The 57,188-nt window shown below is 68.7% G+C and carries 51 protein-coding genes; 29 read left to right on the top strand and 22 right to left on the bottom strand.

Translation table 11 applies throughout. The features are described from left to right. The first annotated feature begins 43 nt into the window (after positions 1 to 43). Positions 44 to 2,407, top strand: a complete 2,364-nt coding sequence (locus tag FFS72_RS19860; protein ID WP_137875540.1) for a DNA polymerase III subunit gamma and tau — start codon at positions 44 to 46, stop codon at positions 2,405 to 2,407. Positions 2,408 to 2,430: 23 nt separating this feature from the next. Here FFS72_RS19860 and FFS72_RS19855 read toward each other — a convergent pair whose 3' ends face one another. Continuing rightward, positions 2,431 to 3,402: an alpha/beta hydrolase fold domain-containing protein gene (locus FFS72_RS19855; RefSeq protein ID WP_137875539.1), complete on the bottom strand. Its 972-nt coding sequence runs from the start codon at positions 3,400 to 3,402 to the stop codon at positions 2,431 to 2,433. Between the two features lie 407 nt (positions 3,403 to 3,809). Between FFS72_RS19855 and FFS72_RS19850 the strand changes: the two genes are divergently transcribed. The 7 genes from FFS72_RS19850 to FFS72_RS19820 all read left to right on the top strand — a co-directional run bounded on the left by FFS72_RS19850 (position 3,810) and on the right by FFS72_RS19820 (position 11,968). Further along, entirely contained in the window at positions 3,810 to 4,304 is a 495-nt protein-coding gene (locus FFS72_RS19850) for a hypothetical protein (protein WP_137875538.1), read from the top strand. A 132-nt stretch (positions 4,305 to 4,436) separates the two neighbouring features. Then, complete coding sequence (locus FFS72_RS19845) at positions 4,437 to 5,132, top strand: hypothetical protein (protein WP_502704134.1); 696 nt, start codon at positions 4,437 to 4,439, stop codon at positions 5,130 to 5,132. A 92-nt stretch (positions 5,133 to 5,224) separates the two neighbouring features. Beyond that, on the top strand, positions 5,225 to 7,195 hold the full coding sequence (locus FFS72_RS19840; protein WP_137875537.1) for a sensor histidine kinase: 1,971 nt from the start codon (positions 5,225 to 5,227) through the stop codon (positions 7,193 to 7,195). Then, complete coding sequence (locus FFS72_RS19835) at positions 7,192 to 7,830, top strand: response regulator (protein ID WP_137875536.1); 639 nt, start codon at positions 7,192 to 7,194, stop codon at positions 7,828 to 7,830. The genes FFS72_RS19840 and FFS72_RS19835 overlap by 4 nt, the downstream gene beginning before the upstream one ends. A 259-nt stretch (positions 7,831 to 8,089) precedes the next feature. Beyond that, the gene (locus tag FFS72_RS19830; RefSeq protein WP_137875535.1) at positions 8,090 to 9,304 is read left to right on the top strand and encodes an acetyl-CoA C-acetyltransferase; all 1,215 of its coding nucleotides are present in this window, start codon (positions 8,090 to 8,092) and stop codon (positions 9,302 to 9,304) included. 31 nt (positions 9,305 to 9,335) lie between these two features. Further along, positions 9,336 to 11,477 carry a 3-hydroxyacyl-CoA dehydrogenase NAD-binding domain-containing protein gene (locus tag FFS72_RS19825; protein WP_137875534.1) on the top strand — a complete coding sequence of 714 codons (2,142 nt, stop codon included), beginning with the start codon at positions 9,336 to 9,338 and terminating at the stop codon, positions 11,475 to 11,477. 116 nt (positions 11,478 to 11,593) lie between these two features. After that, positions 11,594 to 11,968, top strand: a complete 375-nt coding sequence (locus FFS72_RS19820; protein ID WP_137875533.1) for a PH domain-containing protein — start codon at positions 11,594 to 11,596, stop codon at positions 11,966 to 11,968. Positions 11,969 to 12,037: 69 nt separating this feature from the next. On the opposite strand, the gene FFS72_RS19815 is transcribed toward FFS72_RS19820, so the two are convergent. Continuing rightward, a complete protein-coding gene (locus FFS72_RS19815; protein ID WP_137875532.1) occupies positions 12,038 to 13,354 on the bottom strand; it encodes a class I SAM-dependent methyltransferase in 1,317 nt (438 codons plus the stop codon). Then, positions 13,351 to 14,802 carry an FAD-binding oxidoreductase gene (locus tag FFS72_RS19810; RefSeq protein WP_137875531.1) on the bottom strand — a complete coding sequence of 484 codons (1,452 nt, stop codon included), beginning with the start codon at positions 14,800 to 14,802 and terminating at the stop codon, positions 13,351 to 13,353. Before FFS72_RS19810 ends, FFS72_RS19815 begins: the two co-directional genes overlap by 4 nt. A gap of 212 nt (positions 14,803 to 15,014) precedes the next feature. Here FFS72_RS19810 and FFS72_RS19805 point away from each other — a divergent pair, with 212 nt between their 5' ends. After that, complete coding sequence (locus tag FFS72_RS19805; protein ID WP_137875530.1) at positions 15,015 to 15,449, top strand: SRPBCC family protein; 435 nt, start codon at positions 15,015 to 15,017, stop codon at positions 15,447 to 15,449. Here FFS72_RS19805 and FFS72_RS19800 read toward each other — a convergent pair. Further along, positions 15,446 to 16,135 (bottom strand): Rv3717 family N-acetylmuramoyl-L-alanine amidase, encoded by a 690-nt coding sequence (locus FFS72_RS19800; RefSeq protein ID WP_249353416.1) that lies wholly within the window; start codon positions 16,133 to 16,135, stop codon positions 15,446 to 15,448. The genes FFS72_RS19805 and FFS72_RS19800 overlap by 4 nt on opposite strands. A 249-nt stretch (positions 16,136 to 16,384) precedes the next feature. Here FFS72_RS19800 and FFS72_RS19795 point away from each other — a divergent pair, with 249 nt between their 5' ends. Next, positions 16,385 to 16,684, top strand: coding sequence for a YbaB/EbfC family nucleoid-associated protein (locus FFS72_RS19795; RefSeq protein WP_216596665.1), 300 nt, complete (start codon positions 16,385 to 16,387; stop codon positions 16,682 to 16,684). 12 nt (positions 16,685 to 16,696) lie between these two features. Further along, complete coding sequence (gene recR, locus FFS72_RS19790; protein ID WP_050067384.1) at positions 16,697 to 17,305, top strand: recombination mediator RecR; 609 nt, start codon at positions 16,697 to 16,699, stop codon at positions 17,303 to 17,305. 25 nt (positions 17,306 to 17,330) lie between these two features. Here recR and FFS72_RS19785 read toward each other — a convergent pair whose 3' ends face one another. Continuing rightward, positions 17,331 to 18,257, bottom strand: coding sequence for a LysR family transcriptional regulator (locus tag FFS72_RS19785; protein ID WP_137875529.1), 927 nt, complete (start codon positions 18,255 to 18,257; stop codon positions 17,331 to 17,333). 106 nt (positions 18,258 to 18,363) lie between these two features. Here FFS72_RS19785 and FFS72_RS19780 point away from each other — a divergent pair, with 106 nt between their 5' ends. Continuing rightward, positions 18,364 to 19,791, top strand: coding sequence for an NAD(P)/FAD-dependent oxidoreductase (locus FFS72_RS19780; RefSeq protein WP_137875528.1), 1,428 nt, complete (start codon positions 18,364 to 18,366; stop codon positions 19,789 to 19,791). 122 nt (positions 19,792 to 19,913) lie between these two features. Further along, positions 19,914 to 20,759, top strand: a complete 846-nt coding sequence (locus FFS72_RS19775) for a helix-turn-helix domain-containing protein (RefSeq protein WP_137875527.1) — start codon at positions 19,914 to 19,916, stop codon at positions 20,757 to 20,759. Here the strand turns inward: FFS72_RS19775 and FFS72_RS19770 are convergent. Next, positions 20,719 to 21,924 carry an MFS transporter gene (locus FFS72_RS19770; protein WP_171018754.1) on the bottom strand — a complete coding sequence of 402 codons (1,206 nt, stop codon included), beginning with the start codon at positions 21,922 to 21,924 and terminating at the stop codon, positions 20,719 to 20,721. The genes FFS72_RS19775 and FFS72_RS19770 overlap by 41 nt on opposite strands. A gap of 197 nt (positions 21,925 to 22,121) precedes the next feature. On the opposite strand from FFS72_RS19770, the gene FFS72_RS19765 reads away from it, so the two are divergent. Then, positions 22,122 to 23,585 carry a lipase family protein gene (locus FFS72_RS19765; protein WP_249353415.1) on the top strand — a complete coding sequence of 488 codons (1,464 nt, stop codon included), beginning with the start codon at positions 22,122 to 22,124 and terminating at the stop codon, positions 23,583 to 23,585. Positions 23,586 to 23,852: 267 nt separating this feature from the next. On the opposite strand, the gene FFS72_RS19760 is transcribed toward FFS72_RS19765, so the two are convergent. From FFS72_RS19760 to FFS72_RS19745, 4 genes are all read right to left on the bottom strand, one after another. Next, on the bottom strand, positions 23,853 to 24,479 hold the full coding sequence (locus tag FFS72_RS19760) for a maleylpyruvate isomerase family mycothiol-dependent enzyme (protein WP_137875525.1): 627 nt from the start codon (positions 24,477 to 24,479) through the stop codon (positions 23,853 to 23,855). Positions 24,480 to 24,583: 104 nt separating this feature from the next. Next, entirely contained in the window at positions 24,584 to 25,300 is a 717-nt protein-coding gene (locus FFS72_RS19755) for a type 1 glutamine amidotransferase (RefSeq protein WP_137875524.1), read from the bottom strand. Beyond that, positions 25,293 to 26,549, bottom strand: a complete 1,257-nt coding sequence (locus tag FFS72_RS19750) for a Mur ligase family protein (protein WP_137875523.1) — start codon at positions 26,547 to 26,549, stop codon at positions 25,293 to 25,295. The genes FFS72_RS19755 and FFS72_RS19750 overlap by 8 nt, the downstream gene beginning before the upstream one ends. Before the next feature lie 30 nt (positions 26,550 to 26,579). Next, the gene (locus FFS72_RS19745) at positions 26,580 to 27,500 is read right to left on the bottom strand and encodes an EamA family transporter (protein WP_137875522.1); all 921 of its coding nucleotides are present in this window, start codon (positions 27,498 to 27,500) and stop codon (positions 26,580 to 26,582) included. 72 nt (positions 27,501 to 27,572) lie between these two features. Between FFS72_RS19745 and FFS72_RS19740 the strand changes: the two genes are divergently transcribed. Continuing rightward, a complete protein-coding gene (locus tag FFS72_RS19740) occupies positions 27,573 to 28,463 on the top strand; it encodes a LysR family transcriptional regulator (protein ID WP_137875521.1) in 891 nt (296 codons plus the stop codon). A gap of 51 nt (positions 28,464 to 28,514) precedes the next feature. On the opposite strand, the gene FFS72_RS19735 is transcribed toward FFS72_RS19740, so the two are convergent. Next, complete coding sequence (locus tag FFS72_RS19735) at positions 28,515 to 28,904, bottom strand: SHOCT domain-containing protein (protein ID WP_050067393.1); 390 nt, start codon at positions 28,902 to 28,904, stop codon at positions 28,515 to 28,517. Between the two features lie 119 nt (positions 28,905 to 29,023). Here FFS72_RS19735 and FFS72_RS19730 point away from each other — a divergent pair, with 119 nt between their 5' ends. Next, entirely contained in the window at positions 29,024 to 29,449 is a 426-nt protein-coding gene (locus FFS72_RS19730; RefSeq protein ID WP_137875520.1) for a DUF6325 family protein, read from the top strand. A gap of 16 nt (positions 29,450 to 29,465) precedes the next feature. Next, a complete protein-coding gene (locus FFS72_RS19725) occupies positions 29,466 to 29,810 on the top strand; it encodes an SHOCT domain-containing protein (protein WP_137875519.1) in 345 nt (114 codons plus the stop codon). Positions 29,811 to 29,895: 85 nt separating this feature from the next. Here FFS72_RS19725 and leuA read toward each other — a convergent pair whose 3' ends face one another. Next, positions 29,896 to 31,704, bottom strand: coding sequence for a 2-isopropylmalate synthase (gene leuA / locus FFS72_RS19720; RefSeq protein ID WP_137875518.1), 1,809 nt, complete (start codon positions 31,702 to 31,704; stop codon positions 29,896 to 29,898). 332 nt (positions 31,705 to 32,036) lie between these two features. On the opposite strand from leuA, the gene FFS72_RS19715 reads away from it, so the two are divergent. After that, positions 32,037 to 32,744, top strand: coding sequence for a pentapeptide repeat-containing protein (locus FFS72_RS19715; protein WP_171018753.1), 708 nt, complete (start codon positions 32,037 to 32,039; stop codon positions 32,742 to 32,744). 24 nt (positions 32,745 to 32,768) lie between these two features. Here the strand turns inward: FFS72_RS19715 and FFS72_RS19710 are convergent, their stop codons facing one another. The 3 genes from FFS72_RS19710 to FFS72_RS19700 all read right to left on the bottom strand — a co-directional run bounded on the left by FFS72_RS19710 (position 32,769) and on the right by FFS72_RS19700 (position 36,248). Continuing rightward, positions 32,769 to 33,002, bottom strand: a complete 234-nt coding sequence (locus FFS72_RS19710) for a DUF8691 family protein (protein WP_137875516.1) — start codon at positions 33,000 to 33,002, stop codon at positions 32,769 to 32,771. Positions 33,003 to 33,089: 87 nt separating this feature from the next. Beyond that, positions 33,090 to 35,705, bottom strand: a complete 2,616-nt coding sequence (locus FFS72_RS19705) for a winged helix-turn-helix domain-containing protein (protein ID WP_137875515.1) — start codon at positions 35,703 to 35,705, stop codon at positions 33,090 to 33,092. Between the two features lie 210 nt (positions 35,706 to 35,915). After that, positions 35,916 to 36,248, bottom strand: coding sequence for a GNAT family N-acetyltransferase (locus tag FFS72_RS19700; protein WP_137875514.1), 333 nt, complete (start codon positions 36,246 to 36,248; stop codon positions 35,916 to 35,918). 46 nt (positions 36,249 to 36,294) lie between these two features. On the opposite strand from FFS72_RS19700, the gene FFS72_RS19695 reads away from it, so the two are divergent. The 5 genes from FFS72_RS19695 (at position 36,295) to FFS72_RS19675 (ending at position 41,056) form a co-directional block, all read left to right on the top strand. Continuing rightward, positions 36,295 to 37,272: a pirin family protein gene (locus tag FFS72_RS19695; RefSeq protein WP_137875513.1), complete on the top strand. Its 978-nt coding sequence runs from the start codon at positions 36,295 to 36,297 to the stop codon at positions 37,270 to 37,272. 140 nt (positions 37,273 to 37,412) lie between these two features. After that, positions 37,413 to 38,501, top strand: a complete 1,089-nt coding sequence (locus FFS72_RS19690; RefSeq protein ID WP_137875512.1) for an LLM class flavin-dependent oxidoreductase — start codon at positions 37,413 to 37,415, stop codon at positions 38,499 to 38,501. Further along, the gene (locus tag FFS72_RS19685; RefSeq protein WP_137875511.1) at positions 38,498 to 39,115 is read left to right on the top strand and encodes a CE1759 family FMN reductase; all 618 of its coding nucleotides are present in this window, start codon (positions 38,498 to 38,500) and stop codon (positions 39,113 to 39,115) included. Before FFS72_RS19690 ends, FFS72_RS19685 begins: the two co-directional genes overlap by 4 nt. A gap of 240 nt (positions 39,116 to 39,355) precedes the next feature. Then, positions 39,356 to 39,997, top strand: coding sequence for a protein kinase family protein (locus FFS72_RS19680; RefSeq protein ID WP_137875510.1), 642 nt, complete (start codon positions 39,356 to 39,358; stop codon positions 39,995 to 39,997). 153 nt (positions 39,998 to 40,150) lie between these two features. Then, positions 40,151 to 41,056 (top strand): helix-turn-helix domain-containing protein, encoded by a 906-nt coding sequence (locus FFS72_RS19675; RefSeq protein WP_171018752.1) that lies wholly within the window; start codon positions 40,151 to 40,153, stop codon positions 41,054 to 41,056. On the opposite strand, the gene FFS72_RS19670 is transcribed toward FFS72_RS19675, so the two are convergent. Continuing rightward, positions 40,960 to 42,564 (bottom strand): bifunctional 3'-5' exonuclease/DNA polymerase, encoded by a 1,605-nt coding sequence (locus FFS72_RS19670; RefSeq protein ID WP_137875508.1) that lies wholly within the window; start codon positions 42,562 to 42,564, stop codon positions 40,960 to 40,962. The genes FFS72_RS19675 and FFS72_RS19670 overlap by 97 nt on opposite strands. Positions 42,565 to 42,604: 40 nt before the next feature. Beyond that, on the bottom strand, positions 42,605 to 43,816 hold the full coding sequence (locus FFS72_RS19665) for a low temperature requirement protein A (RefSeq protein WP_137875507.1): 1,212 nt from the start codon (positions 43,814 to 43,816) through the stop codon (positions 42,605 to 42,607). Between the two features lie 143 nt (positions 43,817 to 43,959). Here FFS72_RS19665 and FFS72_RS19660 point away from each other — a divergent pair, with 143 nt between their 5' ends. Both FFS72_RS19660 and FFS72_RS19655 read left to right on the top strand, forming a co-directional pair. Further along, positions 43,960 to 45,228, top strand: coding sequence for an aspartate kinase (locus FFS72_RS19660; RefSeq protein WP_137875506.1), 1,269 nt, complete (start codon positions 43,960 to 43,962; stop codon positions 45,226 to 45,228). A gap of 4 nt (positions 45,229 to 45,232) precedes the next feature. Next, positions 45,233 to 46,270, top strand: coding sequence for an aspartate-semialdehyde dehydrogenase (locus FFS72_RS19655; protein WP_137875505.1), 1,038 nt, complete (start codon positions 45,233 to 45,235; stop codon positions 46,268 to 46,270). Between the two features lie 86 nt (positions 46,271 to 46,356). Here the strand turns inward: FFS72_RS19655 and FFS72_RS19650 are convergent, their stop codons facing one another. Then, entirely contained in the window at positions 46,357 to 46,731 is a 375-nt protein-coding gene (locus FFS72_RS19650) for a DUF309 domain-containing protein (RefSeq protein WP_137875504.1), read from the bottom strand. Between the two features lie 10 nt (positions 46,732 to 46,741). Next, positions 46,742 to 47,677: a YhjD/YihY/BrkB family envelope integrity protein gene (locus FFS72_RS19645; protein WP_137875503.1), complete on the bottom strand. Its 936-nt coding sequence runs from the start codon at positions 47,675 to 47,677 to the stop codon at positions 46,742 to 46,744. Between the two features lie 148 nt (positions 47,678 to 47,825). On the opposite strand from FFS72_RS19645, the gene FFS72_RS19640 reads away from it, so the two are divergent. From FFS72_RS19640 to FFS72_RS19625, 4 genes are all read left to right on the top strand, one after another. Beyond that, on the top strand, positions 47,826 to 49,631 hold the full coding sequence (locus tag FFS72_RS19640; protein ID WP_137875502.1) for an alkyl/aryl-sulfatase: 1,806 nt from the start codon (positions 47,826 to 47,828) through the stop codon (positions 49,629 to 49,631). A gap of 197 nt (positions 49,632 to 49,828) precedes the next feature. Beyond that, positions 49,829 to 51,289 carry a catalase gene (locus tag FFS72_RS19635; protein ID WP_137875501.1) on the top strand — a complete coding sequence of 487 codons (1,461 nt, stop codon included), beginning with the start codon at positions 49,829 to 49,831 and terminating at the stop codon, positions 51,287 to 51,289. A gap of 80 nt (positions 51,290 to 51,369) precedes the next feature. Beyond that, positions 51,370 to 51,831: a Fur family transcriptional regulator gene (locus tag FFS72_RS19630; RefSeq protein ID WP_137875500.1), complete on the top strand. Its 462-nt coding sequence runs from the start codon at positions 51,370 to 51,372 to the stop codon at positions 51,829 to 51,831. 252 nt (positions 51,832 to 52,083) lie between these two features. Next, positions 52,084 to 52,560, top strand: a complete 477-nt coding sequence (locus tag FFS72_RS19625; protein WP_137875499.1) for a Dps family protein — start codon at positions 52,084 to 52,086, stop codon at positions 52,558 to 52,560. A gap of 51 nt (positions 52,561 to 52,611) precedes the next feature. Here the strand turns inward: FFS72_RS19625 and FFS72_RS19620 are convergent, their stop codons facing one another. The 3 genes from FFS72_RS19620 to FFS72_RS19610 form a co-directional block, all read right to left on the bottom strand. Next, positions 52,612 to 54,078: a pyridoxal phosphate-dependent decarboxylase family protein gene (locus tag FFS72_RS19620; protein ID WP_137875498.1), complete on the bottom strand. Its 1,467-nt coding sequence runs from the start codon at positions 54,076 to 54,078 to the stop codon at positions 52,612 to 52,614. A 5-nt stretch (positions 54,079 to 54,083) separates the two neighbouring features. Beyond that, positions 54,084 to 55,430, bottom strand: coding sequence for an MFS transporter (locus FFS72_RS19615; RefSeq protein WP_137875497.1), 1,347 nt, complete (start codon positions 55,428 to 55,430; stop codon positions 54,084 to 54,086). A 121-nt stretch (positions 55,431 to 55,551) separates the two neighbouring features. Further along, the coding region (locus tag FFS72_RS19610; RefSeq protein ID WP_137875496.1) for an Ig-like domain-containing protein at positions 55,552 to 57,188 on the bottom strand (1,637 nt) is incomplete at its 5' end.

The raw sequence follows: 57,188 nt of genomic DNA, 5'->3' as shown, positions 1-57,188 counted from the left end.
GGGGGACGGGCCCGATGTCGGTGCTCGCCGGTACCCTCACGGCGTGGCCCTCTACCGGAAGTACCGACCGGCGACCTTCGCGGAGGTGGTCGGGCAGGAGCACGTCACCGAGCCCCTGAGCACCGCCCTCGACGCCGGACGCATCAACCACGCGTACCTGTTCTCCGGTCCGCGTGGCTGCGGTAAGACGTCCTCCGCGCGCATCCTCGCCCGCTCGCTCAACTGCGTGCAGGGGCCCACCTCGACTCCGTGCGGGACGTGCCACTCCTGCGTCGCCCTCGGTCCGGGTGGTCCGGGCAACCTCGACGTGATCGAGCTCGACGCCGCGAGCCACGGCGGCGTCGACGACACCCGCGAGTTGCGCGACCGCGCTTTCTACGCGCCCGCCGAGTCGCGCTACCGGATTTTCATCGTGGACGAGGCGCACATGGTCACCACGCAGGGCTTCAACGCCCTGCTCAAGATCGTGGAGGAACCGCCGGAGCACCTGATCTTCGTGTTCGCGACCACCGAGCCGGAGAAGGTGCTGCCGACGATTCGGTCGCGCACCCACCACTACCCCTTCCGGTTGCTCGCGCCGAACACGATGCGCGGGCTCCTGGAGAAGATCTGCGTGCAGGAGCAGGTCTCGGTGCAGGACGCGGTGTATCCGCTGGTCATCCGGGCGGGCGGGGGCTCGCCTCGCGACTCGCTCAGCGTGCTCGACCAGCTCCTCGCCGGGGCGGGCGACGAGGGCGTGACGTACCCGCGCGCACTCTCACTCCTCGGCGTCACCGATGTCGCGTTGATCGACGAGGCTGTCGACGCGCTTGCCGTCGGCGACGGGGCAGCCCTGTTCGGCACCGTCGACAAGGTGATGGACGCCGGCCACGACCCGCGCCGTTTCGCCGTCGATCTGCTGGAACGGCTCCGCGACCTGATCCTGATGCGCGCGGTCCCCGACGCGGGTGAGCGTGGGCTCGTCGACGCACCCGGTGACGTGCTCGAACGGATGCGGGAGCAGGCGGAGCGCATCGGCCCTGCCACGCTGGCCCGCTATGCGGAACTCCTGCACGCCGGTCTGGGCGAGATGCGAGGCGCTACGGCTCCGCGGTTGCTGCTCGAAGTGATCTGCGCGCGGATGCTGCTGCCCGCCGCATCCGATGCCGAGTCCGCCGTCCTGCAACGCCTCGAACGGCTCGAGCAGGGTGGCGTGGTCGCCGCCGGTGCCCACGTCCCGGCCGCTGCCGCGGTCCCGTCGGCCGCGCCTTCGGCTCCCGCACCGGACGGTCCGGCACCGCGGTTCCAGCGCCCGTCGCAGCGAAAGCAGGCGGACGATGCCGTGGTAGCGGCGGAACCTGCCGCCCCGGTGCCTGCGGTGTCGAACGCGCCGACCCCCGAAGCCGCGGCGGCGACGCCCGAGGTCCACCCTGTGGTGACGCCCGAGCCCGCGGCGGTCGTGTCGCCCGAGCCCGCGACGGTGGTGACGCCCGAGCCCGCGGCGGTGGTGACGCCCGAGCCTGCGGCGGCCGAACCCGAGGTTCCGGTGGATGTGCCGTCGGTGGACGCAGCGGTGCCCGAGGCGCCCGTTGTTGCGGAGTCCGTCGCGTCCGAGAGTGCGGATGCGGACGAGGCAAACGACGTTGCGCCGCAGCTGATTTCCGAGAGCGCCGTCTCCGTGCCTCTCGAGCCCACAGCGCCCCCGGTGCCTGAACCTGAAGCGCCCCCGGCGCTCGAGCCCACAGCGCCCCCGGCGCCCGAAGCTGAAGCGCCCCCGGCGCCCGAGCCCGCGGTGGCTGCGGCTGCCAACGAGCCCGATGCCGCAGCGGTGCGGGCGGCGTGGTCGGAGGTCCGGGCGAAGGTCCGTGATCGAAGCCGCACCGTCGAGGTGATGCTGTCCGGCGCATCGGTGCGCGGGGTGGGTGACGGCCGTCTGGTGCTCGTGCACGCGTCGGCGCCCCTGGCCAAGCGGCTGGCGGAGCCCCGAAACGCCGAGGTCATCCGGCAGGCGCTGCACGATGTGTTCGGCGTGGACTGGTCGGTCGACTGCCAGGTGGGGTCTGCGGACGAACCTGCACCTGCGCGCGCAGCCACGCGTCCGCAGCAGTCGAAACCTACTGCTGCTCCCAGGTTCTCACGGCCAAGTCAGGCGCAGGCGGCGCCTGCGTCAGCCCCGGAGTCTCGTCCCGAACCCGCTTCGCGTCCCCCCGTCGACGACATTCCGCCGCCCGACGAACCGGACTACCCGCACGATCCGGGGCCGATGGACTTCGATCCGCCCACTCCGGACTCGGTGACCGCCGAGGACGAAGAGGAAATGATGGCGGAGGCCGCCGAGCCCGCGGATCCTTCCGTCCGGCGGGACCCCGACGAGGTCGCGCTCGAACTGCTCGCGGACATCCTCGGGGCCAAGCCGATCGACGGCTGACGGTGCGGGCGTCGGCGGTCTGCTCAGGCCGAGCGGAGGCGCCTGGACGCGACGTTGCGTCGCGCGAAATCCACACTGAGAGAGATGAGTTCGCTGCTCTCGCGTAGCACTGTCGCGAGGACGGGGAAGGCGTGGATCTGGCCGCTCCAAAGGTGCGTCTCGACGGTCCGTCCGGCACGTTCGAGGCGATCGGTGAGGAGTTCGACGTCGGGTCGCATCAGCTCGTACTCCGCGCAGGCGAGGAACACCGGTGGAAACAGGGCGGGATCGGCGTCGACGGGGGACTCGGCTCCTGGGATGCGGTCGGGTCCACCGAGCCAGCGGTCCTTGAGCTGGGCGACCTTGCGCATCGGAAGGTATGCGTCCTTGCGCATGAACTGGGGATCGTGGCGTTCGAGGTGCAGATTGAGCAGCGGCGAGTATCCGATCACCGCGGCCGGTCGGTGAAGTCCCTGGGCCACCGCCAGCTCGGCGACCTTCATGGCGAGGTAGCCGCCGGCCGAGTCGCCCGCGACGATGACCTTCGTCGGGTCGGGACAGTCGTCGAGCAGGGCCCGGTATGCGGCCATCGCGTCGGCGATCGACGTGCCGATCCCGCCGTCGGGTAGCTGGCGGTATTCGACGGACACGACCGGAACACCGGCCTTCGCCGACATGAGTCCGCAGAGGCTGCGGTGGGTGCCGCGTCCGCAGAAGACGAAGCCGCCGCCGTGGAGATACAGGATGGTGGCGTCCGAGAGGTCGTCGGTCGCGACGTGATTGTGGGTGATCCGCTCGCAGGGCACTCCGCCGAGGTTCAGGGGCTCCACGCGGGTGCGGGGAGGCGCGGGGAGTCGGTCGACGAAGGTTTCCAGGTCGGCGAGCACGCGGATGCCCGCGTCGGTGGCAGGCCAGATCGTGAACAGCGGCTTGACCACCGCGTGCGCGAACCCGGAGACCAGGTGTGCGCGGAGGCTGACATCCCAGTGCCAAACGGTGTTCTCCCCGGTGCGCATTGTGCGACCCCTTTGCATTGCCGTGACGTATGTCACGCTCACGATAGGGCGGTCGGTCTCGTTTCGGAGGCGAACCGACCGGCCAACCGCGGAGGGCGTCCGTGTGCCGGGCACATGCTGCGACGATCTTCGTTTCCCGAATCAAGGACGTTCGGACATCGGCGCGTCATCTCCTCGTCGACGACCATTTCTGGCATCGTTGCTCAAGCGAACTGGTTGGAAGGCCTTTCATCGGGTGAACGTCAGCAGTCGTCACAGGATGTCGGTGGCGGGACGGGTGCGTGATCCGGATCGGGGCCGAGCACGACGGATCGCCGACCTGGGGGCTGTTCAGCAGCCTTCCGGGGCCGTAGTCTTCCGGGCACGAACTTGGGCCAGGTGGCGACACGACGAGGGAGTGGGTGACCATGCGGTTGCACCGCCTCGACGAGTGCCGCGACGACGAGCCCGCGGACCACGCGAACCTGACGCTGCTCATCTCGCCCGACGACGCAGCGGAACCGAGTTTGGCGACGCTACGCGTCGTCGGCGTCGTTCGAACCCGCGGCGGTGAGCCGGTCCCCGGCGCCACACTCGACTGGTGGCATCCGGCCGAGGCCGACGGCGGCGCGATGGCCGACGACGGTGTCGATCTCGTGGGGTCGACTGCACCGGACGGAACGGCGATCGCGTGCGATCGCGGCTCCTTCGACGTCACGGCAGGCGACCCAGAGGAGCATCTGAAGGTCGTGGTCAGCGCTGACGGCTACGCGCCACTCGAAGTTCGTCTGGTGCCGCTGCCGGGCCTTCCCGCGATCTCCCCGCCGATCGCGAGGTCCGGCAGGGCGCCGCTCGCCGTCCGCCCTGGCGCCGCCGACCAGGTCGAATCCTGGTGCGAGTTCCTGCTCTCGCCACTGGAGTGACCCGAATTCACTGGACTGACCCGAATTCTTCCCGGGTGCCCGGGTCACCGGACCCTGGTGGCCGGGACATCGGGCGCCACATCCTGAACTGCAGTCGATCCCGTACGGGCGGGGCAGTGAAGGAGGAACCAGATGACGATCAGCAGTTCCACGGAAACCGAATCCACCGCGGCTGCCGTCCCCGCGGCGCGGCGCGTCGGGTGGACCGCGGCGGGTGTCCTCGCAGGCGTCGCGGGCGTCGTCGGAATTCAGGCGAGCGGCGGCGTCACCGCGGTGTACGACGAGGGGATCGCCGGGAACCCGGTCGCTATCGCGGAGCGGCTCACCGACCAGCGAACGACGATCCTGGTCGAACACTTCGGGTTCGCGATCGCGGCCTTGGCGTTGCTGGTGTTCGCGGCCGGATTGGCGCGTCTGCTCACCGACCGGTTGGAGCGGGGGAGTGTGCTTCCCGGGGTCGCGGCGGGTGGCCTGGTGGTGACGTCGGCGGTCTGCCTCCTCGGCACCGGCCTGACGACCGAGCTGGTGTTCGGGCTGTCCGAGCGGGACCAGATGGTCCCCGAGTTCGCCGTCGTGGCGGCGCACTGGCTGGGCACGATCCCGTGGCTGTGGGCGGCGGCGGGTGTCAGTGCGTTGGCGGTTGCGGCGGCGTCGCTGCGACATGGGGCGGTCCCTCGCTGGCTCGGCTGGGTGAGTGTCGTCCTCGGCGGGCTCACCGCACTGTTCGGGATGTCGCCGCTGCAGTACATGGCCGGGTTCACCGGCCCCGTCTGGGTTCTCGTCTGCGCGATCGGTCTGTGGGTCAGCGGACGCAAGCAGGCGGTCTGACCGACAATGAGGCCTTCGGCTTGTGTGCCTTCGTGGTGGCTGGAACCACGAAAAGGGCGCACGGGCGGCGGGGTCGCGGGAAGGAGTGACGGGTGAGCGAACGACTCGAGGGGTCGGTGGGTGGCGGCGCGCCGGTACCCGCTGTCGCGCTCGCCGTCACGGCCTGGTTGCTGGCGGTGTCGTCGGTGGTGCTGTTCCTCGCCGCCGATCCGACGCTGGACGCCAACCAGCTGTTCTTCCTCGTCGACGTCGTCGGCGCGGCGGTGTACGGGACGGTCGCGGGGGTCGTGCTGGCCCGCCGCGTCCATCCCGTACCCGTCATCCTGGGGCTCGGGGCGGTCGGGATCGGCCTCGCCGCCTTCAGCTACGCCTACACGCAGTTGGCGGCGGTCCGCCCCGGGCTGCCGGGTGTCGCCGCGATCGAGCCACTGCAGAACACCGCCTGGATTCCCGGGACGCTCGCTCTGTTCCTCGTGGTGCCGTGGCTGATTCGCGACCAGCCTCTCGACGCGATCGCCCGCACCGGACTCGTCGCAGGCGTCGCGACCACCGTCTGGTTCTTCGTCGCGCGCACCTGGACCGACACGACGACGCTGTGGCTCGTGGCCCCGGTCGCGGGCATGGGCCTGGTCACCGCGGCCGACGTGTGGCGACGCCACCGGACCGGACCTGTCGACGAACGTGTCGGCCTCGGCTGGCTGACCGTCGGCACCGCGCTGATGGCGCTCTCGTTCGTGCCTCTGGCGCTGCCCGAGTCGTGGCCGTGGCTGTGGATGGTCAACCCGCTCGTGCACCTCGCCGTTCAGGCCTTCTACCCGGCGGCGATGCTCGTCGCGGTGCTGCGGCAACGGATGTGGGGTCTCGACCTCGCCGTCAGCCGGGCTGTTCTCGCCGGCACGCTGACGGTCGGCCTCATCGCCTTGTATGTGGTGGTCGCCACTGCACTCGCCCGTCTCCTGCCGACATCGGATTCCGTTCTCGCACAGGCGGTTGCGGCCGGAGCCGTCGCGGTGGCCGTCGTCCCGGTCCGATCGTGGCTGCAGCAACGTGTGCACGACCTCGTCTACGGGGCGGGGTCCGACCCGGCCCGGGCCGTCCGCGACCTCGGGGGCCGCTTCGCGTCCGCGCGGAAACCGGAGGAGCTGATGACCGAGCTCGCGGCGGGTGTCGCGGTGGCGTTGCGGCTGGAGTCGGTGACGGTGTGGCGCACCGGCGAGGCGGAACCCGCAGTCCGGTACGGGGTCCCGTCAGGGGAGGCGACGAGCGTCGACCTGGTGCATCGCGGTGCGCCCGTCGGCGTCATCGCCGCGACCGCGCCACCCGGGGTGTCGCTGGACTCTCGGGCCCGGAAATCGTTGTCGGAGTTGGGTTCGGTGGTCGCGACGGGGCTGATGCTCGTGCAGGCGTCCCGCGAACTCGACGCGGCGCGGGACCGGTTGTCGACGGTGCGGCTGGAGGAGCGGCGCGTGATCCGGCGCGAGTTGCACGACGGTCTCGGTCCGTCACTCGCGGGAATCAGGCTCGGGTTGCAGGGAGTGCGGAACCTGATCGCGGTCGACCCCGACGCCGCGGCGCGACTGCTGGAGTCCCTGCAGCAGCAACTCGACCATCAGGTGGATGGCGTCCGGTCGTTGTCGCGCACGCTCTTTCCGCCGATCCTCGACGAGTTGGGTCTCGCTGCGGCACTCCACGAACTCGCCGCCCAGCATGCCCGCGCCGGCTTCGTCCTCGACGTGCACGCCGACGTCCCCGCGACCCTGGACCTGGCTGCCGGGGCCGCTGCGTACGGTATCGCGGTCGAGGCGGTGTCGAATGCGCGCAGGCACAGCGGCGCCGACGGTTGTCGGGTCGAAGTGGTCTGTGCCTCAGATGGTTCAGCGGTGTCCGAGCTCACCGTCATCGTGCTCGACCGGGGTGCGGGATTCGCCGCAGGCCACACGGGGGGAGTGGGAACCCGGTCGATGCTGGAGCGAGCGAGCGAACTGGGCGGCACTCTCGTCATCGACTCACCTCCTCCCGGCGGTACCCGGGTGACCGCCCGGCTACCGTTGGCCGAATCATGACCGATATCCGTGTTGCCGTCGTCGACGACCATCCCGTGTTCCGGCTCGGGATGGTCGCACTGCTGTCCACTCTCGACGGAATTCGGGTGGTGGCGGAGGCCAGTTCGGCGGCCGAGGCAGCCGCTGCTGTGACCGCCGACGTCGACGTCGTCCTGATGGACATCGAACTCGGCGACGGATCGGGGATCGAGGCGACCCGTGACCTGCTCGCTCGCCTGCCCTCGGTCCGGGTGCTGATGGTGACGATGCACGAGGGCGACGACGCCCTACTCGCGTCGGTCCGGGCCGGTGCCCGCGGTTACCTGGTCAAGGGCGCGGGACCGGAGGAGGTGGAGCGGGCGCTGCGCGCGGTTGCGCACGGTGACCTGTTTCTCGGCGCGGCGGTCGCGGAGCGGGCGATGGGTTTCCTGGCGTCGCCGCGGGGGTTGACGCCCGCGGTGTTTCCCGAGCTGACGGACCGCGAACGGGAGATCCTCGACCTCGTCGCCGCCGGTCACGACACTGCCACCATTTCGCGGCGTCTGGTGCTCAGCCCGAAGACCGTCCGCAATCACACGTCGAACATCCTCACCAAGCTGGGTGTCCCGGATCGGTCGGCGGCGATCGTGCGGGCGCGGGAGGCGGGACTCGGCTGATCGTGCTGCTCGGGGACTCGGCCTGATCGCGGTGCTGCTCGGGGACTCGGCCTGATCGCGGTGGTGCTCGGGGACTCGGCCTGATCGCAATGGTCACGGACCTCGCTCGCTTCGGTCCTAGATCCAAAAATGACACGGGTTCTATGGTTACGGTGACTGGGGGTGTCTGCCGGCGATCGTCGCACGGCGATCGGCACGCACACCGGATCCGAAGATGAACCGCTCGCACGCGGCGCAGCCGTGCACAGGAAGGAACACCGTGACCACAGAGGCCTTCATCTATGAAGCCATCCGAACTCCACGTGGCAAGGGCAAGAACAACGGGTCGCTCCACTCGGTGAAGCCGATCGACCTGGTCACCGGACTGATCGACGAGCTGCGGGTGCGGTTCCCCGATCTCGACGAGGATCGGATCTCCGATGTGATCCTCGGTGTCGTGTCGCCTCTCGGCGACCAGGGCGCCGACATCGCCCGCACCGCGGTGACGGTTGCCGGCCTGCCCGAGACGGTCGGCGGCGTCCAGATCAACCGCTTCTGCGCCTCCGGCCTCGAGGCCGTGAACATGGCCGCGCAGAAGGTGCGTTCCGGCTGGGACGAGATGGTCATCGCCGGTGGTGTCGAGTCGATGTCCCGCGTGAAGATGGGCTCGGACGGCGGCGCCTGGATGCTCGACCCGGCCACCAACTTCGACACCTACCTGGTGCCGCAGGGCATCGGTGCCGACCTGATCGCCACGATGGAGGGCTTCTCCCGCGAGGATGTCGACGCGTACGCGGTCCGCTCGCAGGAGCTGGCGGCCAAGGCGTGGGCGGGCGGCTACTTCGCCAAGTCCGTCGTCCCGGTCAAGGACATCAACGGCATCACCGTCCTCGACAACGACGAGCACATGCGTCCCGGCACCTCCGTCGACGCGCTGGGCAAGCTGGCTCCGTCGTTCGCGGGTCTCGGTGAGATGGGCGGCTTCGACGCCGTCGCGCTGCAGAAGTACCACTGGGTCGAGAAGATCAACCACGTCCACCACGGCGGCAACAGCTCGGGCATCGTCGACGGTGCCGCGCTGGTGCTGGTCGGTTCCGAGCGGGCCGGCCAGGAGATGGGTCTGACGCCGCGGGCTCGCGTCGTCGCGACCGCCACCTCCGGCGCCGATTCGACGATCATGCTCACCGGCCCCACCCCGGCGGCGCACAAGGTGCTCGCCCAGGCCGGACTCACGGTCGACGACATCGACCTGTTCGAGATCAACGAGGCCTTCGCGTCCGTCGCGATGAAGTTCCAGAAGGATCTGAAGATCCCGGACGAGAAGCTCAACGTCAACGGTGGCGCGATCGCGATGGGTCACCCGCTGGGTGCGACCGGCGCGATGATCACCGGAACCATGGTCGACGAGCTCGAGCGGCGAGGCGCCCGCTACGCACTCGTCACGCTGTGCATCGGCGGCGGCATGGGCGTGGCCACCATCATCGAGCGCGTCTGACGCTCACCGGACAATCAGGAGAGACAGCACTGTGAGCGATCAGAACATCATCAACTGGGAGCAGGACGCCGACGGCATCGTCGTGCTCACCATCGACGACCCGAACCAGGGCGCGAACACCATGAACGACCGGTACATCTCCTCGATGAAGGAGACCGTCGACCGGCTGCACGCGGAGAAGGACTCCATCACCGGTGTCGTTCTCACCTCGGGGAAGAAGACCTTCTTCGCCGGTGGCGACCTCAAGAACATGATCAAGTCGGGTCCCGAGGACGCCGAGTACATCTACAACCACAGCCTCGCTCTCAAGGCGGACCTGCGTCGCCTCGAGACCCTCGGCAAGCCGGTCGTCACCTGCATCAACGGTGCTGCGCTCGGCGGCGGCCTGGAGATCGCGCTCGCCACGCACCACCGCATCGCTGCGGACGTCCGGGGCGTGAAGATCGGTCTGCCCGAGGTCACCCTCGGTCTGCTGCCCGGCGGCGGCGGCGTCGTCCGCACGGTCCGCATGTTCGGCCTGATGACCGCGCTGACCCAGATGCTGCTGCAGGGTCAGCAGCGCGGGCCGGTGGAGGCGCAGAAGGTCGGCCTCGTCGACGAGGTCGTGTCCTCGGTCGAGGAGCTCGTGCCCGCCGCGAAGGCGTGGATCAAGGCGAACCCGGACAAGAACGTGCAGCCGTGGGACGTGAAGGGCTACAAGATCCCCGGTGGCACCCCGGCCACCCCGGCGTTCGCGGCGAACCTGCCTGCGATCCCGGCGAACCTGCGCAAGCAGCTCAAGGGCGCCAACATGCCCGCACCGCGCGCGATTCTCGCGGCCGCGGTCGAGGGCAGCCAGGTCGACGTCGACAATGCGCTGAAGATCGAGTCCCGCTACTTCACCTCGCTGGTCACCGGCACCGTCGCGAAGAATATGATCCAGGCGTTCTTCTTCGACCTGCAGACCATCAACGGTGGCGGTTCGCGTCCCAAGGACGTGCCGAAGCGTGAGATCAAGAAGGTCGGCGTGCTCGGCGCCGGCATGATGGGCGCAGGCATCGCCTACGTCTCGGCGAAGGCAGGCTTCGAGGTCGTCCTCAAGGACGTGTCCCTCGAGGCTGCCGAGCGTGGCAAGAACTACTCGGAGAAGATCGAGGCCAAGGCACTCTCCCGTGGGAAGACCACGGAGGAGAAGTCGAAGGCTCTCCTCGACCGGATCACCCCGAGCGCGGACGCCGCCGACTTCGCGGGCGTCGACTTCGTCATCGAGGCCGTGTTCGAGTCGGTCGAGCTCAAGCAGAAGGTGTTCCAGGAGATCGAGGACGTCGTCGACGCCGACGCGCTGCTCGGTTCCAACACCTCCACGCTGCCGATCACCGGTCTCGCGACCGGGGTCAACCGCCCCGAGGACTTCATCGGCATCCACTTCTTCTCGCCCGTCGACAAGATGCCGCTGGTGGAGATCATCCGCGGTGAGAAGACCTCCGACGAGGCTCTCGCCCGGGTCTTCGACTACGTGCTCGCCATCCGCAAGACCCCGATCGTCGTCAACGACTCGCGTGGCTTCTTCACCTCGCGCGTCATCGGCACGTTCGTCAACGAGGCCATCGCGATGGTTTCGGAGGGCATCGAGCCGGCGACCGTCGAGCAGGCGGGTATGCAGGCCGGTTACCCGGCGGCGCCGCTGCAGCTGTCGGACGAGCTGAACCTGACGCTGATGCAGAAGATCCGTGCCGAGACGAAGGCTGCGGCGATCGCCGAGGGCAAGACCCTGCCCGCCGACCCGGCCGGTGACGTCATCAACTTCCTCGTCGAGGGCAACGACCGCAAGGGCCGCCTCGGCGGCGCGGGCTTCTACAACTACGAGGACGGCAAGCGCGCCGGCCTGTGGCAGGGCCTGCGGGAGCAGTTCAACTCCGGATCGGCGACCCCGCCGATCCAGGACCTGATCGATCGCATGCTGTTCATCGAGGCGATCGAGACGGTCAAGTGCTTCGACGAGGGCGTCCTGACGTCCACGGCCGACGCCAACATCGGCTCGATCATGGGCATCGGCTACCCGGCGTGGACGGGTGGCGTCAGCCAGTTCGTCACGGGCTACCCGGGCGGCGTCGCCGGCTTCGTCGCGCGCGCCGAGGAGCTCGCCGCGAAGTACGGTGAGCGCTTCACCCCGCCCGCTTCGCTGAAGGGCTAGAACCGCACCGACCGAAGGTGCCTGTCGCGTGGTTTCGACCGAGCGGCAGGCACCTTCGGCGTTTCCGGGGGACGTTTGTCGTGGCGCCGCCTGGCGCCGACGGCTAGCGTTGTCGTGTGATCGATTTCGAGAACGCCGCGTACGCCAAGCTCGGTCCCATCAATCCGGCCGACCTGCAAGCAGAGATCGCTCCGCTTCTCGTCGAGGGTGAGCAGATACACCTCGCCTTCAGGGGAATGCGCGACAGTGTCGTGTTCACCAACAAGCGGTTCATCGCGATCAACGTGCAGGGCATGGCAGGCAAGAAGCGCGACTACACCTCATTGCCCTACAGCAAGATTCAGTCGTGGAGCATCGAGACGGCGGGAGCGTTCGATCGCGATGCGGAGCTGGAGATGTGGTTCAGCGGGCTGGGAAAGGTTCGGCTCGAGTTCAAGGGCAAGGTCGACATTCGGCAGATCGGACAGCTGATCGGCAGCTTCGTCCTGTGACCGAAGGAAGGTGCCTGCCGTTCGCGCGATGCGAGCGGCGGGCACCTTCGTCGTGTGTCGGGGGAGCGGCTACGCCCGCCACCAGGGGCGGAGGGGGAGGTCGGCGCGGCCCCGATCGTCGAGCTTGACGGCCAGAACCTGGTGCAGCTGAACGGTGTTGCGTTCGAATCCGAGTTGGGAGCCTGCCATGTAGAGGCCCCACACCTTCGCGGTGCCCTCGCCGACCTCGGCGACGCAGTCGTCCCAGTTGACCTCGAGGTTGCGGCACCAACCGGCCAGGGTCAGCGCGTACGACTCCCTCAGGTTCTCCTCGTGGCGGACCTCAAGTCCGACGTCCTGGATCTCGGTGATGATCCGGCCGGAACCGGTGAGTTCACCGTCGGGGAAGACGTACCGGTCGATGAATCCGCCTGCGCGGGCGTGGTGCTTGTTGTCGGGGCGGGTGATGCAGTGGTTCAACAGGATGCCGCCGTCACGCAGTTTCGACTTGATGAACTCGAAGTACGACGGATAGTTGTGCACCCCGATGTGCTCCGTGAGACCGATCGACGACACCGCGTCGAACCCGGTTTCGGTGATGTCGCGGTAGTCGGAATGCCGCACCTCCGCGACGCCGGACAGCCCTTCGTCGACGATGGCCTTCTGCGCCCACTCGGCCTGCTCCGCGGACAGTGTGACGCCGATCGTCTTGACGCCGCGTCGCGCCGCGTAGCGGACCATTCCGCCCCAGCCGCAACCGATGTCGAGAAGGCGGTCGCCTTCCTTGAGGTTCAGCTTCTCGAAGACGAGCCGGTACTTGTTGTCCTGCGCGTCCTCGAGTGACTGGTCCTCCGACTCGTACGCGGCGCAGGTGTACGTCATGGACGGCCCGAGCACTTTCTCGTAGAAGGCGTTCGAGACGTCGTAGTGGTGGTGGATCGACTCGGCGTCGCGGGTCTTGGAGTGCCGCAGGCCTTCGGCGATGCGTCGCCACCGCGGCAGCGACTCCTGGGGCGGGGGAGCGACGGGCTTGAGCACGTCCCAGCCGAGGGAGCGGGTGATCTGGGCGAGCTCTCGCGCGGAGGGCCGACTGAAGTGCAGGTGTTCGCCGAGAACTCGGAGCACCTCGTACGGGTTTCCGGGATGGCTCCCGAAGATCTCGAGGTCGCCGGAGATGTATGCGCGGGCGAGCCCGAGGTCACCGGGGGCGGTCACCAGGTACGTGGTGCCGCGCGGTGAGCGCAGGTGCAGGTGGAACCGTGCGTCGGGCGAGCCCAGCGAGCTGCCGTCGTATGCGGTGAACCGGACGGGGAGGTCCTTCCCGACGACGATCTCGAGGATCTCCGCGATGGACAGTTTGGGGCCGGCCGACGCGAGTGTTGGCTTCGGATCCTTGAACGTGGTCATTGACGTTGCACCGCCTTCGAATACAGGTCGTGGAGACGCGATTCCGGGTCGTACTTCGTTTTCAGTTCGTCGTAGCGTTCGCCGCCGTAGAGGGCGGTGAACTCGTCCTTCGCGTAGTAGGAGTCGGAGTAGAGGGACTTGTGTCCGTCGAAGTCGGTGACGGTGCGCTCGATGAGCCGGTTCATGGCGCCCTCCGGCTGCCCGGCGACGATCGGCACCGACGACCAGAATCCGATGTTGACGTAGGTGCGTTTCGGTTCGAGGGGGTACAGCGGCCACGGCCGGTCGGCTGCGGCGTTGGCGGGTGCGGGCTCACGGAGTCGCAACGGGCACAACCAGATCGGCTCGATGGGCACTTCCCGAAGGAACCAGTCGACGAAGTCGGCGGTGCGCTCGATCGGCACCTCGACGTCCTGGACGACGCGTTCGCGCGCAGGCAGGCCCTTGCGCTTCTCGAGACGGTCGCCGATGTCGTACTTCCGGTCGAGTGCGATGAGCTTCCAGTAGAAACTGCTGCGGCGGTAGCGCTTCGGCCACCAGCGCCGGATCTTCGGGTTCTGCGTTCCGAAGGCGCGCGAGCACCAGAACCAGTCGGTGTCCCACCGCCACAGGTAGTCGTGGATGGTGAGGCGGTCGACCTTCGGATGATTCACCGACTCGTGCTGGATGGACCGGTAGTAAACGTCCATGTCGGTGTAATCCGACACGGGGCCGGGGGCGTCGGTCTGCACTCCGAGCGTCAGGTACGACTCGTTCGCCGAGAAGACGACCCCGTCGAGGTAGTGGACGTCGATGCCGTCGTACGTCCGCGTCCGGGTGATCTCGTCCATCGTGGACTGCAGCGATTCGAGGTCGTCGAACCGCAGGTGACGCAGCGCCACATACGGTTTGACGGGTTCGAGCCGGATTCGGATACGGGTGGAGTAGCCGAGCGTGCCGTAGGAGTTGGGGAATGCGAAGAACAGGTCGGCGTGGTCGCCGTCGGGTGTCGCGGTGACGATCTCGCCGCTGCCGGTGAGGACGTCGATCTCCAGAACCGACTCGTGGGGAAGACCGTTGCGGAACGACGTGGATTCGATACCGAGTCCGGTGACGGCGCCGCCGAGGGTGATGGTCTTCAGCTGCGGAACCACCAGGGGTGCCAGGCCGTACGGGAGCGTCGCCGCGACGAGGTCCTCATAGGTGCACATGCCCGCGACGTCGGCCGTGCGGCTGTGCGGGTCGACGGAGATCACGTCGGTCAGCCCGCTCACGTCGAGCCCGGGGACGTCGGTCGCGCTGCGCGCCCGGAACAGGTTGGATGTCTTCTTCGCGAGGCGCACCGTCGCATTCGGTGGGATGGCGCGATAGCTCGCGAGAAGTCGCTCGACCCCCACGCGATGGGCCTGTGGCCCGGTTTCGCGCGGTGTGGTCGATCGCCTGCGGAATGCACTCGACGTGGCTGCCACCCTCCGAAACTATCCCTTGGTTGCCGTCGAGGCGACAGATGCGCGCACGAAGGCGCCCGGCGAGTCGCGCTCACGCGTACGGATGCCGTGGTCGCGCGCTGTGATACGGCGCACAGGGGCTCCGGCGGGGCTGGCCGCGACTGTCGCGGTACGGGCACGATGGAGTGCATTCGAGGGCGGCGGTCGGTCGCCCGCAGTGATGAGGAGAGCACGTGGGACAGGTCAGCGCCAGCAGTTCGGTCGACGTCGGAGCGGCCCCCGAGGCGGCGCTCGCCGCGGTTGCGGACTACCAGACAGTGCGTCCTCGGATCCTGAGCGAGCACTACTACGACTACTCGGTGATCGAAGGCGGTCAGGGGGCGGGCACCGTCGTGGCCTGGTCGCTCAAGGCGACGGAGAAGCGGACCCGCCACGTGAAGGCCACGATCACCGTCGCGGGCGACACCGTCACCGAGACCGACGCCAACTCCAGCATGGTGACCACCTGGACGGTGACCCCGAACGGGTCCGGTTCCACGGTGACGACGACCACGACGTGGACGGGCGCGGGCGGCATCGGCGGATTCTTCGAGAAGATCTTCGCGCCGCTGGGTCTGAAGAAGATCCAGGCTGCTGTTCTCGCGAATCTCGCGCGCGAACTGGCCTAACTCCCCCCGAGATACTCGGCGATGCCGTGCACCACGGCGAGTGCGTAGCGTTCGCGCCCGGCATCGTCGGTCATCTGCACTGCTTCCAGTGGATTGCGCATGTTTCCGAGTTCGACGAGGATCGATGGCCGCTGGGACAGATTCAGTCCGGCCAGGTCGGAGCGCGGCAGCAGTCCGTCGTCACCGATGTAGGTCGCCGGTACCAGTCCGCGGTCGACGAGCGCGTCGCGCATCGTCTCGGCGAACTCGACGGACGCGCCTGCCTGCACGTCGTTCAGCGGTGGCGCGGAATAGCTGACATGGAATCCCTGGTCGTCGGTGTCTGCGCCGTCGGCGTGGATCGCGACGACGGCGTCGGCCCCGGACGCGTTCGCGGTTGCGGCGCGCTCGTCGACGCAACTGCCGACCGAGGTGTCGTCCGGCCGGCTCATCTCGACCCGGGCGCCCCGGAACTCGAGTTCGGTGCGCATCAGCCCGGCGACCTGCCAGGTGAAGGTGTGCTCGGGATAGCCGGTCGCGGTGGACGTGCCCGTGGTCTGGCAGTCCTTGGTGCCGCCGCGACCGGTGGGGACCTGCGCGGTGATCGCCGCGTCGTGCGACCCACTGTGTCCGGGGTCCAGGAAGACGGTCTTACCGACGAGGGCCCGGTTGCCCGCGGTGCCGGTGGCTCCGCGTTCGGACCCGATGCGAGGCGCGGGTGCGGCGGGTTCGGCCGCGGTGACCACGTCGTCGGTGGGGATGGTGCAGGCGGAGAGCGTGAACACGATCGCGCCTCCGCACGCGACGGCGCGCCCGAGGTTACGGGCGAGGGTTGCGGCGCTCGGACCGCGAGGCCGGGACGTCGCTTGCACGCGCTCACCGTAGCCGGGTGCGTCTACGCTGGCGTGTAAACACGCAGAAAGGACCACAACGTGCAGCCCGGTGGACAACCCGATATGCAGCAGCTTCTCGCGCAGGCTCAGCAGATGCAGCAGCAGCTGATGGCGGCGCAGGCCGAGATCGCCCAGACCGAGGTCACCGGTCAGGCCGGTGGCGGGCTCGTGACCGCGACCGTCAAGGGCACCGGTGAGGTCGTGGCGCTGGCGATCGATCCCAAGGTCGTCGATCCCGAGGACGTCGAGACCCTGCAGGATCTGGTGATCGGCGCGATCGCGGACGCGTCGAGCAAGGCCCAGGAAATCGCGGCGGGGAAGCTCGGTCCGCTCGCGGGTGGCATGCCCGGCCTCCCGTTCTAGGCGAGGCGAGGAGTGTACGAGGGTCCGGTTCAGGATCTGATCGACGAACTCGGCAAACTGCCGGGGGTCGGCCCGAAGAGTGCGCAGCGGATCGCCTTCCACCTGCTCGGTGTCGAACCGCCGGAGATCGAGCGACTGCAGAACGCGTTGCAGCGGATCCGTGACGGCGTGCAGTTCTGTGTCGTGTGCGGCACGGTGTCCGACAAGGAACGGTGCCGGATCTGCTCCGACGACCGCCGCGACCGCACCGTCATCTGTGTGGTGGAGGAGCCGAAGGACGTCCAGGCCGTGGAGCGGACGCGCGAGTTCCGGGGGCGGTACCACGTGCTCGGTGGCGCGCTCGACCCGCTCAGCGGCATCGGGCCGGATCAATTGCGTATCCGGGAGTTGTTGGCGCGCATCGGGAACCAGGAGGACGGCGTCGACGTCGCGGAGGTCATCATCGCGACCGACCCGAACACGGAGGGCGAGGCCACGGCCACGTACCTGGTGCGGATGCTGCGCGACTTCCCGGGGCTGACGGTCACTCGGCTGGCGTCCGGTCTGCCGATGGGCGGCGACCTCGAGTTCGCGGACGAGCTCACCCTGGGTCGGGCGCTGTCGGGCCGCCGCACCATGTGACGCCTGCCCGGGGCTCGGTGCCGGCTCAGGGGCCGTCCGATTCGGGATCGGGCGGCGGTGCGGGCGGGGTCGTCGGGTCCATGGCGAGGCGCAGCGCGTTCACCAGGAACGACAGCGCGGCCGACTCGGTCGCGCCGTTGCGGACGACGCCGCACACGGGCACCCGCAGCCGGTTGTTCGCCTCCCGCATCACGCGCAGCCCGGGCCGCGGCGCGTTGGCGCTGACCGTGGAGGCGAACAGCACCGTCCACGCCCGCGGGTTGGTGATGACGTCGAGCGTCGCGGTGTGGTCGCGGGCGATCGGCGGTCCCAGTTGAACCCGCCGCCCGACCTCGACGAACGCGTCTTCGACGACGCTGTGGATCAGGACCTGGCTGCTTCGCGGCGGTAGCAGCAGCGGGTAGTGGGCGAGGTCGCCGAGATCGACGGTGGAGAAGGCGGACTGAGGGTGCTGGCTCGAGGTCACGACCAGGAGGTCCTCGATGCCGAGCTCCACCGTTTCGAGACCCGGCCGGTCCAGGTCGCCGCGGATCAGGGCGAGATCGGCGTCGCCCGACGCGACGGCGTCGATCCGGTCCGCGAAGCTCTTGATGACGAATTCGATGTCCAGGTCGGGGTAGCGGCCGCGGACGCGGGCAATCGCGTCGAGGCTTTGCGGCGCGAAGCTCATGTTCGCGCAGATCCGGATGCGGTTGCGCGGTTCCTTCGCGACGGCGAGCGCCCGGACTTCGAGGTGCTGCACCTCCTGCGCGATCGGGACCAGGCGTAATCCGGCCGCGGTCGGTTTCACGACGCGGGTCGACCGGTCGAACAGGGTTGTTCCCAGTTCTTGTTCGAGCTTCGCGATCTGGTGGCTGATCGCGGATTGGGAGATGAAGCACTTCTCGGCCGCGCGACTGAAGCTCAGTTCCTCGCTCACTGCGAGGAAGTAGCGCAATTGACGGAAGTCCACCAGACGATCTTACTTATGAGCAATCGAGATAACTGTCTGCCGTATATCACGGTTACATGGCGGAACCGACTCGGAACTACTTAGCGTTGCTCTCATAACTGATTCAATGGCGATTCAGCAGGAGGAAACCGTGGGTGAGGCAGTGGCCGCCGAGGTCGACAAGGACCACACAGAAACCGTCATCGTGGGGTCCGGATTCGGAGCCCTCGCGACGGCGAAGAAGCTGGCCAAGGCCGGTAGGCCCTTCGTGCTGATCTCCGAGACCACCGAACACCTCTTCCAGCCCCTGCTGTACCAGGTGGCGACCGGCGTCCTCTCGGCAGGCGAGATCGCCCCGTCGGTGCGCGCGATCCTCAAGGACTACCCGAAGGCGGATGTCCGGCTCGGCCGGGTCGTCGGCGTCGACGCCGAGGCCAAGGAGCTGGTGTACGAGGCCGCAGGCCAGCGCCACACCATCGGCTACGACACGCTCGTCGCCGCGACCGGTGCCCGTCAGTCCTACTTCGGCCGCGACGAGTTCGCCAAGGTCACCTACGCGCTGAAGACCGTCAACGACGCGAAGCGGCTGCGGGACCAGATCGTGCGGTGCTTCGAGGAGGCGCACACGACCTCCGACGCCGAGCGCGCCAAGAACCTGCTGAGCTTCATCGTGATCGGCGCGGGCGCGACGGGCGTCGAGCTCGCGGGCCAGATCAAGGAACTCGCCGGACGCTACTTCGAGCAGTCGATCCGCGGCATCACCGCCGGTGACGTCACCGTCACCCTCGTCGAGGGTGCGGGCGTCGCGATGCCCGCGTACGGCGGCAAGCTCAGCGAGTACACCAAGACCTCGCTGGAGAAGGCGGGCGTCGAGGTCGTGCTCAACACCCTCGTCACCGACATCGACGCGCACGGCGCCACCCTCAAGGCGCATGGCGAAACCGAGGGCATCCGGCGTACCGCCGAGACCGTCATCTGGTCGGCGGGCGTGCAGGCCAACGACTTCGCCGCGGTCCTCGCCGAGCAGACCGGGTGCGACACCGACCGCGCCGGTCGACTGCTCGTCAACCCCGACCTCACCGTCGGTGGCCGCGCCGACATCTTCGCCGTCGGCGACATGACCTCGCTGAACAATCTGCCCGGTCAGTCGCCGGTCGCGATGCAGGGTGGACGCCACGTCGCCCGCACCATCCTCGGCAAGACCAAGCGCGGGACCCCCTTCAAGTTCCGTGACAAGGGCAGCATGGCCATCATCAACCGGTTCCGTGCGGTGACGAAGGTCAAGAGCATCGAACTGACCGGCTTCATCGCCTGGGTCCTGTGGCTGGCAGTGCACATGGTGTACCTGGTGGGCTTCCGCAACCGCTACGTCGCCGTGATGTCGTGGATGGGGTCGTTCCTCGGGCACCGTCGCCCGCACTTCCACTACGCGCAGGAGCCGCAGCACATCGCGGAACCGACTGCGTCGGACGACGAGGCAGTCGAGGAGATCGCGCCCGAGGTGATCACGAGCGTGGTGCCCGCCGAGCGCAAGGAGCCGGTGACGGTCTCCTGACCACCCGGCACAGTCCGCCGTACGGCCGCGTCCCCGATTCGGGGCCGCGGCCGTACGCGTACCGGGCGGGGAATATCGCGGGTGTGCCTGTCGTTGTCCGGGACTGTCGCGAAAGGAGCCGCATGACAGTCGATTCCGCACCTGTCGGAACTCGGGCACTCGGTGTCGACGACGTGCTCGCCGGGTTGCGGTGGCGATGCGCGACAGGGGAGGTCGTGCGCCTCGAGGCCTGCCGGAGTCGGCGAGTCGAGGACGGCGAGTCGAGTGCCGCGCTGGTCGTGGACGGGTTGGTCCGTGTCGAGGACCTGGGTGATCCGCAGGACCTGGCGCCGGGTGACTTCCTCTTCGTGCCGCACGGTCACGGCCACACGATGCGGGCGCTGTCGGAGGCGACGATCCTGCGCGTGCGGATGGTCCCGGCCGGCACCTCGGGTGCGCTGGACGCCCTGCCCCGCCGGGTGATCCTCACCGAGTTCGCCGAGCACGAGCCGACGGCGCACACACTGTTGCGGAACCTGGTCGAGGGCGATGGTCACCCACACGGCGTTCTCCGCGACCGCGTCGCCACCCTGATCGCATCGATCGCGGTGTCGTCGTGGCATGCCCGCGGATGTGCGCCGAACCGGTGGCTGCTGCGAGTGGACGACCCCGGACTGGCACGTGCCGTCGCGGCGATCCACGCCGAACCGGGCCGGGAGTGGACCGTGGAAGCGCTCGCCCGTGTGGCGCTCGCGTCCAGGTCCGGGTTCGCTGCCCGGTTCACCGCGGCGACCGGACAACCTCCGGGCCGCTACCTGTCCGCTGTCAGAATCGAACAGGCGCAGCGGATGCTGGCGTGGAGGGATGTCTCGGTCGCCGCGGTCGCACACCGGCTCGGCTACGGTTCCGACACCGCTTTCGGCCGGGCGTTCCGCAGGCACACCGGGGTCACGCCGTCCGAGTGGCAGCGTCAGCGCGGCCGAGGGTGACCCGGACGAGCAGTCCGCCCGCCACCGTGACCACCGCGGCGACCACGTAGGTCACTCCCACTCCGAGTTCGTCCACCCCGCGCCCACCGACCGCGGAGCCGAGGATGATCGCGGTCTGGAAGCAGGCGACGAGGAGCCCGCTCCCCGCCTCCACCCGGTCCGGCAGCACTCGCGTCACCCAGACCTGGGCGAGGTTCAGCAGTCCGCCGAACGCCGCGCCCCAGACGAGGACCGCGAGATACCCGGGGGCGGGCACCCCGGCGGACACCGCGACCGCCAGCACGGACAGTCCGATCGCTCCGGGCACGGCCACCAGCAGCGGCTGCAGCCACCGGTCGGCGAGGCTGCCGAGGACGAAGTTGCCGACGACGCCCCCGGCGCCGAACAGGGCCAGCAGGATCGCGACCGATTCCGGACCGGCGCCGAGCAGCTCGGCGAGCGCGGGCCGAATGTACGTGAAGCCGGTGAAGTGTCCGGCGATGACGGCCACGAACCCGATCAGTCCGAGCGTCACCCCCGGCGATCGGAGCGCGCGTCCCATCGCCGTCCACCCGACTCCTGCGGCGGGCGCGATCGGCGGCAGAGTCAGTCGGACCGCGACGGCCGCGGCGAGCGTGAGGATCGCGGCGACGGCGAAGACGACGCGCCAGCCGGCGAACGTGCCCAGGAGTACTCCGAGGGGCACCCCGGCCACGGTCGCGAGTGTGGTGCCCGCATTGACGATCATCATCGCCTTCCCGACGCGGTCGGCGGGCACCAGTTGGGTGACGATCACCAGCGCCATCGACCAGTAGCCGCCGATCGCCAGGCCGAGCAGCAGTCGCGCCAGCATCAGCACCGCGATGTTCGGCGCGACCGCGACCAGGATGTTCGAGGCCACGGCCGCGACGGTCAGTGCGACCAGGAGGGTGCGCCGGTCCAGCCGGGGGAACAGTGAGCCCATCCCGAGTGCGGCCACCAGCGCGGTGAGCGCGGTGACGCTGACCGACAGCCCGATCACGCCCTCGGTGACACCGAGTTGGGTGGCGACGAGGGTGAGCACGCCGGGCGGCAGGAACTCGGCGGTGACCAGGGCGAAGCTGCCCAGGAACATCGTCGCCAACGCGGGCCAGGCGCGTCGGGTCGGGGCCGCCGCGCGGTCGTCGGCGATCAGGTTGGTTGTCATGTCCGATGTCAACAACGCGGCCCTGGGATTCACGCCCACCCGGGCGCCACACCACTCGATCCAGACGCCAGATCCGTTCGGATTCGGACAAAGCGGCCGTACTGCCGTCGTCGTAAGTTCGAAATCCTAAGTGTCGACACGCAATCCGGCGCTCCGGCTTCGTCGCTGACAGTGCCCGCCGGTGTTAGCGTGCCGCAATGCGCATCCAGCACGGGGGTTTCTGGGTTCGAATGTGTGTCGCCGCGCTCGCGGTGACGGTCGTGGTCGGTGGCGTAGGCGCCACGGCCGCGGCGCAGTCCAGTGGCAGTGCCGGCGGCGAGGGGTCCGTCGGCACCGGTTCGTTGACCGACGGCACCGGCTCGGACGGCGAGCCGCTCAACGGCACCACGCTCATCACCGGCTCGCTCGGCACCGCGTCGGTGGCCCGGTCGCCGCTGGGGTCCGTGCTGCCACCGCTGGTCGACGCAATCGTGCCCGCGCCGAATCCGCCGTACCCGGACCTCGACGCACTGTGGCGGGCGATCCTGCCGTCCCCGATCGGGGAGCCGTTCTTCGACGACTTCCCGCCGGGCCTGCCGGGGATGGCGAACGGCCAGATCATCGAGGTCCGCGACGTGACTGCCGTCGCCGTCCAGTTCCTCCGCGGCCCGGTCCGCGAGGTGCGGCAGTTCAAGGTCAAGACCACCGACTCACACGGCGGACCGTCGTTCGCGACCGCGACGCTGGTGGTCCCGGCCACGCCGTGGGACGGGCCCGGCCCCCGCCCCGTACTGGTCAACAACGTGCCGATCAACGGACTCGGCCGCGACTGCACGCCGTCGCACACCCTCGCGCACGGCATCACCCCGTCCACGAACCCGTTCGAACTGGTGCGTCCCGTCACTACGAAGGCGGAGGAGCGCGGGTACGCCGTCCTCATCCCGGACCACGAGGGCCCGCAGATGGCGTACGGCGAGCCGTTCGTCGCCGGGCACGCGATCCTCGACACGATCCGCGGGATGCGGAATCTGTACCCGGCCGAGTTCGGGTCCTCCAAGCTCGCGATGATGGGCTACTCCGGCGGTGCGATCGCCACCAGCGGTGCGGTCAAGCTGCTCGACGAGTACGCGCCCGAACTCGAAAGCGACATCCTCGGTGCCGCGATCGGCGGGGTGCCCGCCGACTACGACATGCTGGGCCGCACGATGAACGGCAACCTGGCCGGAGGCCTGTTCATGGCCGCGGTCCTCGGTGTCGCGCGGCAGCAGACCGAGATTCTCCCCCTGATGAACGATCTGGGTGAACGACTCGGGACATCCGGTCTCCGTAACGCGTGCGTGACGACACTGGCGCTCGCCGGTGTCCCAGGTGTTCCCGTCGAGGCACTGGCCAACATCAAACAGGTGCTGAGTTCGCCTGTGGCGCAGGGAATTTTCGCGGAGATGAAGATGGCGGACCGGCCGTCGGGTACGCCGCTGTACATCTACAACGGTGGTCAGGAGTTCTGGATTCCGGCGCTCGGCACGCAGAACCTGTACGCCGAACAGTGCGGGCTCGGTGTGCCAACCGTGTACCGCCAGGTGCCAGGTGAGCACATCATCGGCGAGATCACCGGCAACCCGGGCGCATTCGACTGGGTGGACGCGCGACTGCGGGGCGAGCCGGCGCCGGACGAGTGCTGACGAGCGGGTTCCCGGGCGTGATCGGACCGGGAGAATCGCCAGTTCACGACTATTGCCAGTGGCAGTGGGGCGGCGTACCGTCGGTAGTGCGGATCGAGGAAAAGTGAATTGGTAATGGTTCGACAGACCTCGAAAAGCAGAGATCCGGCCGAGAACGCGATTCATCGCTACGTTCCCGGCCGAACCCCTGTCTGGGCCCGTTCGCAGTCGGGTGTCGCGCTCACCGGTTTCCGGGCACCTGTTCGAGTCGGGTGCGGTCGTTGACCGTCAGATCCGTTCCCGGAGACTGTCCACGCCGTCGCCGGTGAGGCCGTCGAGTCCAGCCGCGCGGCCCGTCATGGCCATCACGAGATCCAACATGGGCCCGGCGACCTCGGGGCCGGCACCGATCGTCCACGCAGTGTCCGTCGCCCGCAGGGACAGACCCGCGATCCGATTCTTCGTGCCGATCAACAGGTTCGAGCCCTTGTAGAAGTCCGCGACGCGTACCAGTGCGTCCATGGGGTAGTCGTGCTCGATGCCGAGTGGACGGCGGATGTCCTCGGCGTGGACGAGGGTTTCCCCCAGCCACGAGTCCACCGGCCCCGGCGGGCTCGTCGTCGCGGTGAGCACGGACCGGAACTCGGCGAGGGTGTCGGCCGGTGTGCCACGGGTCTCGGCTGCCACGTTCTTCGCCGCGAAGACCGCGAATCGCAGGCCCGTCCCGACCATTCCGCTCACGAACTTGTACGGCGTCATCTTCGCGGTCGCGGTCAGATGTCCGAGGACCTCCCACACCGACCACTGTGTGCACAGGGACGGTGTGGACCATTGGTCGTCGGTGAGTGCGGCGAGATCCTCCGCCAGCGCCGCGCGTTCGGCGTGGATCGCAGGCCAGGGTGCAGCGTTCGCCATGTCCCCTCCCGGGGTGGGTGTGTACTTCGGAAGCTACACCCGTCGGGAGGGGAAGCGACAGGCTGCGAGGTCGGTCGAACAGATCCCGCAGCGGGTGGTCGCATTCAGCGCCCGACGGCGAGCCGTTCCTTTCGCAGCCGCTCCACCTCGGCCAGTTCGAGGGGTGGCAGTGTGTCGACATCCATGGCGCGCGCCAGCAGTAGGTCCGCGAGCTCCGGGTTTCGGGCGAGCACGGGGCCGTGCATGTAGGTGCTGATGACCGATCCCTGCACGACACCTTCGTGTCCGTCGCCGACACCGTTGCCGACGCCGTGGGTGACCTTCCCGAGCGCACGAGCGTCGGATCCGAGAGCCGTTCCGCCGCGGTGGTTCTCGAACCCGGTGAGCGGCTGGGTGAGACCGTCGATCAGTGGCCGGGTGATGACCTCGCCGATGGAGCGGGTCTGCTGCGGGGACGTGGTGACGTCGAGCATCGAGACACCGTCGACGCGTTCGCCCGCCGACGTCTCGTACCAGTGCCCGAGCACCTGGATCGCGGCGCAGATCGCGAGGACGGGTGCGCCGCGCTCGGCGGCCTTCTGCAGACCCGGGTAGCGCTGCAGGTGGCGGGTCGCCAGTCGCTGCGCCGAATCCTCCGCTCCACCAAGGGTGTACACGTCGAGGGAATCCGGAACCGGATCGGAGAGGGTGATCTCGACGATCTCGGCGTCGATCCCGCGCATCCGTAGACGCTGCCGCAGGATCAGTGCATTGCCGCTGTCGCCGTAGGTGCCCATGACATCGGGGAGCACCAGCCCGATCCGCACGGTCGACTCAGACATTCTCGGACCTCCTCGCGATCGCGGTGTTCAGATCCCGGAACGCCGTGTAGTTCGCCAGCACCTCGACCCGCCCCTCAGGACAGGACGCGATGGCGCGCAACGGATTCGGCTCCAGAGTGTGTTCGACTCCGGCATAGGTGAGCCGGACCGCGAGGTCGGTGGCGCGCTCGCCTGCCGCGACGACCTTGACGCCCTCGAAGTGCTCGAACCGAACGTCCCACAGCCACGACAGATCCTCGCCGTCGGGCACCTGACCGTTCACCGCGATGACGAGGCCGTCGACGGAGTGGTCGATCATCGACAGCGCCTCCTGCCATCCCGCCGGGTTCTTGGCGAGCAGCATCCGCAGCGAGTGCGCGCCCACCTGGACGGACGCGTAGCGACCGGCGATCTCGCGGACCCCTTCGGCGGCGGCGATCGCGGCCTTCGGGTCGGCGCCGAGCGCGACGGCAGCGGCCACCGCCTGCGCCGCGTTCCCGCGGTTCGCGCGGCCGGGCAGCGTCAACGTCATCGGCAGCACCAGGCCGTCAGGGCCGTACAGGTTCTCGTCGTCCACCCACCAGTCCGGCGTCGGACGGGCGAAGTCGGTACCCGTGCTGCGCCAGTTCCCGTCGGCGTCCCACACGATCGGTTCACCGCTGCGCGGGCAACTGGTGGCGTCGTTCGCCCAGCCCGCGCCCGCCGCGACCCAGACGACGTTCGGATTGTCGTAGGCGGCGGACGAGACCAGGACGTCGTCGCAGTTAGCGACGACCACCGCATCCGCGTGGGCGGCGAGTCCAGCGCGAAGCCTGCGCTCGATCATGTTGATCTCGCCGACCCGGTCCAGCTGGTCGCGGCTGAGGTTCAGCAGCACGATCGCCGCCGGGTTCAGTGCGTCCGAGACGTGGGGGGTGTGCAGCTCGTCGACCTCGATCGCCGCGAGTTCGGCGTCCACCCCGACACTGAGGGCGGAGACGATGCCCGCGTCCATGTTCGCGCCGTCGGGCTGCGTCGCGACGGTGCCGATCGTCGCGAGCGCGGCGGCGGTCATCCGGGTCGTCGTCGACTTGCCGTTGGTGCCGGTGACCAGCACCGTTCGCTTGCCCTGTCCCAGCTGCGTCATGACGGTCGGGTCGATCTTCAGGGCGATCAGCCCGCCGATCATCGAGCCGTTACCGCGTCCGGCCTTCTTCGACGCCCAGGACGCCAGCGCGGCGACGCGGAGGGCGAGCCTTCCGCGCGCGGAGAATCGAGTGCTAGTTGCCACGCGCGCAGTTTTCCACACCCGGTGCCGAGGTCAGACTCGTGCAGGTACGGGGGTGGGCAGGGACACAGTCGGTGTCGGGTCCGTGGCGCGTGGACGCGTCAGTCCGTACAGGCAGCCGCCGACGACGACCACGCCGCCACACAGTGCGGCCACGGTCGGTTGTTCGCCGAGGACCAGCCAGGACGCGGCGATCCCGACGACCGGCACGAGGAGCGAGAACGGCGCGACCGTCGACGCGGGGTAACGGCTCATCAGCCCGGTCCACAGGCCCGACCCGACGATCGTGCCGAGGACGACGATGTACACCAGTCCGGCGAGCGCGGGCAGGCCGTCGGCGTCGAACGAGGATCCGAGCGCAGACCACCCCGCGGTCGGGCCCTCGATCGCCGCGGACAGGGCGAGCATCGGCAGCGGCGGCACGACCGTCATCCACAGCATCAGCCGCATCGGGGAGTCGGTCCTGGCCTGCTTGCTGCCGATGTTGCCGAGCGCCCACCCGAACGCGCCGCACAGGGTCAGCAGCAGCGGCAGCAGGCTTGCGTGCGCGAACCGGTCCCAGCCGATCGCGACCATGCCGCCGACGGCGACGACGATTCCGACCACCTGACGCCGGCTCACCCGTTCGTGGAGGAACAGTGCTCCCAGCAGCACCGTCATCGGTGCGGACGCCTGCAGCACCAGCGACGCGAGCCCGGTCGGCATCCCGGTGCTCATCGCCCAGAACAGGAACGTGAACTGCAGCACCCCGAAGCCCGTGCCGTACAGCAGGAGCCAGCGCAGTGGGACGTTCGGGCGCGGCACGAACAGGACGACCGGGACGGCGATGACCAGGAAGCGCAGTGCCACGAAGAAGAACGGCGGGAACCGGTCGAGGCCGGCGCGAATGGCCAGGAAGTTCAGCCCCCACAGCAGCGCGACGGTGATCCCGAGGAGGCGGTCGCGGTTCGTCATGCCGTTTATCGTTGCGTCGGCAAACCATCAGCACAATCGAATATAAGTGGACGATTGATGTAAATTTTCTACATGGATGCGGAGCGGTTGCGGGTGCTGAGGGAACTGGCCGACCGCGGCACCGTCGCCGCCACCGCCGCAGCGCTCTCCCTCACGCCGTCCGCCGTCTCACAGCAACTGAAGATCCTCGCCCGCGAGGCGGGTGTCCCGCTGCTCGAGCCGGACGGCAGGCGCCTGCGGCTCACCGACGCGGGCCACGCCCTCGTGCTCCGCGCCGACGACGTCCTCGCTGCACTCGACCGGGCCGCCGCCGAGATGGCGTCCTACGCCGGCTCGCCGCGCGGACGGGTGCGGGTGGCGCTCTTCCCGTCCGGAGCAGCTCTGCTGCTTCCCGGTGTGATCGCCCGCGCCGCGGCGGGCGGAACGATCGTCGACGCCACCGACGTCGACGAACCCGCCACCGCCGTGCCGCACCTTCTCGCCGACTTCGACGTGGTCCTCACCCACCGTGACGAACGGGCCCCGACCCTCGTGTCCCCGCGGGTGCGGATCGAAACACTCATGCGCGAACCCATCGACCTCGTGATGCCGTCCGACCACCCCTACGCCGGCCGATCCTCCGTCGCGCTCGACGAACTCGCGGACGAGAGCTGGATCAGCGTCCGCGGCGGATTCCCCGTCGACGACGTACTCGAATCGGTTGCCGCCGCAACCGGGGTTCGGCCGCGAGTCGTGCAGCGCATCAATGACTTCCGCGTCATCGAGGAGCTCGTGCTCGCGGGCCACGGCGTCGCGCTGATGCCACGCCATGTGTCGTTGCAGCGCGGGCTGGTCAGCGCGCGACTCGCAGGCGTGCGGGCCGCCCGAACCTACGAACTCGCCACCCGCCCCGCCGCGGCGCAGCGTCCCGCGGTCGCCGCGGTTCTCGCCGCCTTCCGGGCCACCGCGGCTGCCCTCGCCTGAACACACGACTGCGGCCCGCTCCGGCAGGAGCGGGCCGCAGTGGGGGACCTACTAGCCGAGTGCCTTCGACTTGAGCGAGGCGAACTCGGCCTCCGTGATGGTTCCTGCGTCGAGTAGCGCTTTCGCGTCGGCGATCTGATCGGCCGGTGACTTGCCTGCGACCGATTTGATGTAGGCGTCCTGCTCGGTCTTCATGGTCTGCGCGGCGGCGAGCGACCGCTGCGCCATCCCGTTGCCGCGCGCGATCAGGTAGATCAGCGCGGTCAGGAATGGCACGAAGATCAGGAAGAACACCCACACCGCCTTCCACCAGCCCGAGAGCTTGTGGTCGCGGAACAGGTCGCCGATGATCGAGAAGAGCAGCATCAGGTACGCCACGAAGGCGAACGTGATGAGTATCAGCCACAGGAAATCCCAGAACGTGTCGACAGCGGAGTTCATCGGACGGCTCCATTTCGCAGAGGTGGATCGGGTTGATACGAGGATCGCGTGTCCGCGGGCATCCCGCCTCATCCGCAGCGGGTGATGCGCACATCGCCCAGCGGCGTGAGGGTGGACGCATGGAAGAGACGGTGAACATCGGGCCGGTCGAACTGGTGGTACTGGCGTTTCCTGGCGCACAGGCCGACCCGGCGACCGTGGCCGCATTGCAGGACGTGGTGGCGAAGGGATATGTGACCCTGCTCGACCTCGTCTACCTCGCCAAGGACGAGGCAGGGAACATCAGACAGGTCGACGTCGACGAGGACCTCCAGGACGTGGGCCTGGAGATCCTGTCGATCGAGGCGAAGGCACTGATCAGCGACGAGGACCTCGACGTCGTGCGCGACGCGCTCGAGCCGGGCACCTCGGCCGCGATCATCGTGTACGAGGAGACCTGGGCCAGGAACTTCACGTCGACTGCGAGGGCCGCGGGGGGCGAGCTCGTGCTGCACGTACAGATCCCACACGAAGTCGTCGTCGCCGCAGTCGAAGCCGCACTGTAGAGGAAGGGACACGGACATGGTTTTCAGAGCAGGGCGCGTCGGACGCCCCGGACTTCTCGGAACGGTCGCGCGGACCGCGGTCGTCGCGGGCACAGCGCGTGCGACGACGAACGCGATGGACCGGCGGGCACAACGCAAGTACTCCGAACAGCAGGCGTACTCCGATCAGCAGGCGCAGGAGCAGGCGTATCAGCAGCAGCAGTACGCCCAGCAGGCCGCCGCTCAGCAGGCCGCGGCCGCACCGCCGGCTGCGGAGGAGGACCCGCTGATCGCGAAGTTGAAGCAGCTCGGCGAGCTGCACCAGTCCGGTGTGCTCAGCGACGAGGAGTTCGCCTCGGCGAAGGCGAAGCTGCTGTCCTGATCCACGAACAAAGGTGAGGGGAACCCGTACCCGGTCGGACCGGATACGGGTTCCCCTCACCCTTTGTGTCAGTGAGTGCGGTGTGTCAGTGGGCGCGGTTGACGGCGGAGACGACCGCACGCAGCGACGCGGTGGTGATGGACGTGGCGATACCGACGCCCCACACGACCTTGCTGGTGCCGTCGGGGAGCGTCACCGCGGCTTCGACGTAGGCGGCGGCCTGTGCGTCGTCGCCCGCGGACATCGCGTGCTCGCTGTAGTCCAGGACCCGGACGTCGAAGCCGATGGTGCCGAGGGCGTCGACGAACGCGGCCAGCGGGCCGTTGCCGGAGCCGGAGATCTCCTGCTCCTTGCCGTCCACCTTCACGACCGCGGCGATGGAGTCCGTTCCGCCGTCCACCTCGGACGCCGTGACCTTCTGCCGCATCCGCTCCAACGGCAGGACCGGTGCCAGGTACTCCTCGTGGAAGACGTCCCACATCTCCTTGGGGGAGACCTCGCCGCCCTCGCCGTCGGTGATCTTCTGCACGGACTGCGAGAACTCCATCTGCAGTCGGCGCGGCAGGACCAGGCCGTGGTCGGCCTTCATGATGTACGCGACGCCACCCTTGCCGGACTGCGAGTTCACGCGGATGACCGCCTCGTACGTGCGGCCGACGTCCTTCGGGTCGATCGGCAGGTACGGAACCTGCCAGACGATGTCGTCGACGTCCGCGTCCTGCGCGTCCGCGGAGAACTTCATGTCGTCGAGACCCTTGTTGATCGCGTCCTGGTGGCTACCCGAGAACGCGGTGTAGACCAGGTCGCCACCGTACGGGTGCCGTTCCGGGACGGGCAGCTGGTTGCAGTACTCGACGGTGCGGCGGATCTCGTCGATGTTCGAGAAGTCGATCTGCGGATCGACACCACGGGTGAACATGTTCAGCGCGAGGGTGACCAGGCAGACGTTTCCGGTGCGCTCGCCGTTGCCGAACAGGCAGCCCTCGATGCGATCGGCGCCGGCCTGGTAGCCCAGCTCCGCGGCCGCGACACCGGTGCCGCGGTCGTTGTGCGGGTGCAGTGACAGGATCACCGAGTCGCGGCGGGCCAGGTTCCGGTGCATCCACTCGATCGAGTCGGCGTACACGTTCGGCGTCGCCATCTCGACGGTCGCGGGCAGGTTCAGGATGACCGGGTTCTCAGGGGTCGCACCGAGAACCTCGGTGACCGCGTCGCACACCTCCTTGGCGTACGACAGCTCGGTGCCGGTGTACGACTCGGGGGAGTACTCCCAGCGCCAGTTGGTGTCGGGGTACTTCTTCGCCTCGTCGAGAACCAGTGCGGCGGCGTCGGTCGCAATCTTCTTGATCGCGTCCTTGTCGGCGCGGAAGACCACGCGGCGCTGCAGGATCGAGGTGGAGTTGTAGAAGTGCACGATCACGTTCTTCGCGCCGTGGCAGGCCTCGAAGGTGCGGGTGATCAGCTCCGGCCGTGACTGCGTCAGCACCTGGATGGTGACGTCGTCGGGGATGGCGTTGTCCTCGATGATCTCGCGGACGAAGTCGAAATCGGTCTGGCTGGCGGACGGGAAGCCGACCTCGATCTCCTTGTAGCCCATGCGGACCAGCAGGTCGAACATGCGGCGCTTGCGGGCCGGGCTCATGGGGTCGATCAGGGCCTGGTTGCCGTCACGCAGGTCCACGGCGCACCACTGCGGGGCGCGGTCGATGACCTTGTCGGGCCAGGTGCGATTGGGGAGGGTGACCTGCTCGACCTCCTCCGCGAACGACCGGTAGCGGTACGTCGGCATGGAGGAGTTCTTCTGCGTGTTCCAGGCAGGCTGGTCGGCGGGCGCAGGCTTGGACGGCGGCGTGATGATGCGCGATCCGGAAGTGAAAGCGTCGGCGGGTGACATTGACGAATCTCCGAAATGTGGGGACGGGTAGTCCAGGAGGGGAATCGACCGGCGCATCAAACCCCGCGACAGGTGCCGGTCTGGATCAGACCCCGTCGCGGCGGTGAAGAAGGAGCGCCCGCTGCATGTCGAGCAGTCTACTCGCACGACCCGTGGGCCGAACGTGCGCATGGGGGCGGCGGCACAGCCCAAGGGGGGATTGTCGGCCATGTCGTCGTTCTCGGACGCTTGTTTCACAAAAGTCGCTCGTAGACTCGACCGTTTCGCTACTGTGTGCCGGTCAGAGTGGATTCGGCCCTCTGACCGGGGGTTTCACTGGAAGCGAGATCGACATGTCGGTAGGGCTGAACAAGCGACGGAATCATACTGCGGCCAAGGTCGGCGCCACTGCGTTCGGAGCGGGCCTGCTGCTCGCCGGCGCGGTGCTCGCGGCACCCTTTGCGTCCGCGGACACGACCATCGGCGGATGCACAATCGTCTCGGCGCCCACCGCGGCCGAGTTCACCGACTGCGCGGGTGCCAACCTGGTCGGTGCGAACCTTTCGGGCGTGGATCTGTCCCACGCCAACCTTGCGGGTGCCAACCTGCTCGGTGCCGATCTCACCGGCGCGAAGCTGGTCGGTGCGAACCTGTCGAAGGTGAACTTCTACCTCGGCTATGCGACGGGCGCGGACTTCACCGGAGCGAACCTCTCGAAGGCGAACCTGTCGAGCGCCGACCTCACCGGCGCCAACCTGACGAAGGCCACGCTGACGGACGCCGAGCTCGGCGGCGCCAAGCTGATCGACGCGGTCCTCACCGACGCTGTCGACGCGGACCTGGCCGGCGCGGTCACCGAGGAAGAGCCGCAGGCAACGGGCAGCTCCGTTCCCGTCGACGAAGCAGGCGCGCCGCTCGGAATCAACATCACCGGCTCTGCGAACACCGCAGGACTCGGAGGGAACGTCGGCGGTGGTGACAACAACCCGGTTGATCCGAACTCCTGGCTGAACATCACCGGCTCGGTCAACGACAGCCGCGTCGGCGGCGCCGTCGGATAGGACCGGCGGGCCCCTTCTCGGGGACTAGCCGTCGGAGTCGGGTACCTGCCGCATTTCCACGAGTGTCAGGCCGAGCGCGTCGAACCTCGCGAGCATCGCGCGTAGTTCCTGATCTCCGCTCACCGTCCCGGTCAACTGTGTGAACCCGATCGGTGCGGCCGTGGCTGTCAGTTCCGGAAAGGCAGCCATGGCCCGCTCCGACAGGGCTCCGCGCACGATGAACTCGTAGCGGACCCGGTCGTGAGGGGTACGAGTCACCGTCCGAACCTCCGTGTCGTCTGGCTGGATTGCTTCAGCCTTCCGGACGGTCGCGTGATGCGCCTCACCCGTCGATGGTGAAACGAGCTACAACAGCCCCTGTTTGCGGGCCTCGGCGATGGCCTCCTGCCGCGTTCGCACGCCCAGCTTGCGGTAGATCCCACGCAGGTGGGTCTTGACGGTGTTCACCGAGACGAACAGATCTGCGGCGATCTGTTCGGCAGTCCGCCACGACGGCAGTTCCGTCAGGAGTTCCCGCTCTCGGGCGGTGAGGGGCGGACTCCGGTCAGGAGCGGTGACCGGGATCGCCAGGCGGACGTGTTCGGCGAATTCGTCCTGTACTCCGAAGCGACCTGTGTGGCGGTCCAGCAGTGACCGGATTCTTGCCCCGCCGTCGAAGAACGGTCGCGTGATGCGCTCGGGTTCGGCGAGAGCGAGTGCCTCGGCCAATCCCGATCGTGCGTGGATGTCGTCGTCCCGCCGATCCGCAATCGTGGCTGCCAACAGCCACGCATGGATCGACGTGAGAGGCGCGACGCAGCGCAGTGTTCCGTTCAGCACCGGTGCGAGCTCGGTGCTCGCGAGGTCGAGTCGTCCGCGGCGCAGTGCGACGGTTGCCGTGACCAGCGCCGTTTCGCCGGTCCGGCCGAGTATGCGGTCGAGCAGGACCGACAACTGTCCGACCCTCGCGTCCTGGCCCTCGTCCAGCAGGGCACGCTGGACCCCCGGGGCGAACAGCGCGACAATGCCGGGCGGGACCGGATGCCGGGTGGCGGATTCCAGCAGGTCGAGGAGGGCGCCGGCATGCTGCCGTGGCGTTGCCGCATCCGTACGATCCACCAGGCCCTCGACGTAGGCCGCGATGGATGCGATCGCAGGATCGGGGTGGTCGGCGAGCGCGGGATCGTGATCGACCGACGCGGGTGCCGGATCCATTCGCACGTACCGAACCCAGTCACGGATCAGCGCCGCGAGTCGTACGTCGGTGTCCGGCCCCACGACGCCCGCCGCGTCGAGTTCGATCGCCGTCGCGGCCTCCCGGTCCGCCGCGGTGAGTGCGCAGCGGCATGCCGCGACCGCGGCGAGAGTGGCGTGCGCTTGGACCCGGAGGGCGGGCAGATCGGCTGAACGTGCGGTGGCCGCGGCAGCCTCGAGTTCACGCGCCGCGCCGTCGAGGTGCCCGAGGCTCAGCTCGGCGGAACCGGCGGTGAGCAGTGTGAAGGAGTCGAGCTCGGGGTTGCCCGACCTGCCCGCCGCATCGTCGCGGAGGCGCGTGAGAGCGGACTCGATCCCGCCCGTGCGCAGCGCCAACCGAAGACGCAGGGTGTGTTCGAGCAACTGCGTGTTCGATGTCCCCGCGCTCGTCCCTGCGTCGTCCGTGCCGAGCACCGACGCGGCTGCGGCGTCGTTGCCCCTGGCCAACTCGGCGGCGGCGCGGACCAGCCGCGCCGACCGCCCCGCCCGCACCGACGGAGGAGCGTGGTCGAGGACGTCGATGACGCGGTCCCCGTGACCACGGAGGACCGATCCGAGTCCGAGTCCGGCGATCAGTGACCGCAGCGCGCGGTCGTCACCGGCATGCTGCGCGTGTTCGAGTGCGCGGACGTCGGCACCCGACCGGGCGAACCACCGTGCCGCGACGTTCTCGAGATCGGTGACCGCCTTCCTGCCGAGGCGACTCACCTCGGCCTGCAGGTACTCGCGCAGAAGGGGTCGGTAGCGATACCAACCGGGCCTCCCGGAGATCCGCTCGAGCGGAAAGTTCTCGCGTTCCAGGGTGTCGAGGATGGCACCGGCGTTGGAGTTGCCGGTCAGCTCCTCGGCGAGTTCGACGGTGAAGCTGTCGGGAATGGACGACTCGACCACGAAAGCGCGTTCCGCGGGCTCGAGGTGGTCGAGGACCTCGCCGACCAGGTAGTCGGCGACGACTCGGTGGTCCCCGCCGAAATCCGCGAGGATTGCGGCGGGGTCGGTTGCACGGCCGAGAACGATCGCCGCCAGCCGCAACCCGACGGCCCAACCCTGGGTGCGTTCCCACACCGTGTGCAGGTCGGAGTCGTCGAGCGCCAGCTGGTGGCCGGCGAACAGTTGGGTTGCCTCGTCTTCGGTGAAAGCGAGTTCCTGGGGCGGGAAGTCGCGGACACGCCCGTCGAGGCGCATCCGGTGCAGCGCCAGCGGCGGTTCGAACCGTCCGGCGAGCACGGTGCGCAGCGCGGGCGGTGCCCAGCGCAGGAACGAGCCCAACGCCTCGAGGGTGTCCGGGTCGCGGAGCAGGTGCACGTCGTCGAGGACCATCACGATCTGCTTGTCCACGGCGCTCAGCGCTTCCGCGACGACGCTCGGGTCCTCGATGGCGGCATCCGCGGGGAACTTCGACAGTGCGCCCAGGACGTCGGGGTCGTCGGTGGCACGGAGTGCGGTGAGCACCGGAGCGAGGGCGCCGCGTTCGTTGTCGGATTCCTGGACGGTGAGCCAGGCGATGGTCGGGACATCTTGTGTTGCAGCGGTTTCGGTGACCCAGTCGGCCAGCAGCATCGTCTTGCCCGAGCCGACGGGTGCGCTGAGCATCGCGACGGTGCCCGGGGCGTCGGGGTCCGGTGCTGCGACCGCGGATAGTGCGTCGTGGAGTCGGCGGCGATGGATCACCGCGCGGCCGTAGGTGGGCACCCGTGCCCGGCGGGTGCTCCATTGCGTGACGGTCATCCCTGGCCTCGCTCCCTGCTGACGGCCCGCCGGAGTCTGAACACACCGACGTCTCCCTGCGTGGTGAACCCGCAGGGACCAGCGTTTTCGAAGGCTATAGCGACGAGACCTCGGCGGCGCGTCAGGTGAGCGAGGGTCAGGCAACGAAACGGTTACGTTTCGTCGCACGGAATCGACGGAGGGAGGGGTGAGGCGCGCTCCGCCGAGCGGTCAGCGTGCCTGCACCGCGGAGACCGCTTCGGCTGTCACCGGGTCGACGCTGTCGGCGAGTTCGGGGTGCTTCGTCAGGTACTTCGCGACGTACGGGCAGATCGGGACGATGCGCCTACCCGCGGCGATGGTTGCCGCGAGCGCGTCGTGCACGAGGATGCCCGCCAGGCCCTGGCCCGCGAAGCGGTCGTCGACCTCGGTGTGGAAGAAGATTCGCTGGTTGTCGTGGTCGAGGTACTGCGTGAGGCCCGCGACCTCACCCCCGACGGTGATCTCGTAGCGGTCGCCCGCGTCACGGACAGCGGTGTCGGCCGGGTTCTGGTGATCGGTCATGGATCCACTGTGCCGTAAGGAGTCCGCCGGGGGTTACGTTCGACGCATGAGCAATCTCGAGACCACGCCCGACGAGGTCGTCTGCGAGAACCGCGACGGAACCGCACCACGACTGCTCGACTTCCGTGAGGTCCCGCTCGGCGGGCCGCGTGCGATGACGGTGCGGCGATCGCTGCCGCAGCGGGACCGGACCCTGATCGGCGCCTGGTGCTTCCTCGACCACTACGGGCCGGACGACGTCGCCGACAGCGGCGGGATGCGGGTCGCCGGTCATCCGCACACCGGACTGCAGACGGTGTCGTGGCTGTTCCGCGGGGAGATCGAGCACCGCGACACCACCGGTGCGCATGCGATGGTGAGGCCCCGCGAGGTGAACCTCATGACCGCGGGCTCCGGTATCGCGCACTCGGAGTTCTCCACCCCCGACACCGACGTCCTGCACGGCGTCCAATTGTGGGTGGCGCTTCCGGACGAACACCGTTTCACCGCACCGGCGTTCGAGCATCACGCACCGCCGGTCCTCGACGTCGATGGCGCCGAGGTGGTGGTGTTCCTGGGCAGCCTGTTCGGGCAGACGTCGCCGGTCCGCACGTTCACGCCGCTCCTCGGTGCGGAGATCGTGCTGCGTCCGGGGCAACGCCTCGACGTCGCGCTGGACGGGACGTTCGAACACGGTGTCATGGTCGACACCGGCGCGGTGTCGGTATCGGGGGTCGACGCGAAGGTCGGGCAGCTGGTGTACCTGCCGGTGGGGACACCGAGTGCCGAGTTGGTGGCGTCGTCGGACGGGCCGGTCCGGGTCGTCGTGCTCGGCGGTGAGCCGTTGGGGGAGCAGATCGTCATGTGGTGGAACTTCATCGGCCGCACGCACGACGAGGTCGCGGGGTACCGGGGGGACTGGCAGCGGGAACGCGACGATCAGCGTGACCCGGCGTCGAGCCGGTTCGGGCCGTTCCCGTCGGAGTGGGGCGAGACGATTCCGGCGCCGATCCTCCCCAACGTCCGGTTGCGCCCGCGCGGCTGAGCTGCGGGGAATACTCCCGTCGCCCCTTCCGTTCAGTTAATTGAATGTTAAAGTACAGGCACTTCGTGCTGGTGCGCGGTTTCCGGGTCCAGAACACCGAAACCGCGCACCAGCGCCGGAGGCGCCAGGAGGAGGCGGCCATGCAGTTCGGAATCTTCACCGTCGGCGACGTCACGACCGATCCCACGACCGGGTACACCCCGACCGAGGGCGAGCGGATCAAGGCGATGGTCGCGATCGCGAAGAAGGCCGAGGAGGTGGGTCTCGACGTCTTCGCGACGGGCGAGCACCACAACCCGCCGTTTGTTCCGTCGTCTCCGACGACGATGCTCGGCTACATCGCGGCGAGCACCGAGAAGATCGTGCTGTCCACCTCCACGACGCTGATCACCACCAACGATCCGGTGAAGATCGCGGAGGACTTCGCGATGCTCCAACACCTCGCCGACGGCCGCGTCGACCTGATGCTGGGCCGCGGTAACACCGGACCCGTGTACCCGTGGTTCGGGCAGGACATTCGGCAGGGCATCCCGCTCGCCATCGAGAACTACGCGCTGCTGCACAAGCTGTGGCGTGAGGACGTCGTCGACTGGCAGGGCAAGTTCCGGACGCCGCTGCAGGGATTCACGTCGACTCCGCGTCCGCTCGACGGCACGCCGCCGTTCGTCTGGCACGGTTCGATCCGCAGTCCCGAGATCGCCGAGCAGGCCGCGTACTACGGTGACGGCTTCTTCGCCAATCACATCTTCTGGCCGACCGACCACTTCCAGCGGCTGATCGACCTGTACCGGCGACGCTACGAGCACTACGGGCACGGTTCCGCGGGCCAGGCGATCGTCGGGCTCGGCGGTCAGGTGTTCATGCGCAAGAACTCCCAGGACGCGGTGCGCGAGTTCCGTCCCTACTTCGACAACGCGCCCGTCTACGGTCACGGGCCGTCGCTCGAGGAGTTCACCGAGCAGACCCCGCTGACCGTCGGCAGCCCGCAGGAGGTCATCGACCGGACCCTGACCTTCCGCGAATCGTTCGGCGACTACCAGCGTCAGCTGTTCCTGATGGACCATGCCGGACTGCCGCTCAAGACGGTCCTCGAACAGTTGGACCTGCTCGGCGAGCAGGTCGTGCCGGTGCTGCGTCGTGAACTCGACGCCAAGCGGCCCGCGCACGTCCCGGATGCCCCGACCCACGCGACGCTGGTCGCGGGCAGGAAACTGGAGGCGACGTCGTGACGGCGCGGACAGTTGCCGTCGTGTCGGCGGGCCTCGGGCAGCCGTCGTCGACGCGGCTGCTGGCCGACCGGCTGGCAGCCGCCGCGGTTCGGGAACTCGGGCCAGGCACCGGGATTCGCGTGATCGACCTGCGCGACCACGCTCACGACGTCGTGAACGCGATGCTCACCGGATTCCCGTCGCCGACGTTGCGGGAGGTGATCGGCACCGTCACGGGGGCCGACGCGCTGATCGCGGTGACGCCGATCTTCAACGCCACCTTCAGCGGCCTGTTCAAGTCGTTCTTCGACGTGCTCGAACCCGGGTCGTTGGACGCGATGCCGACGGTGATCGCCGCGACGGGCGGCAGCGCCCGGCACTCCCTCGCGCTCGAATACGCGGTTCGCCCGATGTTCGCGTACCTGCGGGCCGCGGTCGTTCCGACCGCGGTGTTCGCGGCGTCCGAGGACTGGGCGGGCGGCGTCGAGTCCGGCAGCGAACTGGACACCAGGGTCGACCGCGTCGCGCGGGAATTGGCCGCGGTGGTCGACGGGCGGGCGCGAACCGTCGCACCCGACCCGTTCGACGAGCCGGTGCCGTTCGAGGAGATGTTGGCCGCGCAACGAACCGGGTAGTGAAACCGTCCGGGGCACGGAACGATTCGCGCACAGCGAATCGATGATTCGTGCCCGTGACGGCGACGCCGCGCGCCGGCGCCCGGTCGGCTACCTGCGACGTCCGCGCGGCCGGGTTCGGCGGAGCCGGTGGCGTCGGGACGCGGCCCGGAGACACAGGGGTTGCACGGGGCTGTCGCTGTCGTGAGGATGCAGTGATGCTCTGCGTTGACTCACAGTCGAGCGGCTGGACGTCGGTGCATGCACTCTGACACCGAACGGCTGTCCGCTGTGGTGGCTCGGCCACCCTTTCCTCTGCGCCTGCCCGCGCTTCGATCGGCTGCCGGGCGGGTGCCCGGCAGCGTTGTCGGGGGTCGATACCGACTGCTGCACTGTTGTGGTGGCGGGGCGGAGTTCGAGTTCTGGCACGGACGTGACATCGTCACCGACCGCGACGTCGGTCTGACGGTCCTGTCCTGCGACGCGGGTGGTGCCGTCGACGTCGACGAGGTCTTTGCTCGCACAGTGTGGATGTGCGGGGTGAACACTCCTGCGCTGGCCCGGATCGTCGACATGGTGGACACCGACTCCGGCGGAGTCGTCGTCGCCGAATGGCAGTCGAGTTGTTCTCTGGCGACGGCAGCGTCGGTCGTTCCGACGCGCTCCGAGGCGACCCGGTCCGCTCGACCGCTGACCGACGCGATGCGGATCGCACACCGCTCCGGTGGCGTGCTCCATCTCGACGCTCCGGGTCGCCTGCGTGTGGGTGCCGGAGGACACCTGTACGTCGCATTCCCCGGGACGCTGCCCTCCGCGGACCGGTTCGCGGACGTCCGCGGGCTGGCGTCGGCGCTGCGCGGTCTGCTTCACGGCGGGGCCGGGTACGGCGCCCCCGTGTGGTGAGCGAATCCCCGTCGCGGTGCGGGACGCCCGCGTAGGGTTGCTGCCCGTCGTGGTTGTCCTCGTCGGCAGGGTGGGGTGCACATGGAGGGGAGCGGTGTCCCCGCAGTAGCTGGTTCGCGCACCGGGGTCCGGCTGAGTGGCCCCGAAGGTCTCGTGACGCTGTCCGTCGGAGCTCAGGTGGCTGCTCCGCGCCCGCACCGTTTTCGAGCAACCTTGCGCGCCAACGACATCGGAGCCGTGCGGGTCAACCGGTTGCGGACCTCCGCGGTGTCGGCGTCGCGGACGTCGGCGTCGCTCGCCGACCCGCACAGTGAGCTCCTCGCCGTCGTGGTCGTGCAGTCCGGTGAGGTGACCGTCGAGCAGCAGCAGACCTGTTGGCGTGTCGGGTCGGGCGAATTGGGCTTCCTCGATTTCGGTGAGACGTTCGACGTCGCGCTTGCCGGACGCGGTGACTATCTGTTCGCGTACCTGCCGCGCGCCGTGCTCGCCGCTCGGTCCGTCGATGCGGGTGCCCTCGCGGGTGCGGTCGTCGGGGACGGCCCTCTCACCCGAATGCTTCGCGGTGTTCTCGGCCAATTCGCGGAGTCGGATCTCGGGGCGGGCGAATCCTCGGAGTTGGCGCTCGTCGAGCACGCGGTGGTCGACCTCTGTGTCGCCCTGATCCGCGCAGCGTCCGGTCGCGCCGCCGACTCGGCCGCGTCGGGGAATTTGAATCGCTCTCGTGCAATCGAGTTCGTGGAGAACAACTTCACCGATCCGACGTTGACCGTGGCCAGGGTCGCATCGGCCCTCAATGTCAGCTCTCGGTACCTGCACAAGCTGTTCGAGGGGGAGAAGCACTCGGTGTACGAGTTGATCCGGCGGCGTCGGGTGGCGAGGGGTCTCGACCTGCTCGTCGACCCCACGCATGCGCACCTGAGTATCGGCCAGGTCGCTTGCCGCAGCGGGTTCGTCGGCTCGAGTCAGTTCGGACGCGCTGTCCGGCAGCTCACCGGATCGACGCCCCGCGTGATCCGGCGCGAGGGCACGGTCCCGGTCTCGGCAGCGGGCTCGGCGTAGCAGTCGCGCACCGCGACGTCCATCGGGAATCGAACGGCGGTGTCGCCGAACAACAACCGGGTTGCCGATGCGGTCGCGTCGAGAACGTGCCGGACGGCGGCGTCTGGATCGCGGCTGTGCACCACCACCTCGTCGTGCTGGAAGAACACCAGTTCCGACCCGGTGCCGGCCAGCCGGCGCCGCAACTCGGCGAGCAGGCACAGTGCCCACTCGGCGGCGGTGGCCTGCACCACGAAGTTGCGGGTGAAGCGGCCGCGGGCATGTGCGTCTCCCTCCGACCACCAGCGTTCACCGGGCGGTGGGCAGGCGCGGCCCAGCCAGGAGTGCACCACCTCGCCCCGCTCGCCTGCCCCGGCGGCGTCCTCGACATATCTGACCGCCATTGGAAAACGTGTGCGCAGCAAGGTGAGTAGGGATCGTGCTTCGCCTGCGGTGGCGCCATAGAGCACGCCGAGGATCGCGACCTTCGCCTTGGCGCGGTCGCCGCCGAAGACCTCGGCGGCGACCGGCGCGTACAGGTCGGCAGCGCCTGCCGCCGCGACCATCAGCGGATCGCCGGACATCGCGGCCAGGATTCGAGGTTCGAGCTGGCCCGCGTCGGCGATCACGAAGCTGTGGTCGGGGTCGGCGATCACGCTGGTACGCAACGCTTTGGGAATCTGCAGGGCGCCACCGCCGCGGCTCGCCCACCGACCCGACACGACGCCGCCCGGAACGTACACCGGCCGGAAGCGGTCTCCGGTGACCCAGGCGTCGAGCCAGGCCCAGCCGTTCGCCGAGTGCAGCTTGGCGAGATCGCGGTACCGCAGGAGCGGCGCGACCGCGGGATGGTCGACGTCGCGGAGCAGCCAGGCCCGCGTCGACGCCAACTCGACACCGTCCCGGGCGAATGCCGCGACCACCTCAGGCTGCGACGCCGGGTTCACGCGTCGCCCGAAGGCAGCGCTCACCTCGTCGGCGACCTCCCGGAGTCGTGCGGGCAGGACGTCGGCGGGCACCCGTGGGCCCAGTGCCTCTTCGAGCAGGCGCCTGTGCGCGGCGGCCGAGAACGGCATGCCGGTGTGTCCCATCTCCGCTGCGGCGAGACCGCCCGCCGACTCCGCGGCGACGAGCAGGCGCAGGCGGGCGTCGGATCCCGTCCGCGCCACCTGCTCGGCGTGCTCGGCGAGTACCGCGTCCGGGTCGGCGGCCGGGGTGGTCTCGAACAACGCGGGCCGCTCGTCGGCGGGCGCCGCCGCCACCGCAGCGGGAGCCAGTCCGGCCCGGGTGCGCAGCAGTGCCCCGGTCAGGGCGAGGTCGTGGCACCGCTGCACCCGCAGTCCCGCCCGCAGCACCGACGGATAGATCGCGGCGGTGTCCGGCCACACCCAACGCGGGTGCTCGGGTTCGAACGCCCGGACAGCGGCCGCCGCATCGGGGAACAGCGCGGGCGCGGCGGTGGCCGCGCCGGCGTCGTCGGTGCGGATCACGACGACGCGTTCCGGGCCCGGTGCCAGCACGACTCTCACGACGTCAGTGTGGAGGACGGGCCCGACAGGTCCCGATCGTTCAGCTCGCGTCAGCCCGGTGCCGGATCTGGTCGCGAGGGTCGGCGAACCGCCACGTCTCGTATCCGATCATCGCGGCCAGCACCGCGGTGAGCACCGCCAGTGTCGCGAGCGCGGGGGTGTGCCAGAGCACGGGGATCAACGCGACCAGCACGGCTGCTGTGACGACCCTGGGGTAGGTGATCGACCCGGTCGGGTACGCCTTGAAGTAGACCAGCGCCAGCAGGAACAAGGCGGCGCCGCCGAGCAGCGCAACGAGCGGCCAGCCGTACAGCGGGTCGGTGAGACGGTGGTGGTTGCCGTCCGCGACGTACGAGAGCACCTTCTTCAACCCGAGCGACATGAGCACGATCCCCGCCACCATCGGCATGTGCGCGTAGGTGTAGCAGTGCTGGGCGATCTTGATCATCCGGGTGCCCGTCGCGGACTCGAAGGCGTGCTCGACGGCAAGGGACGTGACGTCGAAGTACGTCCACCACATCAGCGCCGACACGGCGAGCCCGAGCAGTGTCGCGACGATGATCGCCCACGAGATCGGCAGCGCCGCGACCCCGATGCCGATCGAGGTGATCGATTCACCCAGCGCGATGATGACGATCAGCCCGTGCCGTTCGGCGAAATGGCTCACCGACCGCAGCCGCCACCCCGCGCCGCCGATCAACGTGCCGAGGTAGTCGCCTGCCAGGGCGAGGAACCACATCGCGGTCTGGGCGGCGCCGGTCAACTGGGACGCGATCAGCAGGCAGACGGTGCCGGCCACCATGCTCGGCACGAATCGGACGACCTGACTGCGTAGTTGGGGGTCCTCCCTGCTGATGACGAAGAACATCAGCAGGTGCAGCAGTCGCACCACGAAGTAGCCGAGTGCGAACACCACCGGGCCGGACAGGCCGCCGGGCAGGTCGTCGAACGCCTCGGGGATGGTGAGAGCCACGATGAACACCGCGCCCATCGCGGCGAACATCACCACCCGGGCGACGCCCTCGTCGGCACGGACCAGGTTCCACAGCCAGGAGTACCCGACCCAGCACCACCACAGGACGGCCATGACCAGAACCCCGCGCAGCAGGTTGGTTCCACTCGGGTCGTCCGCCATCAGATCGGTGACGCGAGTCAAGGCGAATACGAACACGAGGTCGAAGAACAGCTCCAGCGGGGAAACCGAGGCACGCTCCTGCACCTGCTGCAGGCGTAGTCGCCGAGGGAAGGTCATTGCACCATCGTGGCAGTGGTCACATGAACATGCAGTGTCCTCGGGATTGCCGATGCCCGGCTGGGTGAAAGTCGCCCGGCCACCGTCGGTAAGGTTGACAATCGGACTTCGTAACCAGATCCCAGATCCGGAGGTTGATTGGCGTGGCACTCGTCGTGCAAAAGTACGGCGGATCCTCGGTGGCGTCCGCCGAGCGAATCCGACGCGTCGCCGAACGGATCGTTGAGACGAAACGCGCAGGCAACGACGTCGTCGTTGTCGTTTCGGCGATGGGCGACACCACCGACGAGTTGCTCGACCTCGCGCAGCAGGTGTGCCCCGGCGGTCCGCCCGCGCGCGAGATGGACATGCTGCTGACCTCGGGCGAGCGCATCTCCAACTCGCTCGTCGCGATGGCGATCCACTCCCTCGGGGAGGAGGCCCGCTCGTTCACCGGGTCGCAGGCAGGCGTCATCACGACCGGTGCGCACGGCAACGCCAAGATCATCGACGTCACCCCGGGCCGCGTCCGCGACGCACTCGACCGCGGATCGATCGTCCTGGTCGCCGGGTTCCAGGGCGTCAGCCAGGACAGCAAGGACGTCACCACCCTCGGTCGCGGTGGCTCCGACACCACGGCTGTCGCGTTGGCCGCGGCACTGAAGGCCGACGTCTGCGAGATCTACACCGACGTGGACGGCATCTACACCGCCGACCCGCGGATCGTCTCCGACGCCCAGCGCCTCGACACCGTCTCCTTCGAGGAGATGCTCGAGATGGCGGCGTGCGGGGCGAAGGTCCTGATGCTGCGCTGCGTCGAGTACGCCCGTCGCTACAACGTGCCCGTGCACGTCCGTTCCTCGTACACCACCAAGCCCGGCACCATGGTGTCCGGATCGATGGAGGACATTCCCGTGGAAGAAGCCATCCTCACCGGCGTCGCGCACGACCGCTCCGAGGCCAAGGTCACCGTCGTCGGCCTGCCCGACGTGCCCGGATACGCGGCCAAGGTCTTCCGCGCCGTCGCCGACGCCGAGATCAACATCGACATGGTCCTGCAGAACATCTCGAAGGTGGAGACGGGCAAGACCGACATCACCTTCACACTGCCGCAGACCGATCTGCCCGCCGCGGTGGAGAAGCTGACCGAGCTCCAGGGCGAGATCGGGTTCTCCGAGGTTCTCTCCAACGAGAGCATCGGCAAGGTGTCCCTCGTCGGCGCGGGCATGAAGAGCCACCCCGGCGTGACCGCGACCTTCTGCGAGGCGCTCGCAGAAGCCGGCATCAACATCGACCTGATCTCCACCTCGGAGATCCGGATCTCGGTGCTCGTCGACGACGCCGACCTCGACAACGCGGTTCGCGCGATCCACAAGGCATTCGATCTGGGCGGCGACGAAGAGGCCGTCGTCCACGCAGGAACGGGACGGTAGATCCATGGCACTGACCATTGCAGTCGTCGGCGCCACCGGGCAGGTCGGCGCCGTCATGCGCGGCCTGCTCGAGCAGCGCAACTTCCCCGCCGACAAGGTGCGGTTCTTCGCATCCGCACGTTCGGCCGGAACCACCCTGCCGTTCCGTGGCGAGGACATCGTCGTCGAGGACGCCGCCGCGGTGTCCGACGAGGACCTCAAGGGCATCGACATCGCGCTGTTCTCCGCCGGTGCCACCCTCTCGCGCGCGCAGGCTCCGCGGTTCGCCGCCGCCGGTGCCACCGTCATCGACAACTCGTCCGCGTGGCGCAAGGACCCCGAGGTCCCCCTCGTGGTCAGCGAAGTGAACCCGGAGGAGGCGAAGAACCCGCCGAAGGGCATCATCGCCAACCCGAACTGCACCACGATGGCCGCGATGCCGGTGCTCAAGGTGCTGCACGACGAGGCCGGCTTGCAGCGGCTGATCGTCTCCAGCTACCAGGCCGTGTCCGGCAGCGGCCTGGCCGGTGTCGACGAGCTCGCCACCCAGGTGCGCGCGGTCATCGACGACGCCGAGAAGCTCGTGCACAGCGGCTCCGCGGTCTCGTTCCCGGCACCGAACAAGTACGTCGCCCCCATCGCGTTCGACGTCATCCCGCTCGCCGGTTCGCTCGTCGAGGACGGCAGCGGCGAGACCGACGAGGACCAGAAGCTGCGCAACGAGTCCCGCAAGATCCTGGGGATTCCGGATCTGCTGGTCAGCGGCACCTGCGTTCGCGTGCCCGTCTTCACCGGACACTCGTTGTCCATCAACGCCGAGTTCGGCAACCCGCTGTCCGTCGAGCGCGCGAAGGAACTGCTCGCCGACGCGCCCGGCGTCGAACTCGTCGAGGTCCCGACTCCGCTCGCCGCCGCGGGCAGCGACCCGTCGCTCGTCGGTCGCATCCGGCAGGATCCGGGCGTCCCCGGCGGCCGTGGCCTCGCGCTGTTCGTGTGCGGTGACAACCTGCGCAAGGGTGCCGCACTGAACACCATCCAGATCGCGGAGCTGCTCGTCGGCTGACGCCGCTGATCTTCCCGCCCCATTCCTGAATGGCCCATTCATACAGTCCAACTGTATGAATGGGCCATTCAGGAATCAGGGGTGGTTCAGGGGAGGCGGAACCGAGGGATCGGGGGAGCGTCGGGGTAGGCCGGGGCGTCACCGAGTTCGGCGACCAGGTGCCGCGCCCACCCGACGAGACCGCCGATGTCGAGGGCATGTGGCGGACTCGCTTCGTGCGCGTCCAACAGTTCGGCGCCGCGTCGCAGGGTGGTCGGTGCCGCGGCATCGTTCCGCGCGATCTGCGTGAGCCCTTCGGTGAGCAGTGCCAGGCCCTGCCAGAGCTCGAGTTCCGAATTCGGGGCGGATGCCGCGGCCCCGGCAAGCAGGGCGGTCGCCTCCTCCGGTGATCCGTGGTCGAGGAGTCTCTGCGCCTCGGTGACGGTGGCGCCGAGGTCGAGCCGCTGCCGACTGTCGGTCATGGTCGAAACGCTAGCCGCTGTGTTCGGCCTGTGGAAGGTCCCGGTCGTTCGCTTCGACGACGGCGTCGGCGACGGAACCGCGGAGCGCCCGTCCGATCGGCCCCTCGTCGAGTGCGAGTGCCTTGACGATGACGGTCGCTGCCACGACGACGAACGACTGGATGAAGAGCCAGGTGATCGCGGTGAACACGAGGCCGAGTTCGCCGAACTTTGCCTGCGCCGACGCCGTTGCCATGGGGAGGTAGACGGTACCGCCGATGCCGACGGCGGTCAGTCCCGCAGAGGTCAGGGCGGCGGACGCCCACAGCACGCGGCCGGCGAGCCGTCCCTGCGTCAGCAGGTACGGCACGGCCATCCAGAGTCCGAACCAGACGAGTGCTTCACCCGTGAAGGCGAGCGGTGGCCCGATCCACTCGACCGTGGAGAATTGGCGGACGCGACCGAGGAGGGCGATGGCCGCGGCGACGGCGACGACCACGGCGACCCAGCGCCACCATCCGCGCACGGACAGTACGGGCACCTCCCAGACCCTGCCGTAGACGCGGCCCAGTGCGCGAGCGAAGGAGGTACCGCTGATGAGGACCATGAGGATGCCGATCACACCGAAGGTCGCGAAGGTCGGTGGGCTCGCCTCGACGGCGTCGGCCGTGGTGCGGGTGATGGACGTCAGTGATCCGGGGTCGATGCCGAGCTGGGAGGACAGGGTGTCGGAGGCGAGGTCGAGGTTGCTGACGGTTCCGACGGCGATGATGACGGGCAGCACGGAGATGAACTCCTGCGCCGCGAGCGTCATCGCACGGTCGGCGAGTTCGATCTCGGCGAGTCCGCGCAGGGCGCGGGCGACGGTCCGGCCCGCCGTCGTCCGGCGCAGCCAGCCGTGTGCCGACTGCCTGCGGACCTCGAGGGCTTCCTTGGCCAACTCGACCGACAACTTGGTGGGCTTCACAGGGCAAGTCAACCTGACGTCGGGGCCGCGCGGCACCCCAAATCCTCGGCGGGGTGCCATTCACCCGAAACGGATGATTCAGGGCCTTGGGGACGTGGTCACGATGGGGACGGATCGGTGTCCCCATGCGAAACGGAGTTGATCGGCAATGGCCCTGGACTTTTCGGACCGTACGGATTTCGACAACGCAGGGCGGGGGTTCATCGCCACGCTGGACCCGGTGACGATCACGGACGTCGAGGGGCGCGTCGTGTTCGACCTCAGCAAGTACGGGTTCCTCGGTGGCGAGTGTCCGGAGAGTGTCAATCCCAGTCTGTTCCGGCAGGCCCAGCTCTGCTACCGGAGTGGGTTGTTCGAGGTCACCGACGGCATCTATCAGATCCGCGGATTCGACATCTCGAACATGACCCTGGTCGAGGGGGACAGCGGAGTGATCGTGATCGATCCGATGATCTCTGCCGAGTGCGCGGCCGCCGGCCTCGCGCTGTACCGGGAGCACCGGGGTGACCGGCCGGTCACCGGCCTGATCTACACCCATTCGCACGGCGATCACTTCGGGGGCGTGATGGGGGTGCTGCCCGATGGCCGCGGGGACATTCCGATCATCGCGCCGGAAGGGTTCCTCGCGGAGGCGGTGTCGGAGAACGTGTACGCGGGCACGGCCATGAACCGGCGAGCGAACTACCAGTACGGGGCCACGCTCGAGGCCGGGCCCGAGGGCCAGGTCGGGCTGGGGCTCGGCATCGCGGTGTCGGGTGGTTCGCTCGGTCTGATTCCGCCCACGCTCGACATCACCCACACCGGACAGGAGGAGACGGTCGACGGGGTGCGGATCGTCTTTCAGATCACGCCCGGAACCGAGGCGCCGTCCGAGATGAACTTCCACTTTCCGGAGAAGCGGGCCCTGTGCGCGGCCGAGAACGCGACGCACAACCTGCACAATCTGCTGACCTTGCGCGGCGCGCTCGTGCGGGACCCGCGCATCTGGTCCCGGTACCTGGACGAGATGATCGAACTGTTCGTCGACGATTCCGACGTCGTGTTCGCCTCGCACCACTGGCCGACCTGGGGTGGCGACGACATCCGCCGGTTCCTGTCCGAGCAGCGCGACCTGTACGCCTACCTGCACGATCAGACCCTCCGGATGCTCAACGTCGGCCTGACCGGTGCGGAGATCGCGGAGCAATTCACGCTGCCGCCCACGTTGGACGCGGCGTGGCACGCGCGCGGCTACTACGGCTCGGTCAGTCACAACGTCAAGGCGATCTACCAGCGCTACATGGGATGGTTCGACGGCAATCCGTCGTCGCTGTGGCAGCATCCGCCGCAGGAACTCGCCACCAGGTACGTCGACGTCCTCGGTGGCGTCCCCGCTGTTCTGGAGAAGGCCCGCGGGTACACGGACGGTGGCGATCTGCGGTTCGCCGCCGAACTGCTCAAACACGCCGTGTTCGCCGAACCGGACAACGCCGACGCCAGGGAAGCCCTCGCCGACGTGTACACCCGGCTCGGTTTCGGCGCGGAGAACCCGACCTGGCGCAACTTCTACCTCACCGGCGCCAAGGAACTGCGGGGGGAGATCACCCCGCCGGACATCGATCTCGGTGCAGGCATGGCCGCGGCGCTGACCGTCGAGCAGCTCTTCGACACCCTGGCGATCCGGGTCGACGGCGTGCGCGCGGCCAGTGAATCACTGTGCATCACATGGAATTTCACAGATCTGAACACCACGATCAGGCTCGCGCTGTCGAACGGTGCGCTGATTCAGACTCCCGACCCCAGATCCGAGGCGTCGTCCGACCTGGTCGTGACGCTCACCAAGGCGCAGTTGCTCGCGATCCTGGCCGGTGGCGGCCTCGACGGGATCGAGTACACGGGCGATCCGGCAGCGTTGAAGCGCCTCGTGGCGGTGCTCGACGAGCCCGACCCGGCCTTCGCGATCGTCACCCCCTGAGTCGTGTCCGGCCCGGTGTGGTGAGCCACGCCGGGCCGGAGTTATTTTGACTAATTCCAGAAAAGGTGTTGTGGTTGTCCCGGTGGCCGAGTTCGTCCCCATGCCGTGAACAGCCCCACGGCACGGCCGCCGCCGAGTTCAACCGAGGTCCGGACGAGAACCGCGCCGACGGCGTGGAGAAAGCGAAGGGATCACCCATGAACGACCCGAAGAACACCGACACCACCCTGACCACCGCGGTCGGAGCGCCGGTGCCCGACAACCAGAACGTCGCCACTGCGGGACCTCGCGGCCCGCAGCTGCTGCAGGACGTCTGGTTCCTCGAGAAGCTCGCGCACTTCGATCGGGAGGTCATTCCGGAAAGGCGAATGCACGCCAAGGGATCCGGTGCGTACGGCACGTTCACCGTCACGAACGACATCACGAAGTACACCTCCGCGAAGATCTTCTCCGAGGTCGGCAAGAAGACCGACCTGTTCGCCCGCTTCTCCACGGTGGCCGGTGAGCGCGGAGCCGCCGACGCCGAGCGCGACATCCGCGGATTCGCGGTGAAGTTCTACACCGAGGAGGGCAACTGGGACCTCGTCGGCAACAACACTCCGGTGTTCTTCTTCCGTGACCCGCTCAAGTTCCCCGACCTCAACCATGCGGTCAAGCGCGACCCGCGCACGAACATGCGCAGCGCGAACAACAACTGGGACTTCTGGTCCAGCCTCCCCGAGGCGCTGCACCAGGTGACGATCGTGATGAGCGACCGCGGGCTCCCGGCCTCGTACCGGAACATGCACGGATTCGGTTCGCACACCTTCAGTTTCATCAACGCTGCCGGCGAGCGATACTGGGTCAAGTTCCACCACCGCTGTCAGCAGGGGATCGAGAACCTCACCGACGCCGAGGCCGCTGACCTCGTCGGTCAGGACCGCGAGAGTCACCAGCGTGACCTGTACGAGGCGATCGAGCGCGGTGAGTTCCCGAAGTGGAAGCTGATGGTGCAGATCATGCCGGAAGCGGACGCGCAGACGGTGCCGTACCACCCGTTCGACCTGACCAAGGTCTGGCCGAAGGGTGACTACCCACTGATCGAGGTTGGGGAATGGGAGCTCAACCGCAACCCCGACAACTACTTCGCCGAGGTCGAGCAGGCCGCGTTCAACCCGGCGCACGTGGTGCCCGGCATCAGCTTCTCGCCCGACCGGATGTTGCAGGGACGGCTGTTCTCCTACGGCGACGCGCAGCGGTACCGATTGGGAGTCAACAACTTCCAGATCCCTGTCAATGCGCCCCGCTGTCCGGTGGCGAACTTCCACCGGGACGGCGCGATGCGCGTGGACGGCAATCAGGGCAGCTCGCTGCACTACGAGCCGAACTCGTACGGCAAGTGGCAGGAGCAGCCGCAGTACCGGGAGCCGGCGCAAGCGGTCGGTGCCATCGCCGACCACTTCGACTACCGCGCGGACGACGACGACTACTACTCGCAGCCGCGGGCACTGTTCAACCTGATGAACGCCGAGCAGAAGCAGGCGTTGTTCGACAACACCGCGCGCAACATTCACGGCGTCGATCCGCAGATCGTGCAACGTCACATCGCCAACTGCACCCGGTGTGACCCCGCATACGGGGAAGGTGTGGCGAAGGCCCTCGCGGCGCTCGACGCCTGACTCGTCCGCCGCTCCGGGGTGGCAAGGGGCACACCGAGGTTTTCTTGACTTGTTCCAGAAATGGCAGGGATACTCGGGACATGCAGGAAATCGGTACGCACACAGACCCCCGCGCGCAGTTGCGTGCGGTGGGACTGCGCGTCACCGCGCCTCGACTCGCCGTCCTGGGTGCGGTGGCCGCGAACCCGCATTCCGATGCAGACGAGGTGGCGGCGGAGGTCCGCGCCGAACTCGGTTCCGTCTCCACCCAGGCCGTGTACGACGTACTCAAGGCGTGCGTCAACGCGGGCCTCCTGCGCCGCATCGAACCGGCCGGGTCGCCGGCCCGGTTCGAGGCGCGGACCGGTGACAACCACCACCACCTGGTGTGCCGCGACTGCGGCCGCGTCGTCGACGTCGACTGCGTCGTCGGCCACGCCCCGTGCCTGGAGCCGTCGCAGTCGCACGGCTTCGAGATCGACGAGGCCGAGGTGGTGTTCTGGGGCCGCTGCGACCGGTGTCGCAGCGCGCAGGCCCCGGATCACCAGTTGGACCACCAGTAGACGGCGCACGCCAGCAAGAACAGAACAACGGAATCCATGACGGCCCCCTCGGTTCGACCGGACACTCCCAGTGTCCGCCGCAAAACTCGGCCGAACGAGATTCGCGGCGCAATGTATGCGGATTCGTTTCGTTGGGTATCACGAGTGGGACGGAATGTATTCGAACCGAAACGCCTTGGAACGCAAGGCGGACCGAAGAACAGCGTCGGCCGGACACGGCCGACCGAACTTCGACGAGAGTAGGAGAAGAGAATGACCAAGGGCCCCATCGCAAGCACACTCGACGCCGGGCAGCAGCAGATCACTGGTGACGCGCTGCAGGGTACCGTCGTCGATCTGATCGATCTGAGCCTCGTCGCCAAGCAGGCGCACTGGAACGTCATCGGACGTAACTTCCTGTCCGTCCACGAGTCGCTCGACGAACTGGTCACGGTCGCGCGCGACTTCACCGACGCCGCTGCCGAGCGGGCCACCGCGATCGGTGTCAGTCCGGACGGACGCGCGGCGACCGTCGCATCCGACGCCGGAACCACCGGCTTCGGTGCCGGCTGGACCAGCGACACCGATGTCGTCGACGCGATCGTGGCGAACCTTGCCGCTGTCGTGGAGCGACTGCGCGCGCGGATCGAGGCGACGGAGAAGGCGGACCCCGTCACGCAGGACCTGCTCATCGGTTTCACCGCTCGACTCGAGCAGCTGCACTGGATGTGGCAGGCCCGCGCTGCCTGATCCGGTGGTGTGAGCGAGTGGCCGGCCCCGCGGGGCCGGCCACTCGCCGTCTCACTCCATGAAGCGGGCCAGGAACTCGATCAGCAGCCGTTCGGCGACGGGTTCCGGAAGTGCCTCGATCAGGGCGAGTAGATCGGCCATGGATCCGCCGAGGCCGGCCGTCGGATCGAGTCCGGCGAGCGTGAGGACCGCCGCACAGTTCTCGCTGGTGAGGTCCTCGGGGCGAATGTGGTCGGCAGCCGCGACGAAATCCTCCGGTGCCACGGCGCCCGGTATGCCGCGCACGGCGTCGGCAGCCTTGGTCACAGCGGTGGCCAGGTCGTCGGCGACGGCCTCCGTCACCGGCGTCAGCGTGAGGTGCGTGGTGCGCGGCAGAACCGTTCCGTCGGACTGGGTCCGGCCGGGCTGCGGCTGCAGCACCCACCCGAGCTCACGCGCCGCGTCCGCCCACCGGTGCGGGTCGACTCGTCGATCCTCGGGGACGGCGGTGTCCGTCGCGACCGCCAGCAGCGGCCCGACCGGATCGCCGACGATCCGGAGCCCGTCGATGCCGTCGATCACGGCCCGCAGGTGTGCCGCGGAACGCGCGATCCTCCCGGTCAGCTCGTCGAATCCGTCCTTACCCAACGCCTTCGACACGGCCCACCCGGCGGCGATCGGCATCACGGTGCGCGACCCGAGCATGGTCGGATTCACCACCGCGTACCCGGGCCACGCGCTCGTGGCGAACCACTGCCTGCGGTGCCGGTCCCGGTCCCGGTACAGCAACACGGACACACCCTTGGGGGCGTAGCCGTACTTGTGTAGATCCACGGACAGGCTCGCGACCCCGGGCACCCGAAGATCCCACAGCGGTCGGGTGTCCGCGCCGGGCCACCACGGCAGCACCCAGGCGCCGATGCAGCCGTCGACGTGCACCGGGACACCCTGCGCAGCACAAACTTCCGCGATCTCGGCGATCGGGTCGAGTGCGCCGTGCGGATACGACGGGGTGGACGCGACCACCAGGGCAACGGAGTTGTCGAGTGCCGCGGCGACGTCGTCCGGCCGGAGGCGGCAGGTGTCCGGGTCGACGGGCAGTACCCGCAGGCGCAGGTCCAGATAGTGCGCGGCCTTGATGAATGCGGCGTGAGCAGTCGATCCGATGACCAACGTCGGTCGGTCCTCGCGTCCCGTCGCGGCGCGCCACGAGTCGCGCGCCGATTTCACCGCGAGCATGCAGCTCTCGGTGCCGCCGCTGGTCACCGATCCGACGACGCCGTCCACGCCGTCGGCGAGAACGGACCGGGCGAGGGCGACGAGATCGCGTTCGAGGGCGGCCACCGACGGGAAGGTGGTGGGGTCGAGGCCGTTGAGCGGCTGTGCTTTTCGTGCGGCGGCCCCGGCGAGGTCGTCGAGCTCGGCGATGCCGGAGTCGTAGACGTACGACAGCAGACGTCCGCCGGAGGTGGGGGCGTCCGCCTCCCGCAGTTCGTCGAGACGGGCGAGAACGTCCTGGGGTGACTGCTCGAACTGCATGCGACTCACTGACTCCTGTTTCGATCTTCTGCTGCCAGCTGGTATCTGCGGAGCACGACGATGCTGGCCGTGACGAGGACCGCAGGGACAGCGGTGAACGCTACGGCGATGCCCGCCAGTGCCGCGTCGGACTGCGCCACGATGTCCTCGCCCGAGGACGAGACGAATCCCGTTGCGGCGAGGATCAACAGGACCACCGCTGGCCCCAATGCCATCGCGGCGGTCTCGGCGGCTGTCCAGACCCCGCTGAACGCGCCCGCGCGCACACTGCCACCGGTCCGCTCCTCGTGATCGGTGATGACGTCGGGCAGCATCGACATGGGCAGCATCTGCATGCCCGCGTAGCCGATTCCGGCTACGGCGACGACCGGATAGATCCACGGGCCTGCGCCGACCAGCAGGCCGAGCAGCGCGATCGTCGAGGCGAGGAACAGCGCCGACGCGAGCAGGAAGGTGCGCTGCTTGCCCCAGCTGCGTACGAGTCGCATCCACAGCGGCATCACCGCGACCGCGGGCCCGACGAGGGCCGCGAACAGCACCGACACCGCGCCTTCGGAGTCGAGCAGGTAGGTCGCGACGTACTGCGCTGCGCCGAGCATGGTGCCCGTCGCCAGTGCTTGAAGTGCGAATGTCAGGAGCAGCACCCGGAAGGGTGCGCTGGCCCGTACCGCGGCGAACGTGTCGGAGAATCCGTGTGCCGTCGTGGTTTCGACCGAGCTCTGTGCTCGTCCTCGCGGTGCGATCGACCACGCCGCGAGCATTCCGAGGCCGAGGATCGCGCCCGCGACGACGCCCATCACGAGGTATCCGGTCCGGCCTCCGCCACCGATCTCTCGTAGCGCCGGGCCTCCCGCACCGAACAGCAGGATCGCGACACCGAGCAGGGCGACCCGCCACGACATCAAGCGGGACCGCTCGAGGTAGTCGTCTGTGAGTTCGGCGGGCAGCGCGATGTAGGGGACCTGGAACAGTGCGAACGCGATCGCGGCGGCGATGAATGCCGCGCCGACCCACAGTCCCGACGCCGCGGCGGAGAGTCCGGACGGAACGGCGAAGGTGAGCGCGAAGAACACCGGCAACGTGAGTGCGCCGAGCAGCAGGAATCGCCTGCGGGTGCCCGTGCGGGCCGCGTCGCCGTCGGAACGCGCGCCGATCAGCGGGTTGATGAGCACGTCGAGAGCCTTGGGTGCGAACACGAGCACGCTCGCGGCGATCGCGGGCACGGCCAGGGTGTCGGTCAGGTAGTACGCGAGAACCAGGCCGGGGAGGGTCGCGAATCCGCCGGTGCCGACGGATCCGAGGGAGTATCCGGTGACCGTTCGCCTGCTCAGCCGGGGAGGTGCCGTGGTCATTCGGTAAACATAGGACACGTGTCCAGGTTGGGGGGAGGGTTGTGCGCACACCTTCCGGAAAGGGCGAATGCCCCTCACCTGGGGTGAGGGGCATTCGCTCTGTCCTGCTGGCTACCTGCGATCAGGAACCGAAGATGTTCTCCAGAGAACCGGCCGATCCGGAGCCGCCCGGGGTTCCGGGGTCGGCGACGGTGATCGTGGACACCGCCGACGTGGACCCGGTGAATCCGGGCTCGCCGGTGTAGACGGCGGTTAACGCATGTGCACCGGTGGCGGTGAACGTGTGGGTCAGGACCGCCTTGCCGTCGACGACGGCGATCGGGTCACCGATCGGGGTGTTGCCATCGAAGAAGCGGACGGTGCCCACGGTGACGAGAGCGCCCGCGTCGGTCTTGACCGTGGCGGTCAGGGTGGCCGGGTCGCCGGTGGCGGCGGACGTGGGTGCCTCGACCGTCGTGACGGTCGCGACGTCGCCCGGTGCCGGGTCGGTCACCGAGACGGTGCTCGGCGTGCTGGAGGAGCCGGCGAAGCCCTCAGCGCCGCTGTAGGCGGCGGTGATCGAATGGCTGCCCGCCGTGGTGAACGTGTGGCCCAGGGTGGCGGTGCCGCCCGTGACCGGTGCGGTGCCGAGAACCGTGTCGCCGTCCTTGAACTCGACGGTGCCGGTGGCCTCGGCCGGGTTGACCGTGGCGGTGAGGTCGACGGCGGTGCCGGTGACGGCGGTGCCGGTGACGTTCAGCGTCGTGGTCGTGTCGACGATCACCGGGTCGGTGGAGACGTCGACGGTGCCGAGAGCGGAGACACTCGTGGCGAATCCCTCAGCGCCGCTGTAGGCGGCCGTGATGCTGTGGGTGCCATCGGTGGTGAAGGTGTGGTTCAGGGTGGCGACACCGGCGTTGACCGGTGCGGTGCCGAGAACCGTGTCGCCGTCCTTGAACTCGACGGTGCCGGTGGCCTCGGCCGGGTTGACCGTGGCGGTGAGGTCCACGGCGGTGCCGGTCTTGGCGGTCGCCGGGACGTTCAGTGTCGTGGTGGTGTCGACGACGGCGATAGTGACGTCGACGGTCGATGCCGCCGAGGCGGACGGAGCGTTCGACGCGTCACCCGAGTACGCGGCGGTGATCGAGTGGCTGCCCGCCGTGGTGAACGTGTGGCTCAGGGTGGCGGTGCCGTCCGTGACCGGTGCGGTGCCGAGAACCGTGTCGCCGTCCTTGAACTCGACTGTTCCGGTCGCGCCTGCCGGATCGACCGAGGCGACGAGGTCGACGGCCGCGCCGGTGACGGCGGTGGCCGGGACGTTCAGAGCGGTGGTGGTGCCGACAACCGTCACGTCCACGCCGGAGACTGCAGAGGTGGACGGGTTGTGGGTGGCGTCGCCGCTGTAGACGGCGGTGACGTCGTGGTTGCCGACGGTGGTGAAGGCGTGGTTGAGGGTGGCCGTGCCCGCGTTCACGGGGACGGGTGCGCCGATGTCGGTGGCGCCGTCCTTGAACTGGACGGTGCCGGTGGCGTCCGCCGGGGCGACGGTCGCCGTGAGATCGACGGCCTGTCCGATCGTGGACGTCGCCGGAACGTTCAGCGTGGTCGTGCTGTCGACGACCTTGACGGACACGTCGACGGACGACACGGCCGACGTCGACGGGCCGTGGGTGGCGTCGCCGCTGTAGACGGCGGTGACGTCGTGGTTGCCGACGGTGGTGAAGGCGTGGTTGAGGGTGGCCGTGCCCGCGTTCACGGGGACGGGTGCGCCGATGTCGG

The sequence above is a fragment of the Rhodococcus sp. Q genome (genome assembly GCF_005503035.1).
GTDB lineage: Bacteria > Actinomycetota > Actinomycetes > Mycobacteriales > Mycobacteriaceae > Rhodococcus_G.
This window is presented reverse-complemented; position numbering and strand designations above follow the sequence as displayed.

Bases quoted from the DNA above. Each gene is read 5' to 3' on its own strand.
- leuA (WP_137875518.1), bottom strand. From the start codon at position 31,704: ATGTCACCCGCCGACGCTTTCACTTCCGGATCGCGCATCATCACGCCG.
- FFS72_RS19795 (WP_216596665.1), top strand. From the start codon at position 16,385: ATGCAGCAGCTTCTCGCGCAGGCTCAGCAGATGCAGCAGCAGCTGATG.
- FFS72_RS19760 (WP_137875525.1), bottom strand. From the start codon at position 24,479: ATGGCGAACGCTGCACCCTGGCCTGCGATCCACGCCGAACGCGCGGCG.
- FFS72_RS19635 (WP_137875501.1), top strand. From the start codon at position 49,829: ATGAACGACCCGAAGAACACCGACACCACCCTGACCACCGCGGTCGGA.
- FFS72_RS19630 (WP_137875500.1), top strand. From the start codon at position 51,370: ATGCAGGAAATCGGTACGCACACAGACCCCCGCGCGCAGTTGCGTGCG.
- FFS72_RS19655 (WP_137875505.1), top strand. From the start codon at position 45,233: ATGGCACTGACCATTGCAGTCGTCGGCGCCACCGGGCAGGTCGGCGCC.
- FFS72_RS19780 (WP_137875528.1), top strand. From the start codon at position 18,364: ATGGCGATTCAGCAGGAGGAAACCGTGGGTGAGGCAGTGGCCGCCGAG.
- FFS72_RS19835 (WP_137875536.1), top strand. From the start codon at position 7,192: ATGACCGATATCCGTGTTGCCGTCGTCGACGACCATCCCGTGTTCCGG.
- FFS72_RS19665 (WP_137875507.1), bottom strand. From the start codon at position 43,816: ATGACCTTCCCTCGGCGACTACGCCTGCAGCAGGTGCAGGAGCGTGCC.
- FFS72_RS19705 (WP_137875515.1), bottom strand. From the start codon at position 35,705: ATGACCGTCACGCAATGGAGCACCCGCCGGGCACGGGTGCCCACCTAC.
- FFS72_RS19775 (WP_137875527.1), top strand. From the start codon at position 19,914: ATGACAGTCGATTCCGCACCTGTCGGAACTCGGGCACTCGGTGTCGAC.
- FFS72_RS19690 (WP_137875512.1), top strand. From the start codon at position 37,413: ATGCAGTTCGGAATCTTCACCGTCGGCGACGTCACGACCGATCCCACG.
- FFS72_RS19695 (WP_137875513.1), top strand. From the start codon at position 36,295: ATGAGCAATCTCGAGACCACGCCCGACGAGGTCGTCTGCGAGAACCGC.
- FFS72_RS19855 (WP_137875539.1), bottom strand. From the start codon at position 3,402: ATGCGCACCGGGGAGAACACCGTTTGGCACTGGGATGTCAGCCTCCGC.
- FFS72_RS19850 (WP_137875538.1), top strand. From the start codon at position 3,810: ATGCGGTTGCACCGCCTCGACGAGTGCCGCGACGACGAGCCCGCGGAC.
- FFS72_RS19650 (WP_137875504.1), bottom strand. From the start codon at position 46,731: ATGACCGACAGTCGGCAGCGGCTCGACCTCGGCGCCACCGTCACCGAG.
- FFS72_RS19815 (WP_137875532.1), bottom strand. From the start codon at position 13,354: ATGACCACGTTCAAGGATCCGAAGCCAACACTCGCGTCGGCCGGCCCC.
- FFS72_RS19625 (WP_137875499.1), top strand. From the start codon at position 52,084: ATGACCAAGGGCCCCATCGCAAGCACACTCGACGCCGGGCAGCAGCAG.
- FFS72_RS19765 (WP_249353415.1), top strand. From the start codon at position 22,122: ATGCGCATCCAGCACGGGGGTTTCTGGGTTCGAATGTGTGTCGCCGCG.
- FFS72_RS19615 (WP_137875497.1), bottom strand. From the start codon at position 55,430: ATGACCACGGCACCTCCCCGGCTGAGCAGGCGAACGGTCACCGGATAC.
- FFS72_RS19640 (WP_137875502.1), top strand. From the start codon at position 47,826: ATGGCCCTGGACTTTTCGGACCGTACGGATTTCGACAACGCAGGGCGG.
- FFS72_RS19845 (WP_502704134.1), top strand. From the start codon at position 4,437: ATGACGATCAGCAGTTCCACGGAAACCGAATCCACCGCGGCTGCCGTC.
- FFS72_RS19755 (WP_137875524.1), bottom strand. From the start codon at position 25,300: ATGTCTGAGTCGACCGTGCGGATCGGGCTGGTGCTCCCCGATGTCATG.
- FFS72_RS19770 (WP_171018754.1), bottom strand. From the start codon at position 21,924: ATGACAACCAACCTGATCGCCGACGACCGCGCGGCGGCCCCGACCCGA.
- FFS72_RS19730 (WP_137875520.1), top strand. From the start codon at position 29,024: ATGGAAGAGACGGTGAACATCGGGCCGGTCGAACTGGTGGTACTGGCG.
- FFS72_RS19745 (WP_137875522.1), bottom strand. From the start codon at position 27,500: ATGACGAACCGCGACCGCCTCCTCGGGATCACCGTCGCGCTGCTGTGG.
- FFS72_RS19740 (WP_137875521.1), top strand. From the start codon at position 27,573: ATGGATGCGGAGCGGTTGCGGGTGCTGAGGGAACTGGCCGACCGCGGC.
- FFS72_RS19725 (WP_137875519.1), top strand. From the start codon at position 29,466: ATGGTTTTCAGAGCAGGGCGCGTCGGACGCCCCGGACTTCTCGGAACG.
- FFS72_RS19735 (WP_050067393.1), bottom strand. From the start codon at position 28,904: ATGAACTCCGCTGTCGACACGTTCTGGGATTTCCTGTGGCTGATACTC.
- FFS72_RS19715 (WP_171018753.1), top strand. From the start codon at position 32,037: ATGTCGGTAGGGCTGAACAAGCGACGGAATCATACTGCGGCCAAGGTC.
- FFS72_RS19700 (WP_137875514.1), bottom strand. From the start codon at position 36,248: ATGACCGATCACCAGAACCCGGCCGACACCGCTGTCCGTGACGCGGGC.
- FFS72_RS19620 (WP_137875498.1), bottom strand. From the start codon at position 54,078: ATGCAGTTCGAGCAGTCACCCCAGGACGTTCTCGCCCGTCTCGACGAA.
- FFS72_RS19680 (WP_137875510.1), top strand. From the start codon at position 39,356: ATGCACTCTGACACCGAACGGCTGTCCGCTGTGGTGGCTCGGCCACCC.